General features: G+C 60.4%; 54 protein-coding genes (2 of these 54 running past the window's edge). 25 read left to right on the top strand and 29 right to left on the bottom strand.

Translation table 11 applies throughout. From position 1 onward, the window contains the following. The 8 genes in view from RBB49_RS20345 to RBB49_RS20380 are tightly spaced (at most 56 nt apart) and all read right to left on the bottom strand, a layout consistent with a single transcriptional unit that may run on beyond the window. Positions 1-12, bottom strand: the 5' end (the start) of a protein-coding gene (locus RBB49_RS20345) for a Dabb family protein (RefSeq protein WP_306144721.1). Its footprint begins 303 nt before the window's first position; 12 of the gene's 315 nt are visible here — the first part of the coding sequence; the start codon lies at positions 10-12; its stop codon lies beyond the left edge, outside the window. Positions 13-18: 6 nt separating this feature from the next. Beyond that, positions 19-1,602, bottom strand: a complete 1,584-nt coding sequence (locus RBB49_RS20350) for a GMC family oxidoreductase (RefSeq protein WP_306144722.1) — start codon at positions 1,600-1,602, stop codon at positions 19-21. A gap of 9 nt (positions 1,603-1,611) precedes the next feature. Further along, positions 1,612-2,370 carry a 3-ketoacyl-ACP reductase gene (locus RBB49_RS20355; protein WP_306144723.1) on the bottom strand — a complete coding sequence of 253 codons (759 nt, stop codon included), beginning with the start codon at positions 2,368-2,370 and terminating at the stop codon, positions 1,612-1,614. Further along, positions 2,367-3,851 (bottom strand): GMC oxidoreductase, encoded by a 1,485-nt coding sequence (locus tag RBB49_RS20360; RefSeq protein WP_306144724.1) that lies wholly within the window; start codon positions 3,849-3,851, stop codon positions 2,367-2,369. Before RBB49_RS20360 ends, RBB49_RS20355 begins: the two co-directional genes overlap by 4 nt. Positions 3,852-3,854: 3 nt before the next feature. Next, positions 3,855-4,964 carry an ABC transporter ATP-binding protein gene (locus tag RBB49_RS20365; protein WP_306144725.1) on the bottom strand — a complete coding sequence of 370 codons (1,110 nt, stop codon included), beginning with the start codon at positions 4,962-4,964 and terminating at the stop codon, positions 3,855-3,857. A gap of 4 nt (positions 4,965-4,968) precedes the next feature. Continuing rightward, positions 4,969-5,841, bottom strand: a complete 873-nt coding sequence (locus RBB49_RS20370) for a carbohydrate ABC transporter permease (RefSeq protein WP_306144726.1) — start codon at positions 5,839-5,841, stop codon at positions 4,969-4,971. Further along, entirely contained in the window at positions 5,841-6,746 is a 906-nt protein-coding gene (locus tag RBB49_RS20375) for a carbohydrate ABC transporter permease (protein WP_306144727.1), read from the bottom strand. The genes RBB49_RS20370 and RBB49_RS20375 overlap by 1 nt, the downstream gene beginning before the upstream one ends. Positions 6,747-6,802: 56 nt before the next feature. Continuing rightward, on the bottom strand, positions 6,803-8,047 hold the full coding sequence (locus RBB49_RS20380) for an ABC transporter substrate-binding protein (protein ID WP_306144728.1): 1,245 nt from the start codon (positions 8,045-8,047) through the stop codon (positions 6,803-6,805). Between the two features lie 273 nt (positions 8,048-8,320). Between RBB49_RS20380 and RBB49_RS20385 the strand changes: the two genes are divergently transcribed. After that, the gene (locus RBB49_RS20385) at positions 8,321-9,370 is read left to right on the top strand and encodes a substrate-binding domain-containing protein (protein WP_306144729.1); all 1,050 of its coding nucleotides are present in this window, start codon (positions 8,321-8,323) and stop codon (positions 9,368-9,370) included. Between the two features lie 5 nt (positions 9,371-9,375). On the opposite strand, the gene RBB49_RS20390 is transcribed toward RBB49_RS20385, so the two are convergent. From RBB49_RS20390 to RBB49_RS20410, 5 genes are all read right to left on the bottom strand, one after another. After that, the gene (locus RBB49_RS20390) at positions 9,376-10,899 is read right to left on the bottom strand and encodes an aldehyde dehydrogenase family protein (RefSeq protein WP_306144730.1); all 1,524 of its coding nucleotides are present in this window, start codon (positions 10,897-10,899) and stop codon (positions 9,376-9,378) included. Positions 10,900-10,901: 2 nt separating this feature from the next. Further along, positions 10,902-11,669, bottom strand: a complete 768-nt coding sequence (locus tag RBB49_RS20395) for an enoyl-CoA hydratase/isomerase family protein (RefSeq protein ID WP_306144731.1) — start codon at positions 11,667-11,669, stop codon at positions 10,902-10,904. Next, on the bottom strand, positions 11,666-13,240 hold the full coding sequence (locus RBB49_RS20400; protein WP_306144732.1) for an acyl CoA:acetate/3-ketoacid CoA transferase: 1,575 nt from the start codon (positions 13,238-13,240) through the stop codon (positions 11,666-11,668). Before RBB49_RS20400 ends, RBB49_RS20395 begins: the two co-directional genes overlap by 4 nt. A 3-nt stretch (positions 13,241-13,243) precedes the next feature. After that, positions 13,244-14,245: a Gfo/Idh/MocA family protein gene (locus RBB49_RS20405; RefSeq protein WP_306144733.1), complete on the bottom strand. Its 1,002-nt coding sequence runs from the start codon at positions 14,243-14,245 to the stop codon at positions 13,244-13,246. Between the two features lie 204 nt (positions 14,246-14,449). Continuing rightward, positions 14,450-14,740, bottom strand: coding sequence for a helix-turn-helix domain-containing protein (locus RBB49_RS20410; protein WP_306144734.1), 291 nt, complete (start codon positions 14,738-14,740; stop codon positions 14,450-14,452). 178 nt (positions 14,741-14,918) lie between these two features. Here RBB49_RS20410 and RBB49_RS20415 point away from each other — a divergent pair, with 178 nt between their 5' ends. The 6 genes from RBB49_RS20415 to RBB49_RS20440 all read left to right on the top strand — a co-directional run bounded on the left by RBB49_RS20415 (position 14,919) and on the right by RBB49_RS20440 (position 21,717). Continuing rightward, positions 14,919-16,568 carry an alpha/beta fold hydrolase gene (locus RBB49_RS20415; RefSeq protein ID WP_306144735.1) on the top strand — a complete coding sequence of 550 codons (1,650 nt, stop codon included), beginning with the start codon at positions 14,919-14,921 and terminating at the stop codon, positions 16,566-16,568. 180 nt (positions 16,569-16,748) lie between these two features. Further along, positions 16,749-18,113 carry a VWA domain-containing protein gene (locus tag RBB49_RS20420; protein WP_306144736.1) on the top strand — a complete coding sequence of 455 codons (1,365 nt, stop codon included), beginning with the start codon at positions 16,749-16,751 and terminating at the stop codon, positions 18,111-18,113. Continuing rightward, the gene (locus RBB49_RS20425; RefSeq protein ID WP_306144737.1) at positions 18,110-19,048 is read left to right on the top strand and encodes a hypothetical protein; all 939 of its coding nucleotides are present in this window, start codon (positions 18,110-18,112) and stop codon (positions 19,046-19,048) included. The genes RBB49_RS20420 and RBB49_RS20425 overlap by 4 nt, the downstream gene beginning before the upstream one ends. Before the next feature lie 7 nt (positions 19,049-19,055). Then, entirely contained in the window at positions 19,056-19,664 is a 609-nt protein-coding gene (locus tag RBB49_RS20430; RefSeq protein ID WP_306144738.1) for a LemA family protein, read from the top strand. 4 nt (positions 19,665-19,668) lie between these two features. Continuing rightward, the gene (locus RBB49_RS20435; RefSeq protein ID WP_306144739.1) at positions 19,669-21,282 is read left to right on the top strand and encodes a hypothetical protein; all 1,614 of its coding nucleotides are present in this window, start codon (positions 19,669-19,671) and stop codon (positions 21,280-21,282) included. A gap of 21 nt (positions 21,283-21,303) precedes the next feature. Then, positions 21,304-21,717, top strand: coding sequence for a hypothetical protein (locus RBB49_RS20440; protein WP_306144740.1), 414 nt, complete (start codon positions 21,304-21,306; stop codon positions 21,715-21,717). Between the two features lie 25 nt (positions 21,718-21,742). On the opposite strand, the gene RBB49_RS20445 is transcribed toward RBB49_RS20440, so the two are convergent. Both RBB49_RS20445 and RBB49_RS20450 read right to left on the bottom strand, forming a co-directional pair. After that, positions 21,743-23,077, bottom strand: coding sequence for an MFS transporter (locus RBB49_RS20445; RefSeq protein WP_306144819.1), 1,335 nt, complete (start codon positions 23,075-23,077; stop codon positions 21,743-21,745). 226 nt (positions 23,078-23,303) lie between these two features. Beyond that, positions 23,304-24,566: a urate hydroxylase PuuD gene (locus RBB49_RS20450; RefSeq protein WP_306144741.1), complete on the bottom strand. Its 1,263-nt coding sequence runs from the start codon at positions 24,564-24,566 to the stop codon at positions 23,304-23,306. 103 nt (positions 24,567-24,669) lie between these two features. Between RBB49_RS20450 and RBB49_RS20455 the strand changes: the two genes are divergently transcribed. The 3 genes from RBB49_RS20455 to RBB49_RS20465 all read left to right on the top strand — a co-directional run bounded on the left by RBB49_RS20455 (position 24,670) and on the right by RBB49_RS20465 (position 27,601). Next, positions 24,670-25,587, top strand: coding sequence for a LysR family transcriptional regulator (locus tag RBB49_RS20455; RefSeq protein WP_306144742.1), 918 nt, complete (start codon positions 24,670-24,672; stop codon positions 25,585-25,587). 104 nt (positions 25,588-25,691) lie between these two features. Beyond that, positions 25,692-27,107: an allantoinase PuuE gene (puuE, locus tag RBB49_RS20460; RefSeq protein WP_306144743.1), complete on the top strand. Its 1,416-nt coding sequence runs from the start codon at positions 25,692-25,694 to the stop codon at positions 27,105-27,107. Continuing rightward, positions 27,104-27,601 carry an ureidoglycolate lyase gene (locus RBB49_RS20465; RefSeq protein WP_306144744.1) on the top strand — a complete coding sequence of 166 codons (498 nt, stop codon included), beginning with the start codon at positions 27,104-27,106 and terminating at the stop codon, positions 27,599-27,601. The genes puuE and RBB49_RS20465 overlap by 4 nt, the downstream gene beginning before the upstream one ends. Positions 27,602-27,635: 34 nt before the next feature. Here RBB49_RS20465 and RBB49_RS20470 read toward each other — a convergent pair whose 3' ends face one another. From RBB49_RS20470 to RBB49_RS20485, 4 genes are all read right to left on the bottom strand, one after another. Further along, complete coding sequence (locus tag RBB49_RS20470; RefSeq protein WP_306144745.1) at positions 27,636-28,619, bottom strand: type I glyceraldehyde-3-phosphate dehydrogenase; 984 nt, start codon at positions 28,617-28,619, stop codon at positions 27,636-27,638. Positions 28,620-28,747: 128 nt separating this feature from the next. Next, positions 28,748-29,593 (bottom strand): bifunctional allantoicase/(S)-ureidoglycine aminohydrolase, encoded by an 846-nt coding sequence (locus RBB49_RS20475; protein WP_306144746.1) that lies wholly within the window; start codon positions 29,591-29,593, stop codon positions 28,748-28,750. Between the two features lie 147 nt (positions 29,594-29,740). After that, on the bottom strand, positions 29,741-30,679 hold the full coding sequence (locus tag RBB49_RS20480; RefSeq protein WP_306144747.1) for a LysR substrate-binding domain-containing protein: 939 nt from the start codon (positions 30,677-30,679) through the stop codon (positions 29,741-29,743). Positions 30,680-30,906: 227 nt separating this feature from the next. Next, a complete protein-coding gene (locus RBB49_RS20485) occupies positions 30,907-31,710 on the bottom strand; it encodes a creatininase family protein (protein ID WP_306144748.1) in 804 nt (267 codons plus the stop codon). A 170-nt stretch (positions 31,711-31,880) separates the two neighbouring features. Between RBB49_RS20485 and RBB49_RS20490 the strand changes: the two genes are divergently transcribed. The 3 genes from RBB49_RS20490 (at position 31,881) to RBB49_RS20500 (ending at position 34,776) form a co-directional block, all read left to right on the top strand. Beyond that, entirely contained in the window at positions 31,881-32,831 is a 951-nt protein-coding gene (locus RBB49_RS20490; protein WP_306144749.1) for a putative metalloprotease CJM1_0395 family protein, read from the top strand. Positions 32,832-32,940: 109 nt separating this feature from the next. Then, positions 32,941-34,083, top strand: a complete 1,143-nt coding sequence (locus RBB49_RS20495) for an MFS transporter (RefSeq protein WP_306144750.1) — start codon at positions 32,941-32,943, stop codon at positions 34,081-34,083. A 153-nt stretch (positions 34,084-34,236) separates the two neighbouring features. Continuing rightward, positions 34,237-34,776, top strand: coding sequence for a MarR family winged helix-turn-helix transcriptional regulator (locus RBB49_RS20500; RefSeq protein WP_306144751.1), 540 nt, complete (start codon positions 34,237-34,239; stop codon positions 34,774-34,776). A 45-nt stretch (positions 34,777-34,821) separates the two neighbouring features. On the opposite strand, the gene chrA is transcribed toward RBB49_RS20500, so the two are convergent. Then, the gene (gene chrA, locus RBB49_RS20505) at positions 34,822-36,078 is read right to left on the bottom strand and encodes a chromate efflux transporter (RefSeq protein WP_306144752.1); all 1,257 of its coding nucleotides are present in this window, start codon (positions 36,076-36,078) and stop codon (positions 34,822-34,824) included. A gap of 263 nt (positions 36,079-36,341) precedes the next feature. Here chrA and RBB49_RS20510 point away from each other — a divergent pair, with 263 nt between their 5' ends. Beyond that, positions 36,342-36,575 (top strand): hypothetical protein, encoded by a 234-nt coding sequence (locus RBB49_RS20510; protein ID WP_306144753.1) that lies wholly within the window; start codon positions 36,342-36,344, stop codon positions 36,573-36,575. Positions 36,576-36,608: 33 nt separating this feature from the next. Here RBB49_RS20510 and RBB49_RS20515 read toward each other — a convergent pair whose 3' ends face one another. After that, positions 36,609-37,484 carry a LysR family transcriptional regulator gene (locus RBB49_RS20515; protein ID WP_306144754.1) on the bottom strand — a complete coding sequence of 292 codons (876 nt, stop codon included), beginning with the start codon at positions 37,482-37,484 and terminating at the stop codon, positions 36,609-36,611. Between the two features lie 75 nt (positions 37,485-37,559). On the opposite strand from RBB49_RS20515, the gene RBB49_RS20520 reads away from it, so the two are divergent. Together RBB49_RS20520 and tmpT are read left to right on the top strand one after the other, a co-directional pair. Then, on the top strand, positions 37,560-38,330 hold the full coding sequence (locus RBB49_RS20520) for a sulfite exporter TauE/SafE family protein (RefSeq protein WP_306144755.1): 771 nt from the start codon (positions 37,560-37,562) through the stop codon (positions 38,328-38,330). 29 nt (positions 38,331-38,359) lie between these two features. Further along, positions 38,360-39,013 carry a thiopurine S-methyltransferase gene (gene tmpT / locus RBB49_RS20525; RefSeq protein ID WP_306144756.1) on the top strand — a complete coding sequence of 218 codons (654 nt, stop codon included), beginning with the start codon at positions 38,360-38,362 and terminating at the stop codon, positions 39,011-39,013. 40 nt (positions 39,014-39,053) lie between these two features. Here tmpT and RBB49_RS20530 read toward each other — a convergent pair whose 3' ends face one another. Continuing rightward, on the bottom strand, positions 39,054-40,031 hold the full coding sequence (locus tag RBB49_RS20530; protein WP_306144757.1) for a DUF808 domain-containing protein: 978 nt from the start codon (positions 40,029-40,031) through the stop codon (positions 39,054-39,056). A gap of 210 nt (positions 40,032-40,241) precedes the next feature. Beyond that, positions 40,242-40,697: a methylated-DNA--[protein]-cysteine S-methyltransferase gene (locus RBB49_RS20535; protein ID WP_306144758.1), complete on the bottom strand. Its 456-nt coding sequence runs from the start codon at positions 40,695-40,697 to the stop codon at positions 40,242-40,244. A gap of 608 nt (positions 40,698-41,305) precedes the next feature. On the opposite strand from RBB49_RS20535, the gene RBB49_RS20540 reads away from it, so the two are divergent. From RBB49_RS20540 to RBB49_RS20550, 3 genes are all read left to right on the top strand, one after another. After that, positions 41,306-41,950 carry a L,D-transpeptidase gene (locus RBB49_RS20540; protein ID WP_306144759.1) on the top strand — a complete coding sequence of 215 codons (645 nt, stop codon included), beginning with the start codon at positions 41,306-41,308 and terminating at the stop codon, positions 41,948-41,950. A gap of 42 nt (positions 41,951-41,992) precedes the next feature. Further along, positions 41,993-42,526, top strand: coding sequence for an OmpA family protein (locus tag RBB49_RS20545; RefSeq protein ID WP_306144760.1), 534 nt, complete (start codon positions 41,993-41,995; stop codon positions 42,524-42,526). Between the two features lie 149 nt (positions 42,527-42,675). Continuing rightward, a complete protein-coding gene (locus tag RBB49_RS20550) occupies positions 42,676-43,767 on the top strand; it encodes a LacI family DNA-binding transcriptional regulator (protein ID WP_306144761.1) in 1,092 nt (363 codons plus the stop codon). A gap of 22 nt (positions 43,768-43,789) precedes the next feature. On the opposite strand, the gene RBB49_RS20555 is transcribed toward RBB49_RS20550, so the two are convergent. Next, positions 43,790-45,952: a diguanylate cyclase gene (locus RBB49_RS20555; protein WP_306144762.1), complete on the bottom strand. Its 2,163-nt coding sequence runs from the start codon at positions 45,950-45,952 to the stop codon at positions 43,790-43,792. A gap of 168 nt (positions 45,953-46,120) precedes the next feature. Next, positions 46,121-47,290: a pyridoxal phosphate-dependent aminotransferase gene (locus tag RBB49_RS20560; protein WP_306144763.1), complete on the bottom strand. Its 1,170-nt coding sequence runs from the start codon at positions 47,288-47,290 to the stop codon at positions 46,121-46,123. Between the two features lie 237 nt (positions 47,291-47,527). Between RBB49_RS20560 and RBB49_RS20565 the strand changes: the two genes are divergently transcribed. From RBB49_RS20565 to RBB49_RS20585, 5 genes are all read left to right on the top strand, one after another. Then, complete coding sequence (locus RBB49_RS20565; RefSeq protein ID WP_306144764.1) at positions 47,528-48,592, top strand: GTP-binding protein; 1,065 nt, start codon at positions 47,528-47,530, stop codon at positions 48,590-48,592. A 13-nt stretch (positions 48,593-48,605) separates the two neighbouring features. Further along, positions 48,606-49,583: a WD40 repeat domain-containing protein gene (locus RBB49_RS20570; protein ID WP_306144765.1), complete on the top strand. Its 978-nt coding sequence runs from the start codon at positions 48,606-48,608 to the stop codon at positions 49,581-49,583. Positions 49,584-49,616: 33 nt separating this feature from the next. Beyond that, a complete protein-coding gene (locus RBB49_RS20575) occupies positions 49,617-50,117 on the top strand; it encodes a DUF2937 family protein (protein ID WP_306144766.1) in 501 nt (166 codons plus the stop codon). Positions 50,118-50,220: 103 nt separating this feature from the next. After that, on the top strand, positions 50,221-51,117 hold the full coding sequence (locus RBB49_RS20580) for a LysR family transcriptional regulator (protein ID WP_306144767.1): 897 nt from the start codon (positions 50,221-50,223) through the stop codon (positions 51,115-51,117). 144 nt (positions 51,118-51,261) lie between these two features. After that, positions 51,262-51,801, top strand: coding sequence for a TetR/AcrR family transcriptional regulator (locus tag RBB49_RS20585; protein WP_306144768.1), 540 nt, complete (start codon positions 51,262-51,264; stop codon positions 51,799-51,801). Positions 51,802-52,140: 339 nt separating this feature from the next. Here the strand turns inward: RBB49_RS20585 and RBB49_RS20590 are convergent, their stop codons facing one another. Next, the gene (locus RBB49_RS20590) at positions 52,141-53,223 is read right to left on the bottom strand and encodes a Glu/Leu/Phe/Val dehydrogenase dimerization domain-containing protein (RefSeq protein ID WP_306144769.1); all 1,083 of its coding nucleotides are present in this window, start codon (positions 53,221-53,223) and stop codon (positions 52,141-52,143) included. Between the two features lie 318 nt (positions 53,224-53,541). On the opposite strand from RBB49_RS20590, the gene RBB49_RS20595 reads away from it, so the two are divergent. Next, positions 53,542-55,383 (top strand): DUF1007 family protein, encoded by a 1,842-nt coding sequence (locus tag RBB49_RS20595; protein ID WP_306144770.1) that lies wholly within the window; start codon positions 53,542-53,544, stop codon positions 55,381-55,383. Between the two features lie 36 nt (positions 55,384-55,419). On the opposite strand, the gene RBB49_RS20600 is transcribed toward RBB49_RS20595, so the two are convergent. From RBB49_RS20600 to RBB49_RS20610, 3 genes are all read right to left on the bottom strand, one after another. Next, on the bottom strand, positions 55,420-56,178 hold the full coding sequence (locus RBB49_RS20600) for a gamma-glutamyl-gamma-aminobutyrate hydrolase family protein (protein WP_306144771.1): 759 nt from the start codon (positions 56,176-56,178) through the stop codon (positions 55,420-55,422). A gap of 69 nt (positions 56,179-56,247) precedes the next feature. Then, entirely contained in the window at positions 56,248-56,916 is a 669-nt protein-coding gene (locus RBB49_RS20605) for a response regulator transcription factor (protein WP_306144772.1), read from the bottom strand. A gap of 7 nt (positions 56,917-56,923) precedes the next feature. Next, a protein-coding gene (locus tag RBB49_RS20610; protein WP_306144773.1) for a cache domain-containing protein crosses the window boundary here: on the bottom strand, positions 56,924-57,500 show its final stretch. 785 nt of this gene lie beyond the right edge of the window; only the last 577 of its 1,362 coding nucleotides appear in the window; the start codon falls outside the window, past its right edge — the gene reads right to left on this strand; its stop codon occupies positions 56,924-56,926.

A 57,500-nucleotide genomic window follows, 5' to 3' on the forward strand; every position in this document is an offset into this window, starting at 1 on the left:
GTGTCTGATCATGAAGGGTTACCCGTGGTCCTGCTTGATCATGTCGGCTCCCTTTTCACCGATCATGATGGCCGCAGCATTGGTATTGGAGGAAACAACGGTCGGCATCACGGACGCGTCTATGACGCGCAGTTGAGCAATCCCGTTGAAGCGAAGTCTTGGATCGAGCACGGCCATTTGATCCGATCCCATCCGGCAGGTCCCCGCCGGGTGATGAGATGTCTTGGAATGCTCACAGATGAAGTTGAAATAGTCCTCGTCCGTCTTGACGCCGGGGCCGGGCAGGCGTTCCGCCTTGATGTATTTCTTCAACGGTCCCTGGGCGAGGATTTCCTGGGTCAGCTTAAGACCGCGGATGGACATTTCACGGTCCTGCGGATCTTCCAGGTAATTCGGGTCGATCAGCGGCGCGTCCTTGGGGTTGTCGCTCTGGAGGCGCACGCTTCCGCGCGAGCGCGGTCTGAGGTAACACGAATTCAGCGTCACGCCACCATCCGGCATCGCCGCCACGCCCGATTCAATGCCCGTGCCGAGTCCAAGGTGGAATTGCAGATCCGGCGATCTGGCTTCCGGGTCGGCATACCAGAACCCGCCTGTTTCAAACAGGCTCGATGATACCGGCCCACGCCTGGTGAAGAGATATTGCAGGCCGGCGATCGCCGACCAGTGCAGCTTGGCGTAGCGGTCATAGGTGTAGGGACCGCTCACTTCACAGATGCAATAAAGATCGAGGTGATCCTGAAGATTGGCGCCGACCTCGGGCTGATCGCAGATGACATCGATGCCGAGGCTCTTCAGATGGTCCGCAGGTCCGATCCCGGACAGTTGCAGCAACCTGGGCGATCCGATCGATCCGGAGGACAGGATCACTTCGCTGCCCGCCTTCAAGAACGTGCCGTCAACAAGATCGACGCCCGTGGCGATGCCGTTCTCCACGACGATGCGGCGCACCTGGGTGTCGGTCCTGATGTGAAGATTTGGACGGTGCCGGTTGGGTGCGAGATAGGCCATAGCCGCAGATGATCGACGGGCATTTCTCTGTGTCAGCTGGTAATAGGCGGCACCGTCCTGTTTCTCACCGGTGACATCCTCGTTGCGCGGGATGCCGAGCTCGGCAGCTGCCTCGAAATAAGCTTCGCAGATCGGAAGCGGTGCGCATGGCTTGGAAACGCCAAGCGGTCCACCCTTGCCATGATAGCGGTTTTCGTAGGTGTCGTTGTCCTCGGCTTTCCTGTAATAGGGCAACACATCTTCGTAGCCCCAGCCTTCGCAGCCCATCTGGCGCCACTCGTCATAGTCCAGCGCGTTGCCGCGCGTGTAGATCTGAGCATTGATGGCCGATCCGCCGCCGATCACCTTGGCCTGGGTGTAGCGGAACACCCGATCCTGCATATGCCGCTGCGGCACGGTGTGCCAGCCCCAGGACCCGATGCCCTTGGTCATTTTCGCAAAGCCTGCGGGCACGTGGAAGAACGGGTGCCAGTCGCGGCCGCCTGCCTCCAGCAGCAGAACATTGACGTCCGGGTTTTCCGTCAGCCGCGCTGCTAGAACAGAGCCTGCACTGCCGCCGCCGATGATGATGAAATCGTAGCCCTTTTCCATATTGGTCTCTCAAAGGCGTGGAATGGAAAGCCCGCCATCCACATTGATGACGGAGCCCGTGGCAAAGGCCATCCGGCCTTCCACGAGCGGGAGGATTGTCGAGGCGATGTCGGCGGGGTAACCCCAGCGGGCCGAAGGAACGAGACCGTCCTTGATCCGGGCCGTGTACTTGTCCTTGACGCCTGCTGTGAGTGCGGTCTCGATGACGCCGGGGCGGATCTCGAAGACGCCGATGTCATGCGGCGCCATGCGGACCGCGAAGAGTTGCGCCATCATCGACGCACCCGCCTTGGAGACGCAGTATTCTGCGCGTTCGATGGAGATCATCTCGGCACTGACAGAGGTGACGAAGGTCATGGACCGGTAGCTGTCGCTCGGCCGGTCCAGCATGCGCCGGGCAATTTCCTGCGCGAGGAAAAACGCGCCTTTCAGATTGACGCCCATGACGAAATCGAAGCTGTCCGTTGTCACATCCAGCATGTCGCCGCGAATCTTCGCCGGCACGCCGGCATTGGACACGAATGTCGTGATCGGACCCAGGTCGGCTTCCACCTTGCCAACGACGCCGACATGGCCGTCGATATTCAGAAGATCGTGGGAATAGAACGCCGCATTCGGCCCAAGCTCTTCCAGGGCGGACCTGACTTCGCTGTCGCCGGGGTCGCATTGTGCAAGCAGGGCCACCTTGTAACCTGCCTCGACGAGCGCTGCGGAAATCGCGAGGCCGATGCCGCGCTGTCCGCCGGTGACCAGAGCGACCTTGCTCATGCTGCCAGCTCCTGTCGGATGGTGTCGGCGGTTCTGAGTGCAAGGGCGGCGACCGTGAGCGCCGGATTGACGGCGGCGGATGTGGGCAGAGCCGCCGCGTCGGTCACGTAGAGGTTCGGATGGTCCCAGGACCGGCAGTCGGGATCAAGAACGCTGGTTTTCGGATCATCGCCAAGTTGCGCCGTGCCGCATTGATGCGACGGCACGCGTCCGTCGAACAGTCTTGAAAGCACAAGCGGAAATCCGGCCTTGCGCAGGGTGGTCTTCGTGCGTTCCACCAGCTTCCTGTGCGCGGTCATGTTGGATCTGCGCCAGATCAGCTGGATCTTGCCGTTTTTCAGGACGACCCGGCTCTCAGGATCGGGCAGGTCCTCGGAGATGAGGTAAAGGTCGAGCGCGTGGCCGGAGATCCACCTTGCGGCAAAACCGGGAAGCTGCGGGACCTGGATTTTCAGGATATCGGGCGTCACCCTTCCGAGCAGTTGTACATTGCCGAGCGGTCTGTCATCGTCCCCGTCGCTGAGATACCAGTCGTTGATGCCGAAGGTTTTCTGATAGACGGCGTCGTTGCGAAACCTTGGATCGATGGCGATCATCGCCGTTGCATTGTGGTTCATGAAGCAGCGGCCGACCTGATCGGAGCTGTTGGCAACTCCGGACCTGAGCAGCAGGGCTGCCGTCTGGACAGCGCCGGCGCAAACGGCAACGATTGCCGGATTGAGCGTGGTTTCCTCACCGTCCTTCAGGAAGGTGACGGAGCTGATTTTGCGTGTCTCCGGATCAGCCTTGAGGCTCGTGACTTCCGCGCCGGTGATGAGGTTGACGTTGTCATGCGCCAGTGCTTCGGCAAGGCCGCAGGTTTCGGCATCCATCTTGCCGCATCTGAGATCCGGGTATCCGTCCCAGCCGGTTTTCCCTGCTGCCAGCCATTGCTCGATATCCACGCCGAGCGGCAGCGAGAATGGTTTGACACCGGCTTTCATCAGTCTTTCGCGGGCGATCCGGATTGCGTCCTCGTCCGCGACGGCCGGGAACGGGTAGGGTCCCTCATGGTCCGGTTCCGTGGGATCGCTGGAAACGTCGCCGCGGACCTGGTAAAGCTTCTCAGCGGCTTCATACCATGGCGCGATGTCCTGGTAGCGAAGCGGCCAGGCCGGGGACACGCCCTCGTAGTGCTCCATCTGGTCGAAGTCTTGTGCGCGATAGCGGATCAGAACCGCGCCGTAGAGCTTCGAGTTCCCTCCGACGTTGTAGTAGTTCCCCGGTTCGAACGGGTTGTCCCGTTCGTCAAGCCAGGTCTCGGACGAGCGGAAGGCGCTGTTGGTGTAGATGCGCCAGGGATCGCGTGCCGGTGCATCGTCGGGAATGCGGTGCCCGCGTTCCAGGATCGTGATCCTGGCGCCGGACGGCGCAAGGCCGGCAGCAAGGGTGGCTCCCCCCATGCCGCTGCCGACGATGACGATGTCCGGCGCTTCTTTCATGCGTCAGGCGATCCTGTTTTCGCTCTGCGGATCGAAGGCGACCGCCTTTTCCATGTTGAAGGCAAACGGGAACGTTTCGCCGGCGTTGACGGCAACATCAGCGCGGAAGCGGCCGGTGACGTCCTTGCCGCCGATCTGGCTGACGACGAACGTGTCAGACCCGGCAGGTTCGGTGACTTCGACGGGCGCGTCGACAATGTGAACGGCCTGCGAGTTCCTGTCGGCACCGTCCCTGTCGGTGATCGCCTCCGGGCGGATGCCCAGAATAATGTCCCGTCCGACGTCCGAGGCGAGCTTGTCCGTGGCGAAAGGGATTGAGGCCTTGGTACCGTCCGCAAGCGAGACCTCGGCCGCCGGTTGACCGTTTTCCGAGACCACCTTCGCAGGGAACAGGTTCATCGACGGCGATCCCATGAAGCCGGCAACGAACATGTTGGCCGGATTGTCGTAGATTTCCTTGGGCGTTCCGAGCTGCTGTACATAGCCGCCGAACATGACTGCGATGCGCGTTGACAGCGTCAGGGCCTCGATCTGGTCATGGGTCACGTAGACGATCGTGGTTCCGAGCTTCTGGTGAAGTTTCTTGATTTCCGTGCGCATGTCGACGCGCAGTTTCGCATCCAGGTTGGAGAGCGGTTCATCGAACAGGAACACGTCCGGCTCCCGCACAAGGGCACGCCCCATTGCGACACGCTGGCGCTGACCGCCGGACAACTGGCCGGGTTTGCGGTCGAGCAGATGCTTGATCTGCAACAGATCGGAGACCTGCGCGATGCGCTTTTCGCGCTCCGACTTTTCGATGCCGTGCATCTCCATGCCAAAGGAAATGTTGCCGCTCACCGTCATGTTCGGATAAAGCGCATAGGACTGGAACACCATTGCGATGTTGCGGTCGGCAGGTTTCACTCCGTTCATGCTCCGGTCGCGAATGGCGATCTCGCCGGATGTGATGTCCTCAAGGCCGGCGATCATGTTCAGCAGGGTGGACTTGCCGCAACCGGACGGCCCGACCAGAACGAGGAATTCGCCTTCTTCGATCGAGATGTCGGTTTCGTGCAGAACCTGCACCGCTCCGTAAGACTTGGTCGCCTGTTTGATGTCGAGAAAGCCCATTGTCTTATCCTTTAACTGAGCCGGCCATCAGGCCACGGACGAAGTACCGGCCCGCGACGATGTAGACGAAGAGAGTTGGCAGCGCGGCCATGATCGCGCCTGCGAAATGGACGTTGTATTCCTTCACCCCGGTCGAAGACTGTACCAGGTTGTTCAGCGCAACGGTCATCGGCTGACTGTCGAAATCGGAGAAAGACGCGCCGAACAGGAAGTCGTTCCAGATGTTGGTGAACTGCCAGATGATGCAGACCACGGCGATCGGTCCGGACGACGGCAGCAGGATGCGCCAGAAGATGCGGAAGAAGCCGGCGCCGTCGATCTGAGCCGCCCGCACCAGTTCGGTCGGGAAGGCGGCGTAATAGTTCCGGAAGTAAAGCGTCGAGAAGCCGATGCCGTAGACGAAGTGCACGAAGATCAGACCCGGCACGGACCCGGCAAGACCCATCAGGCCCAGCATCCGCGCCATCGGGATAAGCACCATCTGGAAGGGAATGAAGCATCCGAAGAGCAGCAGGCCGAACAGGATGGTCGCGCCGGGGAACGTCCACTTCGTCAGGACGTAGCCATTGAGCGCGCCGACCATGGTCGACAGGGCAACCGCGGGGACAACCATGATGATGGAGTTGAGGAAATAGGGCCTGAGGCCTGTTGCCTCGACACCGACCTGGGCGCTCGACCAGGCGCTGAGCCAGGGTGCGAAGGTCCATTCCTGCGGCAATGCCATCATGCCGCCCGCGGTGATCTCGGACAGAGGTTTCAGCGAGTTCACCACCATCACGTAGAGCGGCAGCAGGTAGTAGATACAGAAGACAGCCAGCAGCGTGTAGAGAACGAAGCGGGCAAGGTTGAAGGAGCTTTTCGCGTTTGCAGAAGCCATCACTTCTTCTCCCTCAGTTCGGACCACAGATAGGGCACGATGATCGCGGCAATCGTCATGAGCATGATCACGGCGGAAGCTGCACCGATGCCCATCTGGTTTCGCGTAAACGTGTAGGAATACATGAAGGTTGCCGGCAGTTCGGTGGCCGTTCCCGGTCCGCCGCCGGTCAGGGCGATGACAAGGTCATAGGACTTGATCGCCATGTGCGCGAGCACCACGAAGGCCGACATGAAGGCCGGACGCAGCTGCGGGATCACGATGCGGCGGTAAAGGGCGAAGGTGGACGCGCCGTCGATCTGGGCCGCCTTCATCATTTCGCTGTCGATCCCGCGCAGTCCCGCCAGGAACATGGCCATGACGAAACCGGAGGTTTGCCAGACGGCGGCTATGACAATCGTATAGATCGCCATGTCGCTGTCCTTGATCCAGTTGAACTCGAACGTTGTCCAGCCCCAGCCGCGCACCACGGCCTCCACCCCGATGCCGGGATCGAGAAACCATTTCCAGGCAACACCGGTCACGATGAAGCTGAGCGCCATCGGATAGAGATAGACCGTGCGGATGAAGCCTTCCGCGCGGATACGCTGATCGAGCAGGATTGCCAGCAGCAATCCGAGCGCGCAGCAGATGACAATGTAGAGGACGCCGAAAATGACGAGGTTCGTGACGGCCGTGTCCCACGCCCTGATGCGGAACAGGTTCTCGTAGTTCTTCCAGCCGACCCATCCGAAAGTCGGCAGGATCCGGCTGTCGGTAAAGGACAGGTAGAGCGTGAACAGGATGAAGCCGTAGACGAAGATCGCAACGATGGCGACGGTCGGGCTCAACACGATTTTGGGTAAAGCGTCACGCAGTCTGTCAACAACGGAACCGCGTGGGTTCGCCGCTTCAGAAATAGACATCTCAGGCCCCCAGCTGCCGGAAAGCGGTGCGGATGCACCGCTTTCCGTAGGGTATTTTACTTGTTGATTTGAACGGCGGTCACGAGTTCATCGACAGCGGTCGCGCTGTCGTACTCGCCGTTGAAATGCGCCGTGATCACATCATACATGGCGTTCTTGACCGCAGCCGGGTTGGCGTGGCCGTGCGCCATGGAGCCGTAAAGATTGCCGCTGTCGGCAGCCTTTTTCAGATCGGCCATGCCCTTCTTGCCGCACGCGTCGAAGGCTTCGTTCGACACGTCCGTGCGGGCCGGGACGGAGCCCTTGACCACGTTGAACGCGGACTGGAAGCTCGGTGACAGGATCGCGGTTGCAAGAGCAGCCTGTTCCTTGCCGACTTCGGAGCCCTGGGCGAACATTGCGAACTGGTCGGCGTTGAACGTGACCTGGTCCTGCGTGCCCGGGAAACGGAAGCACAGGAAGTCCGCGTCAGGCTGTTTGCCGGCGTTCAGGAATTCACCCTTGGCCCAGTCACCCATCATCTGGAAGGCAGCATCGCCATTGATGACCATGGCTGTCGCCAGGTTCCAGTCGCGGCCGGAGAAGTTGTCGTCGACATAAGACCGGATCACGGCCATACGGTCGAAGGTTTCCTTCATCGTGTCGGAGCCGAGGGTTTCCTCGTCAAGGTCGATGAATGCCTTCTTGTAGAAGTCCGGACCGCCTGTCGACATTGCAACGGCGTCAAAAACGGTCGCGTCCTGCCAAGGCTGTCCGCCATGTGCGATCGCGGTCTTGCCGGAGGCCTTCACCTTCTCAAGCGCTGCCACAAACTCGTCCCAAGTGGTGGGAACGGCAATGCCGAGCTCATCGAGAACGGCCTTGTTCGCCCAGACCCAGTTGGTGGAGTGAACGTTCACCGGTGCGGACACCCATTTGCCGTCATGCTTGGCAAACTGCTGCAGTGCTTCGGGAACAACGTCATCCCAGCCCTCAAGGCCGGCCTGGATGTTCAGGTCGGCAAGAGCGCCTTCGTTGGCCCAGTCGAGAATGTCAAAGCCGAGCATCTGTACCGCGGTGGGCGGGTTGCCGGATGTGACGCGGGCGCGCAGCACGGTCATGGCCTGAGAGCCACCGCCGCCGGCGACCGGCATGTCCTGCCAGCCGATGCCCTGACCTTCAAGATCCTGCTTCAGGACGTTCAGCGCAGCGGCTTCGCCGCCGGATGTCCACCAGTGCAGAACTTCAACGTCTTCTGCCTTAACGGCGGTGCTTGCTGCCATAAGAGCGGCGGCCGCCGTCATCATCGTCAATTTACGCATGGATTTCCTCCCTTTACGTGCCTGTCGTCGTCAAGAGCGCCGAACATTCGCGCTCGCTCGTCACGCAACGCCTATTGTAACGTTGCAAACCCTGTGAATGTCAATCTTTAAATCTTTTCTCTTTGGGAATAAATTTTTTGTTTTTTTACATGCATTTAATTGGAAACTTGTGATTTTGCGTTGCAGCATCTTTCTTTGTTGCAACGTTTTAAATTCCCTGATTAGACTTGTCGAACCGTATGAGCTACAAGCCTCTGGTTGAGGGGAACGGGCATGTCGCAGAAAAACGCTGGAACAACGATGGACGGTGCCGCGGACGCGCACACGCGCCCGACGTTGCGTACGGTAGCGGCCGAAGCGGGTGTTGCCGTGACAACGGTCTCGCGCGCGCTCGCCGATGATCCCAGGATTGCAGAGACCACCCGGAAGCGTATTTCCGAGATTGCCGACAAACTCGGCTATGTACCGAACCGGGCCGCCCAGAGACTGCGCACGGGGCGCACCAAGGTCATCAGCCTCCTGCTCAATCCGAGACACGAGTTCCTGAGCTTTACCTCCGAATTTCTCGGCGGCATGTATGAAGGGCTCAACGGCACGGGCTACTCGATCAACATCACCGCCGATAGCCTGGGTGACGACCGGCTTGAAACCATCCGCAACATCCGCCGGCACTCCCTGGCCGATGCGATCGTGTTCACCAGAACCGAGTGTTTCGACGACCGCGCCCGCTACCTGCTTGAACACGATTTTCCGTTCGTCACCCACGGGCGCACCGACTTCATGACGCCGCATCCCTTTGTCGATTTCGACAATGAGGCCTTCGTGCGCATGGCGATCGCGCGTCTCGTTGAAAAAGGGCGCAAGCATATCTGCATCGTCATGCCGAATGAGAAATACACGTTCGGACAGCATCTGCGCTTTGGTGCGCGGCAGGCTGCGACCGACCACGGCATGAAGCTGACGATCCCGGCGGAGGTCGACCTGGACAGCGAGCCCGACGACATCGCCGCGACCCTGCGCAGCCTGCACGCCGGCCCGGATGCACCGGACGGTTATGTCTGCGTCGGTGAGGTCAGCGCGCTGATCACGCTTGCCTTTCTCAATGACATGGGACTGGCAGAGGGGCAGGATGTCGACGTTGTCGCCAAGCGGGCGTCGCCGATCTCCAACCATTTTCGGCCGCGTATCGAAACGATCGACGAAGACCTGCGTGCAACGGGAAGGGCTATGGCCAAGGTTCTTCTCGACCGTATTTCCGGCGCGCCGGTCGAAGACCTGCAGGTTCTGCTGCAGCCCGAGGGACCTTTCTCGATTTCGAGATAGGGCCGTCATGCGGGCACCCACGGATCGCGAGACCTGCCGATCTTCATGGTGACCGTCTTCGCTTCCAGGAACTCGTCGAGGCCGTATTTGCCAAGTTCACGTCCCTGTCCGCTTTCCTTGTAGCCGCCGAAGGGAAGCTCCGCGAAGCCGTCCATCCACGTGTTCGTCCAGATGGTCCCGGCATTTGCACGGCGGGCGAACTCCAGACATGTGTGAACGTTTTCGCTCCATACGCCGGCGGACAGACCGTAATCGGCATCGTTCACAAGTTCGATCGCCTCATCGAGCGTGCGGAACGTCAGCACAGAAAGGACCGGGCCGAAGACTTCCTCGCGCGCGATGGCCATGGAACTGGCCACATTCGTGACGATCGTCGGCTGGTAGAACTGGCCGTTCAGGCCCGGTACATCGAGCGCGCCGCCACCGAGCGGCACGTCAGCGCCGGCTGTCCTGGCGTCCTGAACATAGGTGTCGATCTTTTTCTGATGCTCAGGGGTTATGATCGCACCGACCTTGGTCGACGGGTCCAGCGGATCGCCGAACGGAACCTTGCGCGACAGCGCGATCGTCCGCGCCACGAACGCGTCAGCGATGTCCTCGTGCACAATGATGCGGGAGCCGGAATTGCAGCATTCACCTGCATTGAAGTAAACGCCGAACGCGACCGCGTCTGCGGCGTTTTCAAGATCGGCATCGGGAAAGATCACCTGCGGGTTCTTGCCGCCGAGTTCAAGGGACACTTTCTTCAACGTGCCGGCCGCAGCCCTGACAATGGCCTTGCCGACACCTGTCGATCCGGTGAAGGTGACAATGTCGACGCGCCTGTCCTGGGTCATCGCCGTTCCGACCGGATCGCCGTACCCGAGAACGATATTCACCACACCGGCGGGAATACCGGCTTCAAGCAGCAGTTCACCCATGATGACGGTCGTTGCCGGTGTCATCTCGGAGGGCTTGATTACCGCCGTGCAGCCCGCTGCGAGTGCGAAGGGAAGCTTCTGGGAGACGATCAGAAACGGAAAATTCCAGGGCGTGATGATGGAAACCACACCGATGGGTTCCTTGAGCACCAGGCCGAGATAATCGCTTCCGAGCGAGTTGTGGCTTTCGCCATGCATTGTTCGTGCAAGCGAGGCGGCAAAGCGCCAGATGTCCGCCGCGCCCTCGATCTCGGCTTTCGCCTGGCTGATCGGCTTGCCGGATTCCAGCGTTTCCATGAGAGCGATCCGCTCTCTCTCGCGATCGATCAGGTCCGCGACTTTCAGCAGAAGCGTCGCGCGGTCCTTGCCGCTCGTGCGTGACCAGCGTCCCTTGTCGAAGGCCAGCCGCGCCGCGGCGATCGCGGCGTCCGCGTCAGCCTTGCCGCCCTTGCTGGCGATTGTCACAACGGACCCGTGCGACGGAGATGTCCTTTCGAAAGTCGCCGCATCCGTGCTGACACGCCAGGCACCGTCGATCAGGTGGCGGGCGACGAAAGGCTCGGCTGGAATCTTTGCTTCGCTGATGGAGACGACGTTCAGATCAGTCATTTCTATTTCCCAGGAAAATCCGGTTTGCGTTTTTCACGGAAGGCGGTGACGCCTTCTTCGCGGTCTGCCGTCGGGCCGATCATGCCGGCACCAAGCGCTTCGATCATCGCGCTGCGGTCTTCTCCGGCAGCCGCGTGGATCATGTATTTGGCAACTTCAATTGCGCACGGGGACTTGGTTGCCAAAGCCTCCGCCAGCTCGAAGGCCTTGGCACGCGGGTCGTCGGCCAGCTCTGCGGCAAAGCCAAGAGCGTGGGCGCGCTCGGCGGAAATCCGCCGGCCAAACAAGGCCATTTCCTTCACAACCGGTTCACCCAGAAGGCGGATCAGGCGCTGCGTCCCCGACCAGCCCGGTACGATCCCGACGGACGCCTCGGGAAGGGCCAGGGTTGCCTTGGGCGCCATGACGCGGATATCGGCGGTCGCGGCGAACTCCAGCCCGCCGCCGAAGGCTTGCCCGCCTATGGCAGCAACCGTCGGCTTGGAGAGGCGGGCAACGCGATCGAACAGCCGATGACCTTCGCGCACCCAGTGCCGGGCAAAGTCCCATGGGCCGAGTTCCGACCAGGCAATGATATCCGCGCCCGCGCAAAAGGCCTTTGCGTCCTCTGCGCTGATGACGACCGCCCGAATGGCCGGGTCTTTCTCGATCATTGCGCAATGAGGCTCGATCGCCGCCAGCATGTCGGTGGTGAAGGCGTTGAGCTTTGCCGGATTGTCCAGCCTGATTTCAGCAATCGGACCGTCGACGATGAGATGAAGCGCGCTCACAGGTGCAGCTCCATCGCTTCACGCCGCAACAGCGCTTTCGGCATTTCCTTGAGGTCGTTTGCGAGCCGGACCCGGCCCGAGGAAGCGTCGACGATGTCACGCTGCGGGTCGATGCCAGGCATGATCTCGGTTGCCAGCAGTCCGCTCTCGGTCAGCTGGATGACGCAGCGCTCGGTGACATAAAGAACCTCTTGCCCGAGTTCCCGTGCGCGGCGGCCGGAGAAGGTGACGTGCTCGACCTCATCCACCATCTTGGTGAATTTGCCCGGAGACTTCACGGTCAGCCGGTCGTCGGACAAGTCAAGGTCGGCACCGGCTTCAAAGAGACCGGAGAAAACGATCTTCCCGGCATTTGCGGTGATGTCGACAAAACCGCCGCATCCGGCCGTGAGGTAAGGTTTCTTGCCGAGCTTGGAAACGTTGACATTGCCGTCCAGGTCGATTTCCAGGAAGGACAGGAAGGAGACGTCGAAGCCGCCGCCCTGAAAATATGTGAACTGTTGCGGGGAGGGCATGTAGGCATCGGCGTTGGAGGCGCAGCCGAAAGCAAAGCCCGTCAGCGGCATGCCGCCTGTCGCTCCCTGCTCAATCGCCCAGGTGACCGCCTGTTCCTGTCCGGCCTCCAGAAGAACGCGCGGGACCATGGCGGAAATGCCGAAGCCGAGATTGGCGGTCTGACCCCTGCTCAGTTCCATGGCTGCGCGTCTTGCAACGACTTTCTCAATGCCGTGCTCTGCCAGGGAAAAGCTCGACCACGGGCGCATGATCTCGCCGGAGATTGCCGGATCATAGTCGGTCTCGGTGGTCTGGCGCTGGTCCGGGTCCACGACCACGAGGTCGACCAGGTGTCCGGGCACACGGACGTCATGCGGCCGCAGGGAACCGGACGCGGTCACACGCTTGACCTGCGCAATGACGAGGCCGCCATGGTTGCGCGCGGCTATCGCCTGTTCCAGCCCGCCGAGATAGGCCCCCTCGTGCTCATAGGTGAGATTGCCGCGCTCGTCAGCCGTGGTCGCCCGGATGATGGCGACATCGGGAACAATGTTGGGGAAGTGTAGCCAGGTCTCGCCGCCAAATTCAATTCTAGAAACGATCGGCTTTCCGGCCGCGACGTCGTTCATGGCGCAGCCCTGGCGGATCGGGTCGACGAACGTGTCGAGCCCGACCTTGGTCATGACGCCCGGACGGCGTGCGGCCACGTCCCGGTGCATGTCGAACAGGATGCCGGAGGGAACGTTGTAGGCAGCGACCCGGTTGTCGACCAGCATCTGCCAGATGTCCGGCATGGGAAGAGAAGAGGGGCCAGAGGGATAGGAGCCCGCGATGATCGTCGACAGAAGGCCGTCTCTGGCGATGTGGTCGATCCCCTTGATCCCGTACATGTCACCGGCAGCAATCGGGTGGATCGTCGTCAGGTTCCTCGGGTGCCCCTCCGCCGCGAACCTCTCGCCAATGGCTTGAAGAACTTTGTCGGGGCACCCGAGGCCGGAGGAAGAGGAAACCGTGACCACGGCATTGTCGGCGATTTGCGCGACAGCTTCTTCAACAGGGACAATCTTGGATGACATGGGTCAGAACCCTCCGTAGTCGACGCGTTCGGTCTTGCCGCTCCGTGCGGCCAGGCGAACGGCATGGGCAACGGCCAGGGACTTGATGCCATCGACGCCGTCAGCAGACGGCGCGCCGTTTCCGCGGGCAGCATCGGTGAAGAGGCCGAGCGCGCGGTGATAGAGATTGTGGGTCTGGAACGGGATTTCGCGTTCGCCGCTGCCGTCAACGAGCCTGATCTCGCCAATCGGCTGTTGGGTCATGACGTTGCGCGCAAAGATCGACCCTTCGGTGCCGTGAAACTCAATGCCGGTGCCGGCGAACCCGTGGGTGAAGCTTTCGTGGGTCTGTACCATGGCGCCTGAGGGCATGGACCAGACAGACATGACGCTGTCTTCAACGCCTTCGCCCATTCCGGACGTGCCGGCTTTGGCCACCACGTCGACCGGGTCCTCTGAAAGGTGGAAGCGGATCGTATCGGCATCATGCACAACGATGTCCGGGATGACGCCACCGCCTGCGGCCGCATCGTTGATGCGCCAGCCGCGCAGGTGCTCGGGCAAATTGACCGCATGGAAGACGCGCGCGCTCAGAACCCTGCCGATCCGGCCGGAAGAGATCAGGTCCCTTATGGCGAGGTGCGAGCCGGCATTGCGCAGGTGGTGGTTTGTCGCGAACACAACGCCCTTGTCACGCGCTGCCTTCACCATCTCGACTGCATCTTCAAGCGTCATCGCCAGTGGTTTTTCGCACAGGACGTGCTTGCCTGCGGCAATCGCCGCCATCGCCTGCGGATGGTGTTTTTCGTTCGTGGTGGAGATGTAGACGGCGTCGACCGTTTCATCCGCCAACTGCGCGTCCAGATCGGTGAAGCTTTCCGGAATGGCATTTTCCTGTGCGAAGGAAGCGCCTCTTTCCGCGTTCGAGCTCAGAACCGAGAGGATCTCGGCCCCGTCCTGGGTACGGATCGCATCAATGACATATCCGGATGCAATTCGGCTCGCACCGATCAGGGCCCAACGCATTCATACCTCCCGAGAGATTAATTTGGAACGTTCCAATTTGTTGAATGCATAAAACTTGGAACGTTCCAATTTGTCAAGTGAGAAAGCAGGAAAAGTTGCTGTTCTGTTTAGCCGGAGGGTAAAAGATTCAGCGCAAAGGAAGCCCGAAGGCGCGATCGTGCGCCCGGTCCGGGATATGTGACGCCTGATTGCGGACCAACGATCTCAGATTGAGGCGACGGCTTTCAGTGGCAACATCGTCGGCTGCGCGTCCTCTTCCGGCGCCGTTTCCGACAGGAGCCCTCTGGAAATCACGATGGCGATCGCGTGTTCCCTCGTTTTCGCGCCCAGCTTGCGTCTTGCATTGCGAATATGAAACTCCACCGTGATGGGAGCTATTCCGAGGATCGACGCGATCCGTTGTGGCCGCTCACCGACCGCAAGCTGTTGCAGGCACTGGACCTCGCGGCGGGTAAGGTGTTCCAGTTCAAAATCAACCTTATCCACGTCGAACACATTCCGTCTCCCGCATCGCCCGATTTGCATAGCCCTTCATCGCTAGCAGGGCGCTTGCCCTCAGGCATGACCAAATTTGGGTATGACGTTGATTGCCTTGGCGCAGGCGCTACATTCGACTTGGAAATTGGCGGAATTTTCATCGTCAATTTATGCAGGCAAGGGGCGTCGACGCGGTTTGAGCGAAACAGGAAAAGGACCGGATCCGCAACGGCTCGACGACATGATTGCGCATGCTTACGGCGCTATTCTTGATCAGGACAAGTTTGACGAATTGATTTATCTGGCTGAAGGCAGCCTTTCGGACCCCGGTGCCCGCAAGGAGCTTCTCCGCCGCAAGCGTGATATCGAAGCGCATTTCGAAACAGCGGAACAGTTGTTGTCGAACCTGCCGAAACCGGTTGTCGAGGCGGATCGCCCGGAGCTGACCATCGGGGCAGATCTGAGGGTGACAAAGGCAAACAGCCTTGCGGAGACCGTATTGGGAGCAGCGGTGGGTGCATCGCTTGAAGACCTCCCGGTCGACGGCGATGCGCTGCAGCTGCTCCGCGAGGCCGTCGCAGGCCGGTTGGCCGACTGGCCCGTTATCCGAATGCCGAAACGGGAGACCGGGAAGCATGTTCTCCTGGCTCTGACGAAGACCGAAACAACGTCCGCCGGTGCGGAATGGCGCCTGTCCGGGGTTGAGAGCCTGTGGCGGCCCGGTGCCAGTCTTGCCATGCAGAGCCTTTACGGACTGACCCCGTCGGAGACGGATGTCCTGTCTCTGCTTGTCGGTGGACATTCGCCCTTGGAAATTGCCGAAGCGCGAAACAGGTCCGTCGAGACAGTCCGTCAGCAGATCAAGTCGATGATCATGAAGACGAGATCGCGCGGCACCGGCGAACTGACCGATCTTGCGAAGGCCGTCGCCGCTTCGTCGAACAGAAGGTCTTCAGGCTTGCACAACGCTGCAGGCTCTGCGCGGTATCAGGTGGAACTCGCGGACGGTCGCAGGCTTGACTATCTGGAACAGGGGGCGTCCGATGGCCGGACTGTTCTGTTTCTTCACGGGTGTCTTTGCGGAAATCGCATGCCGAATGACGCGGCACGCCACTTCGCAGAAAACGGCATCCGGTTTCTGTCCCCGGCACGGCCCTGGCACGGACAGAGCGATGGGCATGACGTTCTGCTGCTCGATCCGAAGCGCTATGCCCATGATCTGCGCGAGCTGCTCGATCAGCTTGACGTCGACAAGGTCTCGCTGGTCGCGTTTGATGTCGGCAGCATCTTCGCACTTATGTGCCTTCCGCAGCTTGAAGACCGGGTGTCGGAGCTCCTTTGCGTTTCCGCGCAGCCACCGATGCGATCCTTTCAGGACTTTGCCAGTGCGCCGCCGCAGCAGAAGCTTTTTGCAATCCTGCCGCGTGTCTCTGTCTCGCTCTTGAGCTACATGGCAAAGATCGGCGACAAGCGACTGAAGCGGGACGGACCGGGCGGCTTTGCCCAAACCGTGTTTGCAGGGGCCCCCGCCGATCTGGATGCGTGCCAGGATCCGCATCTGCTGGACCTTTTCTGGCAGGGCCACCTCTTCCACGTCGAAACGGGATCCGACAGTTTCATAAACGATTGCCGTTTCGTGGCATCGGATTGGGACCGCACGCTGCAACCCGCGAATGTGCCTGTCCATTTCGTTCACGGGACCCAGAACCGGTCCATTCGCCCCGAGCGGATCCTGGCCTTTGCCGAACGGATTGAGGCGCGGGTATCGCTGGTCGAAAATGCGGGGCACAGCCTGCCGTTCAGTCACTGGAAGGAATGGGTGAGATTTCTCGACGGGACCGACTGACCGCGACCTAATGAAATCGATAGGTGTCTTTGAACTCACCTCCGTGTTCTCCTTGAGCGTTACCCGTTCCAAGGATGATTTTGGATGTACGCATTTTTTTCCAAGCTGTTTTTTATTTGTTTTTTAATATCTTGTGCCCTGACGCCGCTGAGTGCGCAGGAACTTTCGCCCGGACGCGCAATGTTCGTTTTCGACGGATCCGGTTCCATGTGGGGACAGATCGACGGGCAGGCGAAAATCGTCACGGCGCGCGAAACGCTTGCGCGCGTGGCAACGCAATTGCCGCCGGACCTGGAAGTCGGTCTCGTCGCCTATGGCCACAACCGAAAAGGTGACTGCAACGACATCGAGACGCTTGTACCGATCGGGCCGGCCGCGACCCGGTCAGGTGCGCTGGTTTCTTCCGTTCAATCCTTGAACCCGAAAGGCAAGACCCCGCTGACGAAGGCCGTCAGGCGCGCAGCCGATGCATTGCGCTTTCAGGAAGACAAGGCAACCGTCATCCTGATCACCGACGGCATTGAAACCTGCGAGGCCGATCCTTGCGCCGTCGCATCGGAGCTGGAAGCGCTGGGAATCGACTTCACGGCGCATGTCATCGGTTTCGGCCTTACGGCGGAAGAAAGCGGGCAGGTTGCCTGCCTTGCAGAAAACACCGGCGGGCTTTTCCTGAATGCCGATGACGCAGCAAGCCTCGGTGAAGCGCTTCAGCAAACCGTTGCCCTGGCTCCGGCCCCCGGTCCTGCAGCGCCGGCCGCCTCGCTTTCCAAGAACCTTTCGGTTTCCGTCAGCCTGGAAGAAGGTGCACCGGCGCTGACAGATGCCGACGGTGTGCGGGTCTTCTGGACCGCCGTGCTGGAGGGCGGCGGCGAGGAAATCAATCTGCTGGCGTTGCCAAGTTTCAGCGCACGGCTGGAACCGGGCGCCTACCAGCTGACGGCGCGCACCGACAGGGGCAGTTCGGCATCTGAACGCATCACGGTTTCGGACACGGAAATGACGGAGGTCAATCTGGTTCTGGGAGCCGGACAGCTCGACCTTGCGGCGATCATGGCCAACCAGGACATCCAGCTGTCCGATGTGGATTATCGCTGGGACATTGAAAACCGGGTCACGGGCGAGACGTTTTCCGCCTATACGCAAAATCTGGTCAAGGTCGTACCCAGCGGCCAATACCGGGCCAGCCTTGTCATCACGCGGCTGGACAAGATGTCGCCCGGGAGTGTCGACATCGACGTTGTGACCGGAAAAACCGTTCAGGCCGAGATCATTGCGGCAACCTCGAAAGTCTTGTTTCGCGCCTTCAACCGGGACGGCAGCGAGCTGACAACATTCGATGTCAGGTTCCAGATCTACAAGGGCGACAGCACCGAAAACAACGATGAATTCGTTGCCATGCGGATCGGCGGCGATCCGATCCTCTTGCTGCCGGGACGATACGCGGTGCGCGTCGAGGCCTGGGACAAGAGCAAGCGGGATCCGGTTGTCGAGGTTGTCGAGGTTTCACCGGCAGCGGATCTGACGGTCGACCTGGTGTTCCCATGAGTGCCCAGGATACGTTCTGGGACCCGTTCGAAGCCCGCATCCAGCCCGCCATCGACGCACAACAAGACCGCGTAAATCCCCTGCTGCCGGCTTCGTTCAAGAAGCTGGAAGTTCCGCTGTTCCTGCTCGCGGTTCCCGGATTTCTGCTGGCCATCTTCAGCGACAGCCTGCGACCCGTGGGGTTCGTCCTCGTGACAATCGGAATGGCGGGCGGTTTCGCCATCGATCATCTGACGGGCGCGTCAAAGGACAGACTGAACCGTCTGCGCGCAGCTGCGGATGAACTTGGATTTCGGTTCCGGTCGAAAATACCGGACATCCGAATGCTGAAGATCCGTGCGCAGATCCCGGAAGTTTTCAAGCTGCGGGTCGGCGGTTCCATTCCGCTTGTGATCGAAAGCGAAATGTGGGGCACGGCTGAGAACGGGACCCCGTTGTGGGTCGGGTTGGGTGCCCATTCCTCAACCGCACTATTCGGCGGGCCGAAGCAAAACACCGTACCGGCCGGCGCAGGTGCCCAGGGCAATGTCCTGATGATGATCGCCGCCTACCGGCTGGATCGCGACACCTCGGTCCGGCTCGTCCTTATGCCTGAAAATCTGAGCGCGGTCGGTCCGCTTGACCGCGATCTGAAAACCGAAAGCATCGCCTTCAACAATGCCTTCAACATCCGTGTCACCGAGCGGGAAGACCAGGGCCGGCTCGACCAGCTTTCGGTCGAAACGCTCCAGGTTCTGACGCCTGCGCTCCAGACGACTTTGCTGGATCTTGCGGACAGATACGCGGCACGGGTCATCATCGACAGGGACAGCGTCTACTTCGCAGGATTTCGCAACCTGCAAACCCTGGACGACGCGACCCTGCATGCCTTTGTGCAGGAAGCCGTGGGCAATTTTTCCGAAGCATCCGTTTCCTTCAAACACTACGCGGAGTGATCTCACCATGACTTCTGTCCTGATCCTGATGCTTCTGGTGGCTGTTGTCGTCGGGACCTATGTCCTTTGCTACAACTCGCTGATGGCCGCGCGTTTCCGCGTGGACGAAGCCTGGTCAGGCATCACCGTTCAACTCAAGCGGCGGCACGCGCTCGTGCCCAATCTGGTTCAGGCCGCGCGCACGGCTCTCGGTCACGAACAGGCAATTGTCGACAAGATCATATCGGCACGGGCGGCTGCCCTTGAAGCGATGGCAACCGATCGTCATGCTGATATCGCAAAGGCCGAGGCAGGATTGAGCCACGCACTCGGACAGCTTTTCGCCTATTCCGAAGACAACCCGGAAATCACCGCAAACGAGAACCTGGCCCTCTTGCAAAAGCAGCTTGAGGAAACCGAAGATCAGGTTGCCGCGGCGCGGCGCATCTATAACGGCAATGTCCAGGCCTACAACACCCGGGCCGCCTCGATACCCTGGAATTTTGTGGCGGGCATCAACGGGCTGAAACCTTCCGAGATGTTCAGTCTGGACGAAGCGGAGATGCAACTTGTGTCGCTGGATCCCTCCGTCGAGGACCTGCAACTGGCTGTTCCGCCGCAAAGCGAGAGGACGTGATCTGATGAAGCTGGTTTTCCTTGTCGCCGCTTTCATGCTGCTGGCTGTACCGGCAGCCTCTGCGTCGCCGCAGACCTGTGTCGCCTCGGCACCAAGCGGAAATTCGCTCAGGGTCTATGATGCACCGACGACCAACGGCCCAGTGCTTGGCGGCATCGGCGTCGGAACTTGCGGCATCAACGTGACCAACCAGTGCGAAGGCACCATGTGTGTCATTGCCTTCCCCGGTCTCAACGGCTGGGTCGACATGCGGCACATTTCCAACAGTCCGGTTCAGGCACCCGGTCTCATGCCATCGGCAGATGTTCTGGGGACCTATGTCTACGGTGTCACCGGTGGCAGCGGCAAGGTGACGGCTGCCGGGGTGACGCAACCGACGCCTGTCGATGCGACCGGCACGGTCCGGATCGAAAAATCCTCGCCAACCTCCGCCACCCTCGTCCTGCCGCGCGAAGTGACCGATGCTCCGGTGCGTCTTTCGGGGAGCGGCGCAGGACCCTGGACGGGCGGGTTCGGCAGCTGGGGCGGGATGCCAATGAATGTCTCGGTGCGTTTCGACGGGCTTGGCAATCCGGCCGCCAACCTTGTTCTGGTTGGTCAGAACCAGATTGCCTCGATGGAGATCACACTGAACCTCGCGGTGCAGACCCTGCCATCTGCATCAGGGCCTTCAGCCTCCACCCCAGCACCTGCGCCAACCGTCGACGGGGCGGGCAATCCATGCGTGGATCTGGCGCGGATTACCGCAATCATCAACCGGCAGGCCAGCACGCGGCAGGTTCAGGATATGCGCGGCATTTATGTCATCGCGGGCGTGAGAAGCACAGATGCAACGGGCGATACCGCCGCGTGCCGCAGAGCGCTGGATCTGATTGCGCAAAATGATGGCCTCTGGAAGCTGGCCGAAAACGGTGGTGTGGGCAGTACCGCAACAGGTGTACCGGTGCCGCGGCCGAGCCCGAAGGAAACACCGGCTTCCTCCGGGACCGCCCAAACCATCGTGCCGTCGGCAAATGCCCCCGGTATCAGCCCCGCCGCACAAGGAACCTTGCTGGCCGAAGCCTGTGTGATCCTGCAGCCTTCCGTCAGTCCTTTGTTGCGCGGGGCGTCACGAGAGACACGTGCTGCCGTTCTGAAGATCCTGGCGGTTCAGGGCATTGTCAGCGTCGCATCGGCGCAGCCGCGGCAATGTGCTTACGTCATGGCGGAGCTGATCGCAGCCGGACTGATCGCAAACGACAACCGGCCCTGGGCATCACTGGCGCAAGCCGGTGTGGCTCCGGCGGTCCAGCAAGGCGAGGACCCGGCGACGATGATTGCGGGCGGTGCCGAAATCGGCATCGATCCGAGCGATTTCATTCCGGAATTCAACCCGGAAGGTCAGGCTGCACCAAGCGCTTCACCCGCGGTGGCTGGAGGGGCTGAAACAGTTGCCGGTAATCCGTGCATCGAACTTGGAAACGCGATGATCGTCACGATCCGCCTCGGCTTCGCAGCCGATATCGATGGCTTCGCCGCCATCTTGAAAAAACATCGCGTCGAGACGCTGGACCCGAGCGGAGCCAGGATCTGCGAGAATGCGCTGGCGGATGCCCGTCAGGCCGGGCTGGTCCGATAACAACCTGCAGGGAACCGACTGATGACCAGACCTTTTTCGAAGTTTCCTCTTCTTCTTGCGTGCCTGATTTTGATTGGGCTGGATGTCCCGCCCGTTTCCGCCCAGACCGAAGCTCCTGATCCGGCGGAGGCCGCGGACCTGCCGGGTTTCGGCGTGTGGGGTCCGGCTTACAGGCTTCGAAACGTGCCGGACGGCATGCGCCTAGTGGTCCGTGCATCGGGCAATCGCAATTCGGCAACCGTCGGCAGCCTGACACGGTCGGCCAGTGAGGTTCTCGTTCTCAACTGTTTCCCCGAAATCGTGCCGCTTGATTTTGAGGATGCAAGCCGGGAGGCCAAACGTGAAATGCTCGGTGGCGTGTGGTGCGAGATCGACCACTACGGAATGACAGGCTTCGTTCCGGGCATCTATCTCGATCCGATTCTGGACCGCTGATTTGCACGGGTGACTGGGGCGCGGGTTAGCCGCGCTCTGCCGGCCAGCTGGCGTGAAGACTGTCGATGACGAAAGCATGGGCGTGACGCTTGCCTGAGGCGTCCTGCAGATGCGGGTGATCTGCCGGCAGTTCGGGATGTTCGTGCACCACGATCCTGCTGTCTGACGATGGCCACAGTTTCAGGGCGGCCAACACGCCGAGGCTTGCAAGAACGGCATGCGTAATCATGGTCGCGGGCAGACCTGCACTCGTACCGAGCCAGCCCGCAAGCGGATAGGTGATCAGCCAGCATCCATGTGACAAGGCAAACTGGGCCGCAAACACCATGGGTCTGTCTTCGGCGTGCGCCGAGTTCCGCAACAGGCGGCCCGACGGCACCATGATTGCGGACGTTGCAGCCCCCATGAGAACCCATGCTCCGAACAGGAGAGGCCACAGGCCGTTTGTTTGCAGCCTTGTTGAAGCAACTGCGAATACCAGCAGAATGCAGGGCAAAGCAATGGCGCCAGACAGCATGACGCGCCGGTCGCTCAGGTTGCGCAGCAGGCCGGGCAGTGCGAACGCGACCGCCATTGATCCTCCGCCATAGGCCGCCAGTACCAGGGCGAGGTCGGTGTCGCTGCCGCCGAAGAGGCTCTTAACGATGACGACGGAGTTTACAATCACGATCGCGCCTGCTGCGGCGACCGTCAGATTGAGCGCGAACAGGCCTTGCAGCCTCGGCGTCTGCAGGTAGATGCGCATGCCCCGTGAAATCCGTCGCCAGGGCGAAGTCCCGCCCGTGTTTGAAATCGACGGCAGCGTAACGGAGATGACCAGCACTGCGGAGATCAGAAACCCGAAAACCGTCCCGCTGAACAGCCAGTGATAACCGACCAGACCGATCAGGATGGCCGCAACGACGGGGCTGAGCAGGTTTTCCAGATCGTAGGCCATGCGCGACAGGGACAGGGCGTTGGTGTAGTCCTGCTCATCCTTGAGAATGTCCGGGATTGTTGCCTGAAATGCCGGCGTGAAGGCCGCGGACGCAGACTGCAGAACGGCGATCAGAATGTATATCTGCCAGACGGCATCGACGAATGGCAGTGCCATGGCCGTTCCCGCACGCACCATATCAAGGCCCACCAGCAATGCTCTGCGTGGAAACCGGGACGCGAATCCGGCGGCAACCGGAGACAGGGTCACATAAACCACCATCTTGATTGCCAGGGCCGTCCCAAGCACGGCACCGGCATTCTCACCTGCCAGGTCGTACGCCAGAAGCGCGAGCGCAACCGTCATCAGTCCGGTTCCGAACAGGGCGATGACCTGAGCGGCGAAAAGATGCCGATATGTGCGATTGGCCAGAACTGAAAACATTTTGAGGTGCGGTGCCGGTTCGAGCGGTTTCCGATAGGATGGATAGCACGCTTCGACGTGGTTCTCCATGCTTGTTGACCTCCACGATCTGTACCGCAGATCGGATGAGGAGCACGGTGAACCTGATTGCAAGCGGCATCTGGCAAGGGGCTGATTGGCAAAAGCGAACTGAGAAAACGGCGCATGTTGCCGATCAGAAAAGGCAGGCGAACCAGTTTCGCTAAGGCTATCGAACCGCGACGCCGAAGGGCGCTTTCTCACGTGCGGCGCGGTACCATTCCACGATCTTGCGGCGCTCGTCTTCTTCCATGTAGGAGACATTGGCCGGAGGCATGGCATTGGTGACGCCTGACTGGAGATAGATTTCGCGTGCTGCCCGCACGATGTCGGCGTCCGTTTCCAGGACCACGCCTTTCGGGGCCCAGTGAATGCCCTCGTAGACGGGTTCGCGCGCGTGGCACATGGCACAACGGCCCGGGACGATGGACCGGATCTCGTCAAATCCGGGGGCACTGGCAAAAACCTGTTCGGTGGCCGTCAGGGGGCGGGTTTCCGATGCTTCGTAGCTGCCGTCCTTCCACATGGGCAACATGCTCAGGTGAATGATGAAGATGAACAGGATTGCGGTTGCGAGCCAGGTCCACATGGGGGCCTTGCCGCCTGCGTGCTTGGTGTTGAAATAGTGGCGGATGGTGACACCCATCAAAAACACGAGCGCGGCGATCACCCAGTTGTATTGCGAGGCGAATGCGAGCGGATAATGATTGCTCAGCATGAGGAAGACGACCGGCAGCGTCAGGTAGTTGTTGTGCATGGACCGCAGCTTGGCGATCTTGCCGTATCTGGCATCCGGGGTGCGCCCGGCCTTCAGGTCCGCGACGACGATCTTCTGGTTCGGAATGATGATGAAGAACACGTTCGCGGTCATGATCGTCGCCGTGAAGGCCCCGAGATGCAGCAACGTGGCGCGACCGGTGAAGATCTGGTCATAGCCCCAGCCCATTGCCACCAGCAGAATGAAAAGCAGGATCATCAGGGCTGTCGGGTGTTCACCCAAGGGCGATTTGCAGAGAAAGTCATAGACAAGCCAGCCGATCGAAAGCGATGCGGCCGAGATCAGAATACCCTGCCACAAGGCAAGATCCGCCTTTTCCGGATCGATCAGGTAAAGTTCGCCGCCGACCCAGTAGACGATCATCAGGAGAGCGGCGCCCGAAAGCCAGGTGGCGTAGCTTTCCCATTTGAACCACGTGAGATGCTCGGGCATGTTTTCCGGCGCGACCAGGTATTTCTGGATGTGGTAGAAGCCGCCGCCATGGACCTGCCATTCCTCGCCGAAAGCACCTGCGGGCAGATGCGGTGACTTGCGCAGGCCCAGATCCAGCGCAATGAAATAGAAGGACGAGCCGATCCAGGCGATGGCCGTCACGACGTGCAGCCATCTGACGGCGAATGCGAGCCATTCCCAGATGATGGCGATATCCAGCATGGTGTCCCTCCAGTCCTTTGCGCGGTAGCCTAATCTATCTTGATATTTTCTGGTATCTCGACATAATTCCGATCAGTTTCAAAAAAATCGGATAAATCAGGGCGTGGCCTACCTGGAGAATATTCGGACTTTCCTGCGTGTCTACGAGCTTGGAAACATGTCCGCCGCCGCGCGCGATCTCCGGATATCCTCTGCTGTCGCGTCTTCCCGGGTATCGCAGCTCGAGGACCATCTGAATGTCCGTCTGTTCCAGCGTACGACCCGCGCGCTCAGTCCGACCGAGCATGGCAACCTGTTCTATCGCGGGGCAACCAAGATCGTCGAAGCGGTCGAGGAGGCCGAGGCGGAGATCAGCAGCGTGACGCGATCGCCGCGGGGCACGCTGTTCATCGCGGCTCCCATTGGCATGGGTCAGCGGCTGATCGCGCCGGCAATCCCTGTATTCAAGGCCGCCAATCCGCTGATCGATATCCGTCTGCGTTTGTCCGACCGGAAAGTGGATCTGACCGGTGAGGGCCTCGACGCCGCGTTCTTTCTCGGGTTGCCGGAAGATTCGACACTGAAACTGCGCAAGATCGCCGACTGCGCGCGCCTGCTGTGCGCCGCGCCCGGCTATCTGGCGCGAAAGGGGGCACCGCAAAGCTTCGAAGAGCTGCAATCCGGCGAGCACGACTGTCTGAACATGCGCTACCCCGGTGCACCGGAATTCCAGTGGCCGCTGCAAACAGGCACCGGGCTGAAGAAAGTCGCGGTGCGCGGTCCGTTCGAGTCCGACCATGGCGATGTCCTGACCGAATGGGCGCTGGCCGGTCACGGGATCATCCTGAAGCCCAGGTTCGAGATTGCCGATCACCTTGCTTCGGGGCAACTCGTTGCCGTGCTGGAACATGAACCGCCGCTGCCGGTGCAGATGGGCTGCCTTTATCCGCACAGAAAGCACCAGGATCCGAAAGTGAGGCTGTTTCTCGATTTCATGGTCGGGCATATCCAGGCCTCGATCGCAGAAAACGTGTCCGGTTAGAGATGCCATGGGTACAGGTGGGCTGCCCAGAACAGTTTCAAGAAATTCCAGAAAGCCATCGCGGGTCTTCTGTTCTATAACGTCTTGAAAACAGGAGGCATGTCTTGAACCGCTACGCGCGCAATCTTCGGGGTTACGGCCCCTTTCCGCCCGATCCCGAATGGCCCGGAAACGCCAGGGTCGCTGTTCAGTTCGTTCTGAACTACGAAGAAGGCGGCGAGAACAACGTGTTGCACGGCGATGCCGCCTCCGAAGCCTTCCTGTCCGACATTCCCGGCGCGGCGCAATGGCCCGGTCAGCGGCACTGGAACATGGAATCCATGTATGAATATGGCGCAAGGGCCGGCTTCTGGCGTCTGCACCGCCTGTTCACCCGCGCCGGGATTCCGCTGACGATCTACGGTGTGGCCACCGCCCTCGCCCGGAACCCGGAACAGGTCGAAGCCATGAAAGACGCCGGCTGGGAGATTGCCAGCCATGGTCTCAAGTGGATCGAACACAAGGACATGCCGGACGCAGACGAACGGGCCGCGATCGCGGAGGCGGTCCGTCTGCATACGGAAGTTGTCGGCGAGCGTCCCCGGGGCTGGTACACGGGACGCTGCTCTGAGAACACCGTGCGGCTGGTCGCGGAGGAGGGCGGCTTCGACTATATCTCCGATACCTATGACGACGACCTGCCTTACTGGCTGGAGATTGCCGGGCGTGACCAGTTGATCATTCCCTATACGCTCGAAGCCAACGACATGCGTTTTGCCGTGTCGCCCGGCTGGAGCGATGGCGAGGACTTCTTCAATTACCTGAAAAACGCGTTTGACGCGCTTTACGAGGAGGGCGAGACCGACACGCCGAAAATGATGTCCATCGGTCTGCATTGCCGCCTTGTGGGGCGGCCCGGGAAGATCATGGCGCTTCGGAAATTCATCGATCACATCCAGTCCCGGGAGGGCGTCTGGTGCCCGCGGCGGATCGAGATTGCCGAGCACTGGGCCAAACATCACCCGCCGCAGCAGGCCATGCAGCCGAGCCGCATGGCACGGAGCGAATTCGTGGAGCGGTTCGGTGGAATATTTGAACACTCTCCCTGGATCGCCGAGCGCGCGTTCGGCCTGGAGCTTGGACCGGCGCATGACTGTGCCGCGGGTATCCAAAATGCGCTTTGCCGCATGTTCCGTTCGGCAAGTCGGGACGAACGTCTCGGCGTCCTGAAAGCGCATCCGGATCTTGCGGGCAAACTGGCACGGGCCGGGCGGCTGACAGCTGAAAGCACATCGGAACAGGCCAGCGCCGGTCTGGATCTTCTGACAGACGAGGAGCGGGCAACATTCACCTCACTGAACACTGCCTATGTGGAGCGGCACGGCTTTCCCTTCATCATCGCGGTTCGGGATCATGACAAGGCGTCGATACTGGCAGCGTTCCAGCGCCGGATAGACAATGACGGCGGCACGGAGTTCACGGAGGCCTGCCGGCAGGTGGAGCGGATTGCCCACCATCGTCTGAAGGACCTGTTTTCGTGAGCGCGAAGACGATCACCGCAAGGGTTCTGACAGCGGAGGCATTTGCACCATTCGGTGACGTGATCGAGCGCTCCGGTTCGCCCGACAAGATCATCAATCAGGGCATGTGCGGCCGCCATCATGATCTTGCACGTCTCGATTTCGGATCGGGCCGGGCCGGGATCAGCCTGTTCGACGCCAAGGCCAGATCCTTGCCGCACACAGTGGATATGGTCGAGCGGCACCCGGACGGCAGCCAGGCATTCATGCCCGTGGATGGCGTACCGATGCTGGTTGTCGTTGCGGAGGATGACGCCGGTCAACCGGTCAATCTGAAGGCTTTCGTGAGTCAGCCGGGACAGTCGATCAACCTTCATCGCGGAACGTGGCACGGCGTGCTTGCGCCGCTTGGAAAACCGGGGCGGTTCGTGGTTGTCGACCGGATCGGAGACGGCGACAACCTTGAGGAATTCTGGTTTCCCGAGGCTTATATCGTGGATGCGGCCGAGAGCTGACAGGCGTGCGGTTTGGCGCTGAACGACAGCCGCATCACCGCTCCGCCATCAGTCTCGCCATGTCGATCATCCGGCACGAAAAGCCCCATTCATTGTCGTACCAGCCGAATATCCGCGCCTGATCCTCGCTTGCGGACAGGGTCTCGGGAAGCGCAATCACAAGCGACTCCGGCCGCGTGCGCATATCGGTGGAAACGACACGGTCGCCTGTGAAACCGATGACCGGATTTCCGGCAAACACGCGTTTCAGCAAGTCGTTGACCGGTTCGCTGACCGCTCTTTTCCAGGTCACGGTCAGATCGACGGCCGACACGCTGATGGCCGGCACCCGCACGGCAGCGCCGGTGATGCGGCCATTGATCTGGGGAACGACCTTGCCGACAAGCTTCGTTGCGCTTGTTGTGGTCGGCACCATCGAGACACCCCCGGCCCGGCTGCGCTCAAGCGGCCCGCGCGGGGCATCTACCATGGGCTGGCTGCCGGTGTAGCAGTGGATTGTCGTCATGTGCCCGGCTTCGATCCCGACGGCATCGTCCAGGCCGCGCAGCAAGGGCGCGAGGGCGTTGGTGGTGCAGGATCCGTTGGAGACGATCCGGAGATCGCCGAGCTGGTCTTCGTTGGCACCCAGAACAAGCGTTTTCTCCGCCGCGCGCGAGGGGCCGGAAATCAGGACGTTTCTTGCGCCGGCCTCAAGCCCGCGCCGGGCGATGTCGTTCGTGTCGGCCTTGCCGGTGCACTCCATCACGACGTCGACGCCTGCAAGGTCAAGGGCCGACAGATCCGGTTCCTGCGTGAATGGTATTTCCAGATCGCCGATTTTCAGGGAGGCTTGCCCGGCTTCGACCGCACCCTGATAGGGACCGAAGACGCTGTCGTACTTGAAAAGATAGGCACAGGTTTCCAGCGGTGCGATGTCGTTGATCGCCGCGACGGTGATGCCTTGATGATCGGGCTGGCTCAGGATCTGGCGCAGGACGGTCCGGCCGATCCGGCCAAACCCGTTTATGACAATCCGCATGATGACGACCTGTCTTTCGGTTCTCCAAACTGGTGATGCCAACGAACGCCCGGCATCCCGAAAGACTGCCTATCATGCTTTAAGCTATTGATCTCATTTATATTGTCCCTAGAGACAATTGTGCAGCGTCATCTCCCCGGATCGAAGCGGCCAGCAGGACGGAGCGGCATGTGCCGGTTGACGTCCTTGTAAAGAAGATAGCGGAAAAGACCCGGTCCCCCCGCGTAACAGGCCTGGGGGCAAAAGGCGCGCAACCACATGTAGTCACCCGCTTCCACTTCGACCCAGTCCTGGTTGAGACGATAGACCGCCTTGCCCTGAAGGACGTAAAGCCCATGCTCCATGACGTGGGTTTCGGCGAAGGGGATAACGGCACCGGGCTGAAACGTGACGATGTTGACATGCATGTCGTGGCGCAGATCATCGGGTTCCACGAAACGGGTGGTTGCCCATTTGCCTTCGGTTCCGGGCATCGCGATCGGAGCGTGGTCGCTCTCATGCGTAACAAAGAACTCGGGCGCAGAAAGACCGTATACGGTTTCGTAGGCCTTGCGGATCCAGTGAAAGCAGACCTTCGCGGCGCTGTTGTTCCGGAATGTCCAGTCCGTTGCCGGGGGCAGGAAAACGTAGCTTCCCTCGCGAAGGTCAAATGTCTGACCGTCAACGGTCAAGGCCGCTTCGCCTTCAACGACAAAGAGAACGCTCTCCGCGGCGCTGTCGGTTTCCGGTTTCTCCGATCCGCCGCCAGGGGCAACTTCCATGATGTACTGCGAGAAGGTTTCGGCAAAGCCCGACAAGGGCCGGGAAAGGACCCAGAGCCTGGTCTCATCCCAGAACGGGAGGTAACTGGTGACGATGTCGCGCATCGTTCCCCGGGGAATGACCGCGTAGGCATCGGTGAAAACGGCGCGATCGGTCAGGAGGGTGTCCTGCCCGGGATGACCGCCTTTCGGCGCGAAAAGTGTTTCTGACACGGCTTTTGTCCCGTTGTTTGTAGCTGTCAGACTATGCCGGTCCTCAAGCGCGAGCGCCAGACGGCATGTGCCACGAATAGCTGATTGATTTTCAAGAAAATGATCGACGCAACCGGGAACCTTTCCAGTCGTGCCGAAAAGGCGTCTTCAGGTGCTTTTCTTGACCATCGCCGCGCGCATCGTTGACATTTCCGCACTCAGGAAATCGCAGAAGTCCTTGGCGACAATGGATATCGGCCTGTGCGTCGGTGTCAGGATCGACAGGCTGTTCTGGATGCGCGGGCGGAACGGCCGGAAAACGATCATCGGCGGACCCAAACCCAGGCGTCCGTCTTCCTGGGCCTTGTAGGCGGTCAGCATATCGCAGATGAGCGCGCAAAGGCCGGTCTCCACGAACCGCAGGCCGGGCATGGCGGTCTGCAGTTCGAAGCGCTGGTTGAAACGGACGCCAGCGTCCCGGAACCTTGCGAGCGTCTGCTTGTGGCTTCGATGTTCGGAATGAAGCAGCGCCAGCGGGTAGCCGTCGAGCTCCTCCGGTGTGATCACTTCCTTTGCCGCGAGCGGATCCGTGGCCGGTACGGCGCACATGCATTCGAGATCGAAATCGACCTGGTCGAAGGAATTGCGCGCGCGCGGCGTTTCGGAAAACCCGATATCGAATTGCTGCGCGGCGATGAGTTCCTCGATTTCGGAGGACGACCGGCTCGCCAGCGCCACCTTCACGCTGGGCTTGTCGGCAACGAATTTCGAGAGACTGTTGGGAAGGAAATCGGCCACCGCCTCGGGTATGCCCGCGATCCGCAGCTGGCCGTGTTCCTTGTTGGCGAGGCCGCGCAAAGTTCTCTTGGAGATCTCGAGACGCTTCAGGATGGCCTCGGCTTCCTCCAGAAAAAACTCTGCCTCGGGGGTCGGTACGAGCCGGCCCTGCTCGCGCATGAAAAGCTTGAGTTCAAGCTCGGTTTCAAGGCCGGCGATTGTCGAGCTGACCGCGGGTTGCGTCCGGCCAAGGGTGCGGGCAGCTTCCGATATGGAACCACTCCGCATGACCTCTCGAAAGGTCGCCAATTGCCGGATCGACAGGTTCATTGATGCTCGAAAAACGCCCCTTCTGGTTTAACTGAATAATGTGTCGCCGAAGACGAGAAGGTCAACTGCTGCCGCCGGGCACTCACCAAATTGACATGTATAACCCCGCCTGTTCAGGGGGATTTTCCTGAAAAAAGTTGTTTTTGATTGGTTCAACTTTCAAGTGTTATCAGGTTGTTGCGTTTCGGTCGTCGATGTCTTCGGCAGACGCAGGATCGGACGTAGCGTTAGTTCTTGCTGGTCCAGAGCCTGGAGAGATCGAAAGCATCGATATCCTGCAGCAGTTCGACAAAGCCCTTTGCCGCGTGATCGAGGGCCAGCCGTCCCTTTTCTGCGGTTGCCGCGCGCGCGTTCCCAAGCGCTCCCAGGGGGTTGAGATCCTGAGCCTTCCAGCCATATTGCGCCTTGCCGTGCCCGCGAAGGTGCTTGAATTCCTTCAGGTAGGACTGCTGTTCCGACGTGAAGTCCTGAGCCTTTTCCATCTGCACAAGATCCGGATGCAAATGCAGCATCAGGGATGTTTCGATGTCACCGCCATGAATCCCATAGGTGAATTCCGCTTCCGGGAACGCGCCTTCCGGCTGGCCGAAGCGCAGCCAGTTGGTCGCCGTGACAAACATGTTGTGTTTCACACGCAATTCACGGGCAACGATATCCATGATCGGCACGTTGCCGCCATGCGAATTGATCAGGACCAGTTTGCGCACACCCGCCCGTGCCACGCTCTCTCCAATTTCCATCCAGCACTTCGTGGCCGTCTCCCAGGAGAGGGTCAGCGTGCCGGGAGATGAAATGTGCTCATCCGATTTGCCGATGGGCTGGACCGGCAGGAAGGTGGCGGGCAGGCCGTCCGGCAGGAGTTCCAGGACGCGCCGGATCTGCCCTTCCGCGATCGCCGTGTCGGTGACCAGCGGCAAGTGCGGGCCATGCTGTTCAATCGCGGCAATGGGCAGGACAGCGATCCAGGACGCACAGGAAGGGGAGTTGAAATCCTGCGTTGTCATGTCGTGCCAGTGGCGCCGGGGCTGCATTTGGATGTCCTGCCTTGAGATTGCCTGACGTCTCATTTGCACAGCGCGCCCTGACAGGCAAGTGGCGCGCGAACAGAGACAACATGCGGTTAAGCGTTCACGAACAAATGATCGAAACGCCTTAACCCCTGTTTAGAGTTTGCTGACTCCTGTTTGAGAAGATCCCATCCATGATCGGCGCCCTGTTGTCCAACACGCCGGCGAGCCTCTTGAGAGGCAATGGTGTCGCAGGCGAACTCGAGCCTGGTCTGGGAACAGGTGTTTCCGGCCGGGAACGGGAAGCTGCGCGCGACAGCCTGGCAAGTGCCCCCGTCCAGTCCGCCCGGCGCAACTCAGGCCCGATCCTGTCCCCGCAGGCTGTCCTTGCGCTGCAGGACACGGAGCAGGCCGGGGCACAGGGCCGTGGTTCCACCGGTCCGCAAGCGGAGACTGCCGATGACGAAGCAGCCAGTTCGGCCGGACAGCAAAGGCCGGCCGGCGGCACGGGCGCGGCTGCTGCCGAGCAGGGCGGTGCAAACCCGGCACAGGGGCAGGCCGGTGCCAGTGAGAAAGACGATCCGGATGGTGACGGGCTGAACGAAGCCGAAGAAAAGCAGGTTCAGGAACTTGCCAAGCGGGATCGCGAGGTCCGGGCGCACGAACAGGCGCATGCCCGTGTCGGAGGACCCTACGCTGGCGCACCGAGCTATACGTTCCAGCAGGGACCTGACGGCAAGCGTTACGCGATTGGCGGCGAGGTGCAAATCGATACCAGCAAGGAAAAGACGCCCCAGGAGACGATCCGAAAAATGCAGATCGTGATCCGTGCGGCCCTTGCTCCTGCCGAGCCGTCGTCGCAGGACCTGAAAGTCGCGCAGCTGGCACGCTCCCAGTTGTCGGAAGCGCAGGCGGAAGCCCGCCAGGCAAAAGCGGATGAACTGCAGGGCACCGACGAAGGCGGGGACGCAGCATCCGGTCCTGGCGCAGACGCAAACGCTGTAACCGAAGATCCGTCGTCCGATGGGGCAAACAGCGACAAGACCGGCGCGGGCAACCAGAACGGCGAAGCAGCTTCTGCGTATCAGTCCGCGCGTCAGAGAGCGAGCGATGCCGAAGCCCTGCTGGCGTCCATCATCGCTTGAGCCATCGCACTGTTGCGATTTGCGTTGAAAGGTCTGTCCGGAAAGGATAGAGCCGAGTGACGTTTCTTTCTTTTCGAGGCAAAGCTGGTCTCGGGTATCAGGTCACATCATGCAGGCCATCGCAGCACGCCGGGTTGTCTCGGCGGTCTTTTTCATGTGTGGGACTTTCATCGGTCTCTGGGCGTCGCGTATCCCTGATATCAAGACGGCGACGGGCCTGAGCGAAGGCTGGTTCGGCGTTCTCCTCCTGGTGCTGGCGCTTGGTGCCTTTACCGCGTTTCCGATCGCCGGGGCATTTATCGACAAGAAGGGTCCTGCGGCTGTCACAAAGGCGTCGGCTGTCGCAACGGTCGTCACCTTCACGCTTGTCGGTGTGTCCCCCTCTGTCGCGCTGCTGGCGGCGGCGCTCTTTCTTGCCGGGTTTGCATTCGGCTCGCTGGACGTGTCTATGAACGGGTGGGGTGCGGAAGTCGAGACTGAGCTTGCAAAGCCGGTGATGTCGTCGTTTCACGGGCTTTTCAGTTTGGGGGCCGGGGCTGCCGCGGCCGCCGGGGGACTTGCGATCCGGCTGGAACTGAGCGTTGCCCAGCATTTTTGCCTTTGGGCCGTTCTTTCAATTCCCGTTCTCTTCTGGAGCCTTCGGCAGAGCTGGCCGCACCAACACGATCCGGATGGCGGACAGGGAAAAGCGCCGCTGTTCGCAATCCCAAGGGGTGCGCTTCTCCTTGCGGGTCTGATCGCGCTCGTCGCCGCGCTGGGCGAGGCGGCCGTCACTGACTGGGCGGCGCTTTACCAGATCACCGATCTTGGCTATTCGGAGGCGATTGCTCCGACCGCGTTCACCGTCTTTTCGATTGCAATGGTGATCATGCGGCTTGCCGGAGACCGGGTCATTGCCCGCTACGGGCCCGTGCCCGTGGCGCGCGCCAGTGGACTTGTCGCGTTCCTCGGTGGGCTGCTGCTGGTGTCCGGCTGGAACATCGGCGTTGTCTGGACCGGATGTTTCATCATGGGGATCGGCTACGCGGTGCTGTTTCCGCTTGCCATGTCGCGCGCAGCTGCCGACCGGGAGATTTCGAAGGGGCAAGCGCTCGCTTCAGTCGCGACACTTGGATATGGCGCGTTTTTGTTCGGCCCTCCGATCCTCGGGTTCATCGGACAGATGTCTTCCCTGGGTGCCTCTTTCGCCGTCGTCGCCGTTCTGACGCTGGCGATCCCTTTCCTCGCCGGTTCGCTGAAGGCCGATCCCTGAGAAGGATAGCCGGCAATCGAGTTTTGTCTTTGCCGTCTTGGAAAAAATGCGCGCCGTTTTGTTAATGTCATTTGACGGTTAAATTCTCCGGCTAGGTTGCCGCGGCGTTGCGACGTCGATTGATTCGGGCTGATCTTGGAATGGGGACAGGCGATGGCTTTTAACTACAAGAAGAGCATTACATTTCGGCTGGTCCAGGCGGCGAAAGCCCAAAGAGCCAGATCCGGGGCACATCTCATGCGGATCGGGCTGCATCCCGGGCAGGAACTTGTCCTGAAAGTCCTGGCCGATACCGATGGGCGCACCATGAGCCAGCTGGCGCTGGCACTGGGGGTTCAACCGCCGACGGTGACAAAGATGGTGACCCGCCTGTCTACGCAAGGCTATGTCCGCAGGCAGGTCTCCGATACCGATGGCCGGCTTGCGCGGGTCTTTTTGACTGACGAAGGCCGGGATCTGGTCGCGTCGGTCGACAAGGCATGGAAGCGGCTGGAACGCGAGGCCATGTCAGGTCTCGATGAGAAGGACCGCAAGAAACTGCGCAAGCTGCTCCGTCAGGTGGAAAAGAACCTTTCGATCGCGGTTGACGACGATCCGGAGCACGAGAACGATTTCGATACCGACGCTGACGACGTTCCGGACGCCGACAAAAAGACAAGCTCGGGCAAAGGCAAAGAACGAACCGCGGCCTGAATTCAAGGACAGGCGTCGACCTGACCGGACCGCGAAAGCGCGATGTCAACCCAGCACGAAATTCGCCAGAAGACCCAGCAGGGCAGTAACGGCGAGGACTGTGGCGATGCCTCTCTTAAGGACGAAGACGAGGCCCGCCGCGCCCAGTGCGATCCCAGCCAGGACGGGATCCAGAGAGCCGGGCTCGGGCCAGGTGATCTCGAAAGGGCCAAAGGTCAGGGTTCCGGTTTCGGAGAACAGGACGTGCAGCGCGAACCAGACCGCCAGGTTCAGGATCGTGCCTGCGACTGCTGCCGTGATCGCGGACAAGGCGTGTGCGAGCTTCCTGTTTCCCCGCAGTCTTTCCATCCAGGGCGCTCCGGCAAGGACGAACAGGAAACTCGGCGCGAATGTGACCCAGGTCGTCATCGCGGCGGCCAGCAAAGCACCGGTGAGCGGTGAAAACGGGTCGGGATCGCGCCAGCCACCCAGGAAGCCGACAAATTGCGTGACCAGAATGAGCGGCCCGGGTGTCGTCTCGGCCAGGCCGAGCCCGTCGAGCATTTCGCCTGCCGTGATCCAGGATTTCGTCTCCACGGCAACCTGGGCCATGTAGCTGAGCAACGCGTATGCGCCCCCGAAACTGACAACCGCGAGAAGCGAGAAGAATTCGGCGATCTCGACCAAGACATTGCCGGGGGCAAGAAACAGCATCGCGGCAATTGGCGGGGCCACCCAGATCAGGATCCCGGCCAGGACCGTCCTCAAGGTCTTGAGGAGGGTGGTCGGTGCGGCACCGGGATCAATTTCCGGCGGCGCACCGCTTTCGCGGCCAAGGAGGAGGCCGATGGCGGCGGCGCCAAGGATCACGAACGGGAAGGGAACGGCGGCGAAGAAAAGCGCGCAGAAGGAAGCGGCACAGAGGAACCAGGCCAGGCGGGTCCTGAGTGCCTTCTTCCCGATTTTCATCAGCGCCTGAAGCACGATGGCGAGCACGCCCGCCTTGACGCCGTAAAAGACCGCCGCAATGAGGGACGTCTCGCCGAAGGCAGCATAGACATAGCTGACGATTGCCATGGCGATGGCCCCGGGGAGGATGAACAGCAGCCCGGAGATCAGCCCGCCAAGTGTTCGCCCGCTCAGCCAGCCGCAATAGGTCGCGAGTTGCTGCGCTTCCGGGCCCGGCAGCAGCATGCAGTAGTTGAGCGCATGCAGGAACCTTTCTTCGGAAAGCCACTTTCGGTTCTCGACGAATTCCTGGTGCATGACGGAAATCTGCGCCGCCGGGCCACCGAAGGAGAGCAGACCGACCTTGAGCGACACCGAAGTGATTTCCGAAAGGGTTGGACCCGATTTGGCGGCCGGGACTTCGGGCTCACCGCGGGAGGGGTCGGAGGAGGGGCCAGATGGATGGGATGTGCGCATTCTGAAACCGTCTAGATCAGGGCTTCCAGTTCCTACGAGGTCTGTGTGACAGCCGCAAGTACAGGTGTCTTCACCTAAAGATTACAAAACGCTCATTTGCAATGATCCCGCCGTCTACCCATTTCAACAGTCAAGCAGAGATGGTCTTTAAGGAGATCGGAGTGACCATGACCTATCAGACGATCAATGAAGAAAGGGGGGCTCAAAAAGCGGCAGAGTTACGTCGCCGTTTTCAAAAGGCCTCCGGAAATACGAACCCGATATCCGGATTCGGTCCGGCAAAATTCGACGCATTGAAATCAGGATTCGGGTCGCGCCGGGACTATTTCAACGCATTCCTGATCTGGATCACGATGGCAGCCGTGATCGTCTTCTTCGGGTTCATGCTGTTCTGAGCCAGATGACGCGGCCCTCGGATGGCCGGCCCGTCACACCCCGCTGCTGTTTTCAACGAGACCTTGTTTCAGCGCGGCAACAATCGCGCCGGTAATCTCGCGTGGTGCGTCAGGCGACACCATCAGGGACTGGGTCATCGCAGGGAGTTTCGGAAGATCCCGCTCGGTCCGTGCGACGCGCATGCCGGATTGAACCGCACGCGCCGGGAGCACGCCGACTGCAAGGCCCGCGCGAATGGCACAGCGCAGGTTTGAAAAACTCTCGCTCTTGAATTTGACGTTGAAGGCGCGCTCCTGCTTCGACAGCAGAACAACCGGAAGCCGGCTCCACCAGCAGCCCCTGTCGAGAACCGCAAGCGGAACCGGTTCGCCCGGATCGCAGTCGAATGTTTCGCTTTCCACCCAAAGATTTGCCTCGATCTCGAGAAGGTCATGACGGGCTGGTTCAGGTGTGGCAACGACAGCAACATCTAGCCGTCCGTCCTCTATGGCGGCAGGAAACCCGGCCGAACAGCCGGACTGCACGAACATGTCCAGCAGCGGATAGGATCTGCCGAAATCCGCAAGCACCTTTTCAAAAACCATATCGTCATAGTGGTCGGGTATTCCGACGCGCACCTTGCCTCGCAAGGGATGTTCGAACAGCGACTGGGCGCGATAGAGATCGGCAAGAATTCCGTGTGCGATCGGCAGGAGTTTTTCGCCGTCGGGGGTCAGTTTCATGCCCTTGGGATGCCGCTCGAACAGGATTGCGTTCAGACCGGTCTCGAGTTTCTTGAGCTGCACGCTCAAGGCCGACTGGGTGCGGTTCAGCCGTTCGGACGCCAGTGTCAGGTGGCCCTGCTCGGCAATCGTCACGAAGGCACGCAAGAGATCACTGTTCAGGGCAAGCTGTTCGATTTTTTTCATCACGGACTTCAATGTAATTCATTTTATTTATGATAGTAGCTCACCTAGCCTTGCCGTCAAACGGTGAGGTGGAACATGGATTTCACGAATATTGCGATACTCTTGGGCGTGGGACTGGTTGGTGGCGCCTGGAACGCGATCGCGGGCGGGGCCACCCTGTTCACGTTTCCGGCGCTGATGGCCGCCGGCCTGCCGCCGGTGGTTGCCAATGCCACGAACTTTCTCGGACTGCTCCCTTCCAACGCCGCCGCGCTTCTGGCCTACAGGGAAGAATTGCGCAGGGGCGGCATCCTGCTCGTCAAACTGAGTGCGGTCTCAGGCGCAGGTGCGGCACTGGGCTCGGTCTTGCTGCTTGTCTCGGACCAGCAGACGTTTCTGTTCCTGGTTCCGTTTCTGCTTCTGGCGGCGACCCTTCTGTTTGCCTTCGGCGAGCCGATGCGCCGCCTGTTCGTCGGACTGGCAGGTGAATCACAAACCTCCTTCGCCGTTTATTGCGTGCTTTTTCTGGTGTCGATCTATGGCGGTTACTTCGGAGCGGGTCTCGGGATCATCCTGCTGGCCATCGCGCAGATCATCGGGCATTCGGACTTCCATGCTGCCAACAGCATGAAAAACCTGCTTGCCACCAATTTCACGATCATCAGCATCGTGATTTTCGGGATTGGAGGACTTATCGACTGGACAGCGGCATTCACGATGATGGCCGGCAGCACAGCCGGCGGCTATTTTGGAGGGCGATGGGCACGGACCGTGAACCAGCGTCTGCTGCGTTTCCTGGTCGTCGGGTTCGGAGCACTGTTGTCGCTGGTCTACTTCTGGCGCACCTTCGGCCCACAGGTGTTTTGACAGTCGCCACCGGAATGCGGCGCGAATGGATGGATAAGATGGAACCGAGTTTCTGGGAAAACCGCTGGCGCGAAGGCAAGACCGCGTTTCACGAAGGGGCTGTCAACGTGCATCTTGCGCGGCACTTTCCCGCCCTGAAATTGGACCCCGGCGCGCGTGTCTTTCTGCCGCTCTGCGGCAAGAGCGTGGACATTGACTGGCTGCTTGCGCGGGGCTGCCGCGTCAGCGGCAGCGAATTGAGTAAAGAAGCGGTTGTCGCCGTGTTCGAGCGGCTGGAGGTCACTCCGGACATAGAGCGCGTGCGGGATCTCCACCGATACGCCTCAAACGGGCTGGTCGTGTGGCAGGGCGATTTCTTCAAGCTGAGGAACACGGATCTCGGTCCGGTTGAGGCCGTCTACGATCGCGCGGCGCTGGTTGCCATGCCGCCGAGCATGCGGGACAGCTACGTTGGACATCTGCGCCGGCTTTGCGGTCCGGTGCCGCAATTGCTTGTCACCTACGACTACGACCAGGCGCGCATGGACGGGCCGCCTTTTGCCGTTCCCGAGAGGGACATGCGCGCACAGTACGAAGACGCGTTTGAGATCGATCCACTGTCGAGCGTCGACATATACGGGGCCTTGGCAGACCGGTGCTCCGGTCAGGAACAATCCTGGTGTCTGCGTCCCGCACTCGATTGACGGCTTGCTTGCAAACACCCGTTCCGATTTGGCGATGTGGTCAGTGCTCCCCGGCTTCTTCCGGTTTTTTCCGGACCGCGTTCCAGACCGGCAGGATGATCCTGGCCACGATCGGGATCAGGATCAGTCCGAGGATAAGTCCGAAAACACCATCGAGGGAGGCTGTCGCCGCCCAGGCGATGAAACCCTCGATCTGACCGACCGAATGTGCCACCGAATGGGCGATGTCATGGATCGTGTTGTAGATGCCCTTGACGCCCAGTTCCTTCAGGCCGTGGATCACGATGGACCCGCCGACCCAGAGCATGGCCGCTGTGCCGACGACCATCAGGACCTTCAGGAACCCCGGCATCGCCTTGACAATGCCCCGGCCCATGGCGCGAACGACGGACAGGCGTCCCTTGTTGGACATCATCAGACCGACATCATCCGCCTTGACGATCAGCGCTACCGATCCGTAGACCATTACCGTGATGCCGATGGCGACAACGGCGAGCGTCGCGGCCTCCATCCAGATATTGCTTTCCGGAATTTCGGACAGGGCGATCGTCATGATTTCGGCGGACAGGATGAAGTCTGTCTTGATTGCTCCGGAAACCTTCTGCTCCTCCAGATGCACCGCGTCGACGGCCTCTTCGAGCGGAAGGTCCGCGGGGCTTTCCTTGTGAGCGAACAGGTGATGGACCTTTTCAGCGCCTTCAAAACAAAGATAGGCCCCGCCCAGCATGAGCAATGGTGTGATCGTCCAAGGCGCAAACTCGTTCAGTGCAAGACCGACGGGCAACAGAAAGAGCAGCTTGTTCTTGAGCGAGCCCTTGGCGATGCGCCAGACGATCGGCAGTTCGCGGGCGGGTTTGAACCCGGTCACGTATTTCGGCGTGACGGCGGCGTCATCAATCACCGCGCCCGCGGCCTTGGAGCCCGCCTTGGCAGCCTGGCCGATCACGTCATCGAGCGACGCCGCTGCAACTTTCGCAATCGCCGCGACATCATCGAGTAAGGCAAGTAGTCCGCTCATGGCTGCTCCCGGGCCGGTATGATTTGCTCGACGCGATGATAGTCTGAAAGTGCGACAGCAAAAATGCGTTTCAGGGCGGCTGCTTTCCGCCGGAATTTCAAACGCGCTATAGTCTCAGGCATTGAAAATATTCTCAACACGCTCGCGAAAAACGTCCACAAGGTGCGCGTTTGACGTTCGACACAAGCAAAAGGCGGGCTGTTTGCAGCGTCAGACGAGAAAGGGATATCCGCCCTCAAGCTTCAGCAAAGCGATCTTGGTGTCGAGGCCACCCGCGCCGGAGTAGCCGCCGAGACCATTGGCGGAAAGGATGCGGTGGCAGGGAATGATGATCGGGATCGGATTGGCTCCGCACGCCTGACCGACCGGCTGGCCATAGGTGCCCAGGTCCTTCGCGACATCGCCATAGGTGCGGGTTCGTCCGTAAGGGATGGCCAGCATTGCCTGGAAAACGGACTGGTGAAGGTCACCGCCTTTCGGTGCCAGCGGCAGATCGAATGTCTTGAGGCTTCCGTCCAGATAGGCCGCGACCTGCGCGGACGCTTCCCGGAGCAGCGGTGTTTCATCCCGGCCCGCCGGGCCATTCCAGTGCACTTCTGTTATGGCCTCTTCGGCTTCGCAGATGGACAACCTTCCCAGCCAGGTCTCAATTTCCGTTACCGGCATCCCGCTTCCTGCTTTCCGTTTCCCGCATGCTTGCCTCGCCTTACGTTCTCACAAAACCGGTGTGAAAAGCGACAGGCATCGGGACGAATTCCCGCTTTCCCGGTTTGTAAGACACAGATTGATTCCGGCTGCGGTCCATGAGCTGTTTCTCCAAACGAAGAACACCTGGAGGGCGGGGGCCGGGTCAGGGCTTCGGAAACGTTGCCGATGCACGTTTTCGCGGCCCGTGTATGGGTGGAAAAAGCTCTAGGGTGCGGACTCATAAATGAGACTGAAAAGGCATGAGAGATGGCGAAATCCCGTCAGAAAGGGTGCGTCGAGCCGGTTTCCTGCCCGGTCAAGCACGCTGACGCCACGGGCGGAAGCCATTTCCATGTCCTTCGGATTTGACCGGCTTGCGCCTCCTCGGCGTTGCGAAAGGCTGGGAAATGAGCCACATTTCCTGCGCTTCCGCTCCTTGACGAGAAGCAAGTCGCCACAAACCATTTCGGCCTCATTTATGAGTCCGTTCCCTAGGCGGTTGACGGGTCGTGTGCGTTTCCGTCTTAATGGCCCCTGGCGTGGACCCCGGGTGACACTTGATCACCAACCTGTTTAGGAGGAATGGGATGGCAATGGATCGCCGAACTTTTCTTGGAGGAGCCGCAGCTGTTGCGGGAACCTTCGCACTGCCGCAGCTGGCGCATGCCAACGCTGCCGCCAATGCTTATTTCAACGGCTATGAGCAGGACAACGGTTTTCAGTACCGTCGGACAAACCTCAACCGTATCGACCCTGTCTGGCGCCGCCAGATGGTCAAGTATTTCAGCGACGAACCTCCGGGAACGGTCGTGGTTGATACCCAGAACCACTTTCTTTACTGGGTCTGGGAAAACAACACGGCGCTGAGATACGGCGTGGGCGTCGGGCGTGAAGGCTTCAAATGGTATGGCCGCGCACGGATCGACCGCAAGGCGCTGTGGCCGCGCTGGGTGCCGCCACCCGAGATGCTCAAGCGTCAGCCGGATCTGCCGCGCAGAGTGGAAGGCGGTGCGGCAAACAACCCGCTCGGTCCGAGAGCTCTTTATCTTTACAACAATGGCAGCGACACCGGCTACCGGCTGCACGGGACGCTTGAGCCCTGGAGCATCGGTCACGATGTGTCGAGTGGTTGCATCCGCATGCTGCCGGAGGACATCATCGATCTCTATCAGCGGTGTCCGAAAGGCACGGGCGTTCTGGTTCTGGAACATCTTGGCGCAAGTGCCGGCTGAAGCCGGCACGCCAGCGGAATAGGTTAGTCTTGGGGGGCGTTCTTGTTTAATTGGTTTGGCCAGTGGGGCCGGAGTTTCATGATCATCGTCTTCTGCGGAGCCGGGCTTGCCGCCTGCAACTCCGCGGGAGGTATCTCGTCGCCTAATGTCACGAATGCGCCGGCGGCCGGCTTTGGCCAGATCTCGAACGGGTCCGAAGAAGAGTTCATCATCAATGTCGGACGCCGTGTCTATTTCGACCGGGGGTCCGCGGTCGTGACCGAAGAAGCCAAGATGACGATCAAGAACCAGGCCGACTGGTTGAAACAGAACAAGAAATGGCTCGTGAAGGTGCAGGGGCATGCAGACGACCCGGGCAGCGAAGCGGCCCAGAAGACGCTGTCCGCTCAAAGAGCCGATGCCGTCATGGCTGAGCTGGTCAGTCTCGGCGTCAGCCCGAAACGCGTTTGGTCCAAAGGGTATGGCGTCGAGCGTCCGGTGACGGACTGTTCCTCGATCGAGTGCCAGTCTCAAAACAGGCGCGTTGTCGTGAACCTCAGGGAAGAGTTCGACGAATCCGCTCCTCAGGCACGCTGATACGCCGAGGCTGAAAGACGCGGCGAGGCATCTGAAAACGAGCACAAACAGGATTTCGGTCACCAGTCGCTACTATTGTTCTGTTTACCGCAGCGGCCGGGAGCTTTATCGCTTGATAAAGCCGCTGCTGCGGGAATAGAGACTACTGAATGTCAGAAGACAAAGACTCCACGCCCTCCTCCGGGGATCTACCGCCCAAGCCAGGCAAGCGATTAACACTCGGTCATATCGCCGATCAGCTCGGCATATCGACCGCAACGGTGTCGCTCGCGTTGCGCGACAGCCCGCTTGTGGCCGAAGAAACCCGGGAAAAGGTCAAGCAGACTGCCGAAGAGATCGGCTATATCTACAATCGTTCCGCAGCATCCCTGCGCACGTCGCGCAGCCAGATCGTGGGGGTTGCGGTTCATGACATCCTGAACCCCTATTTTGCCGAAGTATTTTCCGCGCTTGAAGATGTGCTGGAAGAGCAGGGGCAGATGATCTTCATCTGCAATCACCGGGACGATGTGAAAAGGCAGCGGGGATTTGTCAACACGCTCCTGCAGCACCGCGCAGACGGCCTGATCCTGTGTCCGTCAGTCGGCACGACGTCGGAGGAAATCAACCGGCTTGTCGACCAGGGTATCCCGGTCACGCTGGTCGCGCGCGAAGTGCCCGGGGTGTGGGCGCCTTGTGTGCGCGGCGATGATGTTGCCGGAACCTACCAGATCACCAAGCATCTGCTGGCGCAGGGGCACAGCAAGATCGGCATGGTCGGCGGGCGCAGGGACAGTTCCACCGGCTACCACCGGCACGAAGGCTGGATGAAAGCGCTGCAGGAAGCGGGGATCGATCCTGCTGCTCAGGTCGATTTGCCGGAATTGATGACGCAGGCAGACGGACGGGCAGCCGTTCCGGATATCCTGGAGGCGGCGGAAAGGCCGACGGCGATTGTCGGTTTCAACGATCTGGTCGCGTTCGGCATGATGACGACACTGCGCAGGGCCGGTATCGAGCCGGGTCCCGACATGGCCATCACCGGCTACGACGATATTGATGGGGCCGACGCAAGAACACCGGCCCTGACGACCGTTGCAAACCAGCCGGAGAAAATCGGCCGTCTCGCAGCGCTGACGCTGCTGCGGCAGATCGCGGGCGACCGTGTTCCGAACAAACCGATCGTGATCGAGCCGGAGCTTCGGATCCGCGAGAGTTCACCGCCGCCAGGAGTGCGTCTGGCGCAGCGGCTTGCTGAGTAGATTCCAGGCCCGTGAAAAAGCTCTAGACTGCGATTGAATCCGGTGAGGCGTCATACATGACGCACTTGTTGCGTCCGGTCGATTTTGCCTTGTAAAGCGCCGTGTCTGCCTTTTGCATAAGCGATGAGAACTCGACATCTTCACGGCTCGAGACCGCGAGCCCCATGCTGCAGGTGACGACCTGGGACAGTCGCGGATCCTGGCAGTTGCGAACGATCTTCTTGCGAAGTCTTTCACAGACCGTGAACGCGTCCTCCAGGCCGGTTCCGCTCAGGATCAGGCAGAATTCTTCGCCTCCGACCCGCCCGAATATGTCAACGGATCGCAATTCCCTGCTGATCGTGCTTGTAAACAGCTTCAGGACATCGTCCCCGGCAGCATGTCCATGCTGATCGTTGATGCTCTTGAAATGGTCGATGTCCATCATGACAGCGGTAAAGGCCTGCTTCGACCTCCGGAAACGCTGAATTTCCGTGTTGGCTTTCTCAAGAAAGGCGCGCCGGTTGAGGATCTGGGTCAGATCGTCGATGCTCGCGATGCGCTCCATGCGGATCTTGGCGTCCATGAGTGCCTGGTGATCGCGCTGACGCGCGATTTCATGGCCGATCCAGTCGGCAAATTGTCGGATGATCTGAACATCCGCGGACGTGAAAGGCCGCTTGCGTATGTCCCGGCCCGTGAAATTGATCGTCCCGTGCACGATCCCGTCCACCAATAGGGGCACCCCGATGTAAGTCTCGATATCGAACAGCTTGTAACAGGGATGGCCGGCGAATTCCGATTGCCCCGCATGACCCGTCGCGACGGGTTCGTCGGCCTGCAGCGTCAGGGTGCAAAAGGTGTCCTTGAGTTCGAACGACTGGCCGGGCTGGACCGTGTCGCCCGGGCTTTGGGCGTGTGTGATCGTATAGTTTTCGCCGATCACATGACTGATGATGCCGACGGGCAGATCGAAATGGTCGCATCCCAGACGCAGGATTTCGGCGATCTTGTCCTCATGCCCCAGTTCCCTTGTCGACGTGATCGCGTAGAGCTCCGCCAGCGTCCGTTCCGTCTTCTTGCGGTCGGTGATGTCTGAAATCACGACGACAAGCCCATCGACCTCTCCAGCGTCATTGAAGCGCGGATTGCAGTCCATCAGGCATTCGCGGGTCACGCCGTCGGGAAAGTGCATTCCGATTTCGGCAGAGGCCTTTTCGCCGCCCATCGCCACCATGAACAAAGATCGGACGGTGTCGCGTTCTTTCCAGGGCAGCCGTTCCCTGAGGCGGGTCCCCAACAGGTCTTCGGGCGTTCCGTTGAACCAGGCGTACCCGGTCTTGTTCAAAAACAGGCATTTGCCTTCAAGGTCGACTTCACCGACACAGGCAGACATGCTGTCCGCCATGAGATGCAGATTGCGGTAGGCCTTCTCTGCCAGAGCCTTGGCGTCTTTCAGCTCCGTGATGTCCGCCCGGATACCGACAATCCCGCCAGTGCTCGTCCGGGTTTCCGAAATCCTCAACCAGCGGCCTGTCTCCAGCTGCTGTTCGATCACTGCGCCGTCGGCTGCCTGGTGCTGTTTCAGCCTCCGTGCCAGCCAGGCTTCATCGTCCAGACCGCCTGTGTTGTACTGGTTCCTGCTCAGTCCGTAGCGAAGGATGTCCTCGAACCGGTTTCCGGGGAACATCGCCGGAGCCGATTCGGCGTATATCTCGCGGTAGGTATCGTTGCAGATGATCAGCCGGTCTTCGGCATCATAAATGGCAAAGCCTTCGAGGATAGCGTCCAGCGCGTCTTCGAGCGTAAGCGCCAGATCGCTCAGCTGGGATTCGAGCTGTTTGCGATCGCTGACATCCCGGGAGATGAACAGGAGACCTGACAGGGTCTGCGATGTGTCGAACAGCGGTGCGCTGACCACTTCGAGCTGCTTGCGGGTTCCGTCGCCCAGCACAGCCTCGATGGCATACATTCTGCGGTTCTTCTGGTCCGAGGGTCTCTGATAAAGCTCCGCCATGCGGTCGAATTGCGCCGGGTCGGCAAAAAACGGCTTCGTCGTGTTGCCGATCAGGTCTTCGCGGCTGACACGAAGGAGCTTTTCCATCGCGGCGTTTGCGAAGACGATGATCCTGTCCGGGTTCGTGACCAGAACGGCCTCGTTCAATCCGCCGAACGACTGCTGCAGATCGAGTGTGACTGACTCCAACCGACGTCCTCCCGTCATCCCGGCACCCTTGATGCCTCTACGTAAATTCTGACAGGGAAAGCCTTAATAAAATTGGTACATTCATTTGTTATTTCAGCGAGCTTGGGGTGTTTTTAATAGTAAAATACCGCCATTTTTTCCTAAATTGCAGTAATCGCTTGTATTTTGCTATTGATCCAGAAACGCGCCGATCCGATCAAGTGCGGAGATAATGTTTTCTGTGGAGTTCGCATAAGAAAGACGGATGTATCCTTCTCCGAGAATCCCGAAATCAGGTCCACCGATCGTTGCAACGCCGGTCTCTTCCAACAGGGCCGAGGCAAGTTCCTTTGCCTTCCAGCCGGTGTCCTTGATATTGGGAAATGCATAAAACGCACCGAGCGGCGTGCGGCAGGAAATGCCGGAGAGCGCGTTGAGGCCGTCGACAATCACGCGCCGCCTGGCGTCAAATTCGGCAACCATGTCCCGTACGGCGGTCTGAGGACCCGTCAATGCGGCGAGGCCTGCGAACTGGGCCGGCGCGTTGACACAGGACCAGGCGTTGACCGCGAGTTTGCGGGCCTTGTCCGCCAGGCTGTCCGGCCAGACGGCAAAACCCATGCGCCAGCCCGTCATGGCGTAGGTCTTGGACCAGCCATCGAGCAGGATCAGCCGGTCGCGGATGGACTCAAAACCGAGCAGCGAAACGTGCTCCATGCCGTCATAGGTCATCTGCGAATAGATCTCGTCCGACATCACCGCGACATCCGGATGGTTTTCAAGTCCCTTGACCAGAGCTTCGATTTCCGATCTCGGCGTCACGCCCCCGGTCGGGTTCGCCGGCGAGTTCAGGATCAAGAGGCGGGTCTTGTCGGTAATCAGTGACAGTGTTTCTTCTGCGGAAAAGGCGAAGTCGTTTTCCTCGCGGATCGGAACAGGGACCGGTCGCGCCCCGGTGAACTCGATCATCGAGCGGTAGATCGGAAAACCGGGGTCCGGATAGAGGATTTCCGCTCCAGGTTCTCCGAACATCAGGATCGCCATGAACATCGTGACCTTGCCGCCCGGCACGATAAGAACATTGCCGGGATCGGTTTCGACACCGTGCCGTTTCAGCAGGTCGGCCGATACGGCTTCCCTGAGCGGCGCAATTCCGGTGGCCGGTGTGTATCCGTGATGCCCGTCCTGCAATGCCCTGATCGCCGCCTCCACGATGTGTTCCGGTGTCCGGAAGTCGGGCTGGCCGATGCCGAGATTGATGATGTCGCGGCCCTGACCGGCAAGTTCGGTCGCACGAGCCAGAACGGCGAACGCATTTTCCTCGCCAATGCGGTCAAATCCGCTGATCGTTTTCAACATCCGCTGCTTGCCTTCCTTCGTCTTTCGAGGTCATTGATTTCGAATCTATCGTCCGGCCCTGTCCGTGAAAAGACCGGAAGGCGGCGCAGGCGTTCGCCGTTATCCGGTCTCAGGCCGGTCAGCACAGGAATTTTTCACCGGTCTCTCCAAATTGAAGCGCGATGTGCTTATATTCGCGGCCAACGAACCTGTTTCCCGACAGGCTGAGCAAAATCAACAAGGCCAGGAACCCTCGCAATGACCGCGACCCAGGACGCCCAGGCACAGATTCCGGTCACGGTTCTGACCGGATATCTCGGTGCCGGAAAAACCACGCTTCTCAACCGGATCCTCTCTGAAAACCACGGGCAGCGCTACGCCGTGATCGTCAACGAGTTCGGCGAGGTCGGGATCGATAACGATCTGCTCGTGGAATCCGACGAAGAAATTTTCGAGATGAACAATGGCTGCATCTGCTGCACCGTGCGCGGCGACCTGATCCGGACCGTTCAGAACCTGATGAAACGGAAGGGCGCTTTCGACGCCATCATCGTGGAGACGACGGGCGTTGCCGATCCGGCACCGGTCGCCCAGACCTTCTTCATGGATGATGATGTGCGAGCCTCCGCGAGGCTGGATGCGGTTGTTGCGGTGGTCGATGCGCGCCACGTCCTGCAGCGCCTGGAAGACACCGAGGAAGCCGAAGACCAGGTCGCCTTTGCCGACGTGATCCTGATCAACAAGACCGATCTGGTCACGCCGGAAGAACTGGCCACGGTCGAGGCTCGCATCCGCTCGATCAATCCTTATGCGGTGCTGCACCGGAGCGAGCGCTGCGGGATCGAGATTGCCAAGGTTCTCGACCGGGGTGCGTTTGACCTCGACCGGATCCTGTCCCTGGATCCGCATTTTCTGGAGCATGGCCATGCGGCCCATGAATGCGGGCCGGACTGCGACCACGACCATGACCATGATCACCACCACGATCACGGCCATGATCATCATCATCACCACCACGACGACGCGCCGCATTCGGTCAAGAGCATTTCTCTCAGGGCGGGTGATCTCAATCCCGACATGTTCTTTCCCTGGATCAGCCAGGTGACCCAGGTGCAGGGACCGAACATCCTTCGGCTCAAGGGCATCCTGTCCTTCAAGGACGACCCGCAGCGCTACGTCATTCAGGGCGTCCACATGATCGTCGAAGGCGATCATCAGCGTGACTGGAAAGAGGGCGAGCCGCGCGAAAGCCGCCTTGTCTTCATCGGACGGGATCTCAACTGGGATGTCCTGAAGCAGAGTTTCCAGGCCTGCGCGGCTTAACAAGGAAAAAAGCGTGCCGACAATTGCACCTGTGGACGTGGACGGCTTCGTCGTCCGCGCCGGTTTCTTGAAGACCACCGTGTTCTTCGCGTCAGGAGAGGGCGACATCACCCTTTCCGGCGAGGGCGAGAAAAAGCTACGGCCGCACAAGGCCGGATTGCTGGCCGCCGAACCTCTCAAGGACGGCACCGGCCTGATCACGTCCGGGGACGACGGCTGCCTCTATCGCTGTGGCTCGGATGCCTCCGTCGAACTGGTGGCGGAACGGCCGCGAAAATGGATCGATCTGATCGCGACCGGTCCGTCCGGTGCTGTGGCCTTTGCGTGCGGGCGCGTTGCCTGGGCCCGCCTCGGCGATGGCCGGGAGAAGGAATTCACGCACGAACGCGCCGTCGGCGGTCTGGCATTCGCGCCGAAAGGTGCGCGCCTGGCGGTTTCCCGGTATGACGGGGCAACGCTCTGGTGGGCCGGAACCGACGGGCCGCCGACCGAGTTTTCCTGGAAAGGTGCGCATCTCGGGGTCAGCTTTTCGCCCGATGGAAAGTTCCTCGTAACGGCCATGCAGGAGAATGCGTTGCACGGCTGGCGGCTGTCCGATGCCCAGGACATGCGCATGTCCGGATATCCGGCCAAGGTCAAATCGTTCAGCTGGTCCTACAAGGGCAAATTCCTCGCAACGTCGGGTGCCAATGCGGCGATCCTGTGGCCGTTTCAGGGGAAGACCGGGCCGATGGGCCAGTCACCGCTTCAACTGGGCGCACGAACCGATCTGCTCGTATCCGCGGTGGCCTGTCATCCGAAAGAGGATGTCGTTGCCATCGGGTATCAGGACGGGTCGGTCTCGATGTGCCGGTTTGGAGACAAGGCTGAGGTGCATTTGCGCCGGCCCGGAAATAGCCCGGTTTCTACGATGGACTGGGACGCGGACGGCGTGCGGCTGGCCTTCGGAACCGAAGGCGGCGAAGCGGGGATCATAAGCTTGCAGGACTGACCGTCGTCCGGCAAACCGGGCCCGGAGACCATCATGTTCAGGATCCTGATCGTATTCGTGATGCTGGTGAGCGGGACGGCAACGTCGCAGCTTCCCGAGTTTTCGCAGCAATACAGGCAGCGCCTTGGAGGCGCGATCGATGCGCTTGAAGAGATCCTTGCCGATTTCAACCGCGATGCATCGGCATTCGGATTGTCCGTTGCCGAAGCGATAGAGCGTCAAAGGTCGTCCGAAGATCCCTTTGTCAGGGCGCGGGGCGACAGTATGGCGGTAGCGGATACACGGCTTGAGCGCCTCAAGATGCAGCGAGACGCGCTTGAAAACGCCGGACAGATCGAGCGCCTGCTTGTGTTCGCGCAAGGGTTTGATCCCCAGCTCGCACGGGCAACGGCGGAAGACTACGAGCCCGCCATCCCGATCACGGTCGCCGGGTTCTTCAGCGCGGGCCTCGGTGCTCTTGCAGGCTTCGTGTTCGTGACGCTGTTTGCGGGTGTGATGCGGCTCGGTCGCCGAAAAACCGCCTCGCGCCCCTAACCCGAGCCGTTCTGCATTTCGCTCCCGCATTGCCTCCTTTGACCGCCGCCGGACAAACGGGTAAGCACGTCTCAATGCGTTGCCCAAGCTGGAAGGATGCCGAATGGACGCAATCACGCGGATGCGCTGTTTCATTCAAGTGGTCGACTCGAGCGGTTTTTCCGCTGCGGCGCGGGAGATGGGCCGGTCAAAGGCGCTTGTCTCGAAATATGTCGGCGAGCTTGAAGACGAGCTTGGCGTGCGGCTGCTGAACCGCACCACGCGGCAGGTCTCCCTCACGGAGGTCGGCGAGGCCTACTACAAGGAAGCGGCCGAAATCCTGCAACGCATCGACGATCTTCAGGCGTCCGTGCAGTCGTCTCATCAGGAAGTGCGCGGCCGGTTGCGCGTGTCGGCACCCAGGTCGATGGGCGACGACATGCTCAACAAGCCGATGATGCAGTTCCTCGCGCAATATCCCGATATCCGGCTCGACCTGCGTCTGGAAGACAGGTTCGTGGACCTTGTCGAAGAAGGCTTCGATCTGGCGATCCGCGTGACACAGCTGGAGGATTCAAGCCTGATCGCGAGGAAGATCGCTCCCTTCCGGACCGTTGTCTGCGCAACTGCCGATGTCATAAAGAAGCACGGTGCGCCAAAGGTGCCGGCGGATCTCACGGCCCGGCCCTGCATCATCGACACCAACTACCGCTACAAGCAGAACTGGGCGTTCGAGGCGAATGGAGAGCGTCTTTCCGTCTCCGTGAACGGCCCGCTTGAAGTCAACAGCGCCTCGGCGGCAAGAGAGGCTGCCCTGGCAAATCTCGGCTTCTTGCGCACGCCGCTGTTTTTCGTTGCAAACGACGTCAGGGACGGTGATCTCGTGGTTCTATTGGAAGAGTATGAAGAGCCGCAGCGCGGTATCTATGCGGTCTACCCGCATCGTCGCCATCTCAGTGCAAAGGTGCGGGCGTTCGTGGACTTTCTGGTCGCCTGGTCTTCGAAAAACCCGGGCTGTTAGGGGCAGGGGCTGAGCCGGGGCGGCTGCGCGGGTTCCAGCGCGTTCCCGGAGCGGTTTGACGTGCCGTGAAACGCAGGAAAATGTGATCCCGCTCACAGGCAGATTCTTGTTGCAAATGCAACGTATACGTTTCAAAGTTTCATCATGAACGACGCGCAAAAACAGATTGCTGCCGGACTGGAACGGGTATTCTGGAGCCGAGGATTTGCAGACCCCAGCGTGCCGGAACTGCGCGCAGGTGTTGGTGTCAGCATGCGCACGCTCTACCGGTACTTTCCCTCCCGCGAAGCCATGATCCTTGGTGCGCTGGAATACCGGCACCAACGGTATCTTGCCTATGTGCGCGAAGGGGTGAGCGAGCCCGGACTGGCAGCAGCGGAACAGTTGTTCGACAAGCTGGGCGGCTGGATGCGCGTGACACAGGGCAAGGAGTGCTTTTTCCGCCAGGCGCTAGCAGCCAACCCGGACAGTACGCAGATCAAGGATACGGTAACCCGGCACAAGGCCGAATTGCTCGACTTCTTCGGTGTCCTGAGCGGTAACGAGCAATTCGCAACAACGCTCTATCTGCTCCATGAAGGCGTGACCGCCTGCTACGCGGAGATGGACGAGCGCGCCGTCGAAGACGCCAAGCATCAGGTTCGGTTGATGTTCAGGGCAGTTTCCGAAAAACGTTACTCCTGAACCGGTTCCTCAAGCTTTCCAGGCGTCATTCCCGGCCCTCCCGGCGGCAAGTGCACCGCCGGACAATCTCAGGCAATGGTCCGTGTCACTAGGGTACGGACCCATAAATGTCGCCGATTTGGCGGCAGAAATGGCAAAATCTCGCGAGGAAGCGTGAGTAGAGCGGGCTTTTTGCCCGGTCAAGCGCGGTGACGCTGCGAGGTGCAGCCATTTTGCCGTCCTTCAGATTTGGCCGTTTTGGCCATCTGCCGCGTCGCGAAAGGCTTGAAAATGCACCATATTTCCTGCGCTTTCGCTCCTCGCAGCTGGTCAAAACGATCCAAACCAAATTGACTTCATTTATGAGTCCGTACCCTGGCCTGCTTGCGCCAGTCTTTCCTCGGCCATCTTGTCCGCGACCATTTCCGGTGTCGTGTCCTCATGCGCGGCACGTTCGAAGATCCGGGTCAGCGTTTCACCGATCGCGAGCGTTTTTGCCCGGACCCGGCCGTCGTCCTCGCCCGGTTTGGCAAGCGCAATCGAGATCACGCCGCCGGCGTTGATCGCATAGTCCGGGGCATAGAGAATGCCGCGCCGTTTCAGGGCAATGCCGTCTGCCGGCGTCTGAAGCTGATTGTTGGCCGCGCCGGCGACGATCCGCGCCCGGATCTCGGGGATCGTGCGGGCGTTCAGTCCGGCTCCAAGGGCACACGGCACAAAGATGTCGGCTTCGACGCGATGCGCGTCGCCGGCCTCGACCACCGAGGCGCCGAGGGCGTCGCGTGCCCGTTCGACAGCGGGCGCGTGGATGTCGGAAACAATCAGTGTTGCGCCCGCTTCGGCCAACTGTCGGGCTACCTCGAAACCGACATGCCCCAGTCCCTGTACCGAAACGGTCCTGCCTTCCAGATCGACGTTTCCGAAAACATGCATGGCCGAGGCCTTGATGCCCTCGAACACCCCGAGGGCCGTATAGGGAGACGGATCGCCGAGTCCGGTCGCGCTGGTGCCGCGCACATGGTCCGTGCGGCGCGCGACGGCTTCCATGTCCTCAGGCGAGACACCGACATCCTCGGCGGTGATGTAAGTTCCCGACAGCCGCTCGACATGGCCGCCGAAGGCCTCCATCATGTCTTGCGACTTCTCCTCGCGCGGACACGCAATGATGACAGCCTTGCCGCCTCCCAGGTCCAGTCCCGCGAGTGCGTTCTTGTAGGTCATGCCACGGGAAAGACGCAGCGCATCTGTGAGTGCGTCGGCCGGTTTTTCGTATGGCCAGACACGGCAGCCACCCAGTGCCGGGCCGAGCGTGGTGTCATGGACCGCGATGATTGCGTTCAGTCCGCTGTCACGATCTCTTGCGAAGACGATGTTCTCGTGCCCGCCCATTTCCGGATGATCGAAGACGGCGCTGTGCAGGGCGGAGGGGTTCAAGGCGTTCATGATTGGCTCTACAAGTAGTTGTCTCTATGAATAATTTAGTCGGTATTTGGAGAATATTGTCTCTAATCACCTCAAATTTAATCATTTGACGGAATGCTTGATCTCAAAATCGGAAAAAAATGTGAAAAAATTTTCATGATCGTTTTGCGCTGCGGCAACGCATACAGCCATTATGCTGCCGTCTTCTGTGTTCACAGAGGACAAATCATGTCATGTGAATACGATCTGTCGACGACATAGGTGATACCGTTGCGCTTTGTTTCCAACTGCTTGCAAGAGGCCGCCCTTCTGGCTTCCAGCTGTTTTGCAGCAGTCTTGGTGCTGTTGATTGCCAGCGTGACAAGCGCCGTTGCGCATCCGCATGTGTTCGTCGAGGCAAGGTCCAAACTGATCTTCGACGATGACGGCAACGCCGTTGCGGTCAAGCATGTCTTCCGCTTCGACGATGCGTTTTCCGCCTTCGCGATCCAGGGCTTCGACACGAACCGGGACGGCGTCTATTCGCGGGAAGAGCTTGGCGAACTCGCCAAGGTCAATGTCGAGAGCATGGCCGATTTCGGATATTTCACTTTTGGCGACAATACGCGTGTCGAACTCGATTTTGACGCTCCGACGGATTACTGGCTCGAAGTCTCAACGCATTCCGTTCACGACTACTGGATGATGAAGCCGGAGGATTTCGAGGCGATCGAGGAGGATATCCGGTTGAATGGCGGTACGGCCATCGAGGAAGTGGAGCTACTTGAGCTTCATTTCGTGTTGCCGCTCAAGGATCCGAGCGATGCAACGGCACCGATAACGCTCGATGTCTACGATCCGACCTACTATGTCGATTTCAGGTTCGGGCAGGAAGCGGATGCGGTCGGGACGGTCAATGCGCCCGGTACGTGCCAGGTAACGCGCAAGGAGCCGCCGCCGCTCGATGCAGCAACTGCTTACGCGCTGGCGCAGATCGGGCCCGAGCAGCGGGATCTGCCACCTGAACTGCAGTCGGCGGCCGCTACCCAGATCAACCAGATGATCGTCAACTGCGCGAGCGCGGCAGCCGGACTTCCGGCGTCCGTTGAGGGTGGCCAGGCCGAAACGCAGACGGCGTCCGTGGATGCCGGTGCCAGTGCTGCCAGGGAAACCGAGACCCCGCCGGCAAACGATTCTTCCGAACTGGCATCCGCGCGCTCCGACGAGGTTGCTGCCTCGACACAGATTGCGGTCATCAACAGCCCGGAGGCCGCCGTTGTCGGCGTCGGTGTGCTTGATCGCTTCTTTGGCACGATCGCAATCAAGCAAAAGGAATTTTACCAGCGACTGGTGGCCAGTCTGCGGGCATTCCGGAACAACCCCAGTGCCGGCTGGCTTCTGATCGGCCTGTCTTTCGCCTATGGCGTCTTTCATGCTGCCGGTCCGGGACATGGCAAGGCGATCATCACCTCTTACGTCGTTGCCAACAACGAGACCCTGAAAAAGGGGATCATGCTGTCCTTTGCGTCCGCGTTTGCGCAGGCTGTCACCGCAATCGTGCTTGTCGGTGGCCTTGCCGTCGTCTTCAATCTGACGAGCCTTGCGATCCAGGACACGGCGCGCTGGTTCGAAATCGGTTCCTATGTCCTGATCACGGGCCTGGGCGGATGGCTGCTTTGGCAAAAGGCCGGGAAACCCCTGGCGATGAGCATCGCCGACCGCCTGTCCGGTGGCAACCTGGCTTTTGCCGGAACGCACGGGCACGATCACCATCATCATGACCATGGCCACCACCACCATCACGTACTCGATGCGGATGGTGTGTGTACCACATGCGGCCATGCGCACGCGCCGACACCCGACATGGTTCAGGGCGAGATCACGCTTGGCCGCGCCGTATCCATCATTCTTGCGGTCGGTCTCAGGCCATGCACGGGGGCCCTGGTGGTTCTGGTGTTTGCCCTGTCCCAGGGCATGATCGTGGCCGGGGTGGCGTCGACGCTGGCGATGGCTGTCGGCACCGGAATCACGGTTTCGCTGCTGGCCGCCCTGGCTGTCGGTGCAAAGGATCTTGCCGTGCGGCTTTTCGGCGAAGGCAGCCCGATGGCGATCCGGGTGCACCGGTCAATCGAGATATTCGGCGCCGCCATCGTTTTCCTGCTCGGCATAACGCTTTTGATCGCCGCGCTCGGCTGGGGTTGAGGCGCCGAAGGCACAAGCAGCGGTGCTGCAGCAGCGTCAGAGCCCGAGCCGCTTTTCCCGGTAAGCGCGGACCGCGTCCCCAAAGGCCGAGAACAGCTTTTGCGAGGGCCCGTCCGTGGACACCCAGTATTCCGGGTGCCACTGCGTCGCCAGAACATATCCGGCACTGTCCTTGACGGACATTGCCTCGATTGTTCCGTCCTCTGCACGTGCTTCCATCACAAGGCCGCCGCCGAGTTCGCCCACGGCCTGACGGTGCAGCGAGTTGACGTCGAACGGCTCGGAGCCGATCACGTCTTCCAGCGTGCCGCCTTCGGCAACGTCCACCGGGTGCGCGATCCGGAAGCGCTCGTCCTGCTTTTCCGACACCGGTGCCCTGTGATCCTTCCGGCCGCTGAGGTCCTGTACCTCGGTCAGGAGCGTGCCGCCCATGGCGACGTTCAGTTCCTGCATGCCGCGGCAGATCGCAAAGACGGGGATGCCGCGTTCCACGGCTCTTCTCAACAAGGGCAGCGTCGTCGCATCGCGGTCCGGGTCGTAGGGGCCGTTCGCTTCCGTCGGCTCCTGGCCATAGAGCGCGGGATTGACGTTGGAACGGGATCCGGTTGCAACCACGCCATCGACCTGATCGAGCGCCGCGTCGATATCAAGCTCCGCGCCGAGCGAGGGCAGGATCATCGGAATTGCGTCCGAGCCTTTCAGGACAGCGTGCAGATAGGTTGCGTTGACGGCGTGCCAGTTGAACCCGTCGATGGGTTTGACGTCGGCTGTTACCAGGACAAGCGGTTTTGTCATTTTGAACCTTGCAGGGAAACGGAATTCTCGCGGGGGACGGCCCCAAGCGCAGATGTACCTGAAAGACGCCTAGTCCAGCAATCCCAATTCCTGCGCGACCTTGTAAAGCTGGGCCGCGTTGCGTGTGCCCACCTTTTCGCGAAGGTTGAGCCGGTGCGATTCCACCGTGCGCACGCTGATCCCGAGCGCCTTGGCGACTTCCTTGTTCGGCTGGCCTTTCGCGATTGCAGTCAGGACCTGCCGCTCGCGTTCGGTCAATCCGTAAGGGTCTTCCACGGGGGCGGACGCACTTGCACCCACCAGGGTCGGCCCGATGGCGGATGAAAAGAAGTAGCCGCCGGACGCGACGCTGGTGATCGCAGTGATCATCTCCTGCGCCGAGATGTCCTTGAGGATGTAGCCGCGTGCGCCGGCCTGAACAACGCCGCGGACATATTCGGGATTGTCATAGACCGACAGGATCAGCACACCGACCCCGGGCTGGGTCTTGCGGATTTCCATGGCCGCCTCGAGACCGTTCATCACCGGCATGGAGACGTCCATCAAAAGCACATCCGGCTTCAGGTTCCGGGTCATCCGCACGGCCTCGCGTCCATTGGTGGCTTCGCCGACGATTTCAAGCTCAGGCACCTTCTGCAGACGTGCCCGGATGCCGTCGCGGACGAGCTCGTGGTCGTCGGCAAGCAGAACGCGAATGGGCCGATCGAGCGAAGGGGAGGATGTGGAATTCGATGACATGTTCAGTTTACGCAGCCTTTGCCGACGTGTTGTCGAGCGGCATTTGCACCTTGATCCTTGTACCCCCGGAAGAGCGCCGGCTCAAAATCAACTTGCCGCCATAGGTCTCTATGCGCTCGCGCATGTTGCGGAACCCGAGGCCTCCGGTCTTCGGCAATGGCCTTGGAAGGCCGACGCCATTGTCCTCCACACACAGGGTCAGGTCGTGAACACCCACCTTCAGATCGATGTTGACCTTGCTTGCATGGGAGTGCCGGGCAACGTTGGTCATGCATTCCTGAACCACCCTGTACAATGCCGTCTTGGCGCCATCCGACAAGCGGCTGTGGCACTGCTGCGCATCCACGTTCACCGTTATGCCCGACTGGCTCTGGATTTCCTTGCCGAGACTGCCCAGGGCGGCCGCCAGGCCCATGTCATCCAGAACGCTCGGTCTCAGATCCCGGGAGATGCGCCGCACCTCGGCAATCGTTCCATCGAGGGTCTTCAGGCACTTCGCCGCCTGAACCTGAAGGTCGGGGTCACGGGTTGCCTCGCTGTGGATCATCTCGATGCCGTAGCGAACGGAGACAAGCAGCTGCGAA

The organism is Roseibium sp. MMSF_3412 (assembly GCF_030733265.1).
Lineage (GTDB): Bacteria > Pseudomonadota > Alphaproteobacteria > Rhizobiales > Stappiaceae > Roseibium.

Bases quoted from the DNA above. Each gene is read 5' to 3' on its own strand.
- RBB49_RS20350 (WP_306144722.1), bottom strand. From the start codon at position 1,602: ATGGAAAAGGGCTACGATTTCATCATCATCGGCGGCGGCAGTGCAGGC.
- RBB49_RS20355 (WP_306144723.1), bottom strand. From the start codon at position 2,370: ATGAGCAAGGTCGCTCTGGTCACCGGCGGACAGCGCGGCATCGGCCTC.
- RBB49_RS20360 (WP_306144724.1), bottom strand. From the start codon at position 3,851: ATGAAAGAAGCGCCGGACATCGTCATCGTCGGCAGCGGCATGGGGGGA.
- RBB49_RS20365 (WP_306144725.1), bottom strand. From the start codon at position 4,964: ATGGGCTTTCTCGACATCAAACAGGCGACCAAGTCTTACGGAGCGGTG.
- RBB49_RS20370 (WP_306144726.1), bottom strand. From the start codon at position 5,841: ATGGCTTCTGCAAACGCGAAAAGCTCCTTCAACCTTGCCCGCTTCGTT.
- RBB49_RS20375 (WP_306144727.1), bottom strand. From the start codon at position 6,746: ATGTCTATTTCTGAAGCGGCGAACCCACGCGGTTCCGTTGTTGACAGA.
- RBB49_RS20380 (WP_306144728.1), bottom strand. From the start codon at position 8,047: ATGCGTAAATTGACGATGATGACGGCGGCCGCCGCTCTTATGGCAGCA.
- RBB49_RS20385 (WP_306144729.1), top strand. From the start codon at position 8,321: ATGTCGCAGAAAAACGCTGGAACAACGATGGACGGTGCCGCGGACGCG.
- RBB49_RS20390 (WP_306144730.1), bottom strand. From the start codon at position 10,899: ATGACTGATCTGAACGTCGTCTCCATCAGCGAAGCAAAGATTCCAGCC.
- RBB49_RS20400 (WP_306144732.1), bottom strand. From the start codon at position 13,240: ATGTCATCCAAGATTGTCCCTGTTGAAGAAGCTGTCGCGCAAATCGCC.
- RBB49_RS20405 (WP_306144733.1), bottom strand. From the start codon at position 14,245: ATGCGTTGGGCCCTGATCGGTGCGAGCCGAATTGCATCCGGATATGTC.
- RBB49_RS20420 (WP_306144736.1), top strand. From the start codon at position 16,749: ATGTTCGTTTTCGACGGATCCGGTTCCATGTGGGGACAGATCGACGGG.
- RBB49_RS20425 (WP_306144737.1), top strand. From the start codon at position 18,110: ATGAGTGCCCAGGATACGTTCTGGGACCCGTTCGAAGCCCGCATCCAG.
- RBB49_RS20430 (WP_306144738.1), top strand. From the start codon at position 19,056: ATGACTTCTGTCCTGATCCTGATGCTTCTGGTGGCTGTTGTCGTCGGG.
- RBB49_RS20435 (WP_306144739.1), top strand. From the start codon at position 19,669: ATGAAGCTGGTTTTCCTTGTCGCCGCTTTCATGCTGCTGGCTGTACCG.
- RBB49_RS20440 (WP_306144740.1), top strand. From the start codon at position 21,304: ATGACCAGACCTTTTTCGAAGTTTCCTCTTCTTCTTGCGTGCCTGATT.
- RBB49_RS20445 (WP_306144819.1), bottom strand. From the start codon at position 23,077: ATGTTTTCAGTTCTGGCCAATCGCACATATCGGCATCTTTTCGCCGCT.
- RBB49_RS20450 (WP_306144741.1), bottom strand. From the start codon at position 24,566: ATGCTGGATATCGCCATCATCTGGGAATGGCTCGCATTCGCCGTCAGA.
- RBB49_RS20470 (WP_306144745.1), bottom strand. From the start codon at position 28,619: ATGCGGATTGTCATAAACGGGTTTGGCCGGATCGGCCGGACCGTCCTG.
- RBB49_RS20480 (WP_306144747.1), bottom strand. From the start codon at position 30,679: ATGAACCTGTCGATCCGGCAATTGGCGACCTTTCGAGAGGTCATGCGG.
- RBB49_RS20485 (WP_306144748.1), bottom strand. From the start codon at position 31,710: ATGCAGCCCCGGCGCCACTGGCACGACATGACAACGCAGGATTTCAAC.
- RBB49_RS20490 (WP_306144749.1), top strand. From the start codon at position 31,881: ATGATCGGCGCCCTGTTGTCCAACACGCCGGCGAGCCTCTTGAGAGGC.
- RBB49_RS20495 (WP_306144750.1), top strand. From the start codon at position 32,941: ATGCAGGCCATCGCAGCACGCCGGGTTGTCTCGGCGGTCTTTTTCATG.
- RBB49_RS20500 (WP_306144751.1), top strand. From the start codon at position 34,237: ATGGCTTTTAACTACAAGAAGAGCATTACATTTCGGCTGGTCCAGGCG.
- RBB49_RS20515 (WP_306144754.1), bottom strand. From the start codon at position 37,484: ATGAAAAAAATCGAACAGCTTGCCCTGAACAGTGATCTCTTGCGTGCC.
- RBB49_RS20520 (WP_306144755.1), top strand. From the start codon at position 37,560: ATGGATTTCACGAATATTGCGATACTCTTGGGCGTGGGACTGGTTGGT.
- tmpT (WP_306144756.1), top strand. From the start codon at position 38,360: ATGGATAAGATGGAACCGAGTTTCTGGGAAAACCGCTGGCGCGAAGGC.
- RBB49_RS20530 (WP_306144757.1), bottom strand. From the start codon at position 40,031: ATGAGCGGACTACTTGCCTTACTCGATGATGTCGCGGCGATTGCGAAA.
- RBB49_RS20535 (WP_306144758.1), bottom strand. From the start codon at position 40,697: ATGCCGGTAACGGAAATTGAGACCTGGCTGGGAAGGTTGTCCATCTGC.
- RBB49_RS20540 (WP_306144759.1), top strand. From the start codon at position 41,306: ATGGCAATGGATCGCCGAACTTTTCTTGGAGGAGCCGCAGCTGTTGCG.
- RBB49_RS20550 (WP_306144761.1), top strand. From the start codon at position 42,676: ATGTCAGAAGACAAAGACTCCACGCCCTCCTCCGGGGATCTACCGCCC.
- RBB49_RS20560 (WP_306144763.1), bottom strand. From the start codon at position 47,290: ATGTTGAAAACGATCAGCGGATTTGACCGCATTGGCGAGGAAAATGCG.
- RBB49_RS20565 (WP_306144764.1), top strand. From the start codon at position 47,528: ATGACCGCGACCCAGGACGCCCAGGCACAGATTCCGGTCACGGTTCTG.
- RBB49_RS20575 (WP_306144766.1), top strand. From the start codon at position 49,617: ATGTTCAGGATCCTGATCGTATTCGTGATGCTGGTGAGCGGGACGGCA.
- RBB49_RS20580 (WP_306144767.1), top strand. From the start codon at position 50,221: ATGGACGCAATCACGCGGATGCGCTGTTTCATTCAAGTGGTCGACTCG.
- RBB49_RS20585 (WP_306144768.1), top strand. From the start codon at position 51,262: ATGAACGACGCGCAAAAACAGATTGCTGCCGGACTGGAACGGGTATTC.
- RBB49_RS20590 (WP_306144769.1), bottom strand. From the start codon at position 53,223: ATGAACGCCTTGAACCCCTCCGCCCTGCACAGCGCCGTCTTCGATCAT.
- RBB49_RS20600 (WP_306144771.1), bottom strand. From the start codon at position 56,178: ATGACAAAACCGCTTGTCCTGGTAACAGCCGACGTCAAACCCATCGAC.
- RBB49_RS20605 (WP_306144772.1), bottom strand. From the start codon at position 56,916: ATGTCATCGAATTCCACATCCTCCCCTTCGCTCGATCGGCCCATTCGC.